The following is a 57,671-nucleotide window of genomic DNA, read 5'->3' as shown; positions in this document are numbered from 1 at the left end:
TTTGAGGGCGTTCATGGTGTCAGTCCTTGTGTCCGGAAGGTTCTGGATGGGCCAGAGGGTCAGGCGGCTTTTCGGGTGGCGGAGGTCATCAGCTTCATCAGGCTTTCCTGGCTGGCCTCTTCTTTGGTCAGGACACCGGTGATGGCGCCTTCGAAGATGGTGTAGATGCGGTCGGACAGTCCCAGGAGCTCAGGCAACTCGGAGGAAATAACAATGACTCCCTTGCCCTGGTTGGCCAGCTGCTGGATGATGCCGTAGATCTCGTACTTGGCTCCGACGTCGATGCCTCTGGTGGGCTCATCCAGGATCAGCAGGTCCGGGTCGGTGAACATCCATTTGGCCAGGACCACCTTCTGCTGGTTGCCGCCGGAGAGCTTGGCCACCCCTTCCTCGACGGACGGCGTCTTGGTGCGCAGCGACTTGCGGTACTGCTCAGCCACCGTGAACTCCTGGTTGGGGTCAACTACGGAGTTGCGGCTGATCTTCTTCAGGGCTGCCGAGACCGTGGTGGTCTTGATGTCATCGAGCAGGTTCAGGCCGAGCGACTTGCGGTCCTCCGTCACGTAGCCCAATCCGGCGTCGATGGCATGGCGGACGTTTTTGAGGACCACTTCCTTGCCGTCCTTGTAGATGTGCCCGTCAATGAACCGCCCGTATGAGCGGCCGAAGACGGAGCGGGCCAGCTCGGTGCGGCCGGCGCCCATGAGGCCGGCGAAACCGACGATCTCGCCGCGGCGGACGTAAAAGCTGGAGTTCTTGCAGACCAGCCGGTCCGGGATGTTCGGGTGGCCCACGGTCCAGTTCTTGACCTCGAAGAACACCTCGCCGATTTTGGGGGTGTGGTCGGGGAAACGGGACTCCAGGGTGCGGCCCACCATGCCCTTGATGATCCGGTCCTCGTCCACGCCGTCCTTCTTGACGTCCAGGGTCTCGATGGACTTGCCGTCGCGGATGATGGTGATGGAATCGGCGATCTGCTCGATCTCGTTGAGCTTGTGGGAAATGATGATGCAGGTGATGCCCTTGGCCTTCAGGCCGAGCATCAGGTCCAGCAGGTGCTGGGAGTCGGACTCGTTCAGCGCGGCGGTGGGCTCGTCCAGGATGAGGATCTTCACGGACTTGTTCAGCGCCTTGGCGATTTCCACCAGCTGCTGCTTGCCGACGCCGATTTCCTTGATGGGGGTGTCCGGATCGTCGCGGAGCCCCACGCGTGCCAGCAGGTCCAGGGAACGCAGCCGGGCCTCGGCCCAGTCGATGACGCCCCGCTTGGTGGGTTCATTGCCCAGGAAGATGTTTTCCATGATGGACAGTTCGGGGATCAGGGCCAGTTCCTGGTGGATGATCACGATGCCGGCGTGCTCGCTGGCCCGGATGTCCTTGAACTGCTGGACCTGCCCCTGGTAGACGATGTCGCCGTCGTAGCTTCCGTAGGGGTACACGCCCGACAGGACCTTCATGAGGGTGGACTTGCCGGCGCCATTTTCGCCGCAGATCGCATGGATCTCGCCCGCCTTCACCCGAAGGCTTACGTTCGACAAGGCCTTAACGCCGGGGAATTCCTTGGTGATGGACCGCATCTCAAGGATGACCGGGTCCGTTTGCGTGGTCTGGGACGTCATGAGCCCTAACCCTCCAATGCAATGACTTCTTTGTCCGGCCGGCAAAGCGCAGGGCCGTCTGAACCAAAAGTAAACTGGATCACAGCTGTTGTCGTCAAGTCTTTAACGCAATTGCCGGGTAACGAATTGGTCTACGGCTTGCGGATTCCCGCGTGCTGGAAGACCAGCGCGGCTGCTCCGAGGGCCTCCGCGCGGTCGCCCAGCGAGGACATGGCAAGGGTTGTGGTCTCGCCGATCACGGGCACCGCATGCCGGATCAAACCCCTCCGGATGGGGTCCAGCAGGATGTTTCCCAGCCCTGCCAGAGGGCCGCCAACCACGATCACCTCTGGATTGATCAGGTTGGCTACATTGCCCAGCGCACGCCCTACCGCAAGGCCGGCGTCGTCCACCACGCGCAGCGTGGCTGAATCCCGGTTCAACGCCTTGCGGACGATATCGGCGGGGGTCATGGGGCGGTCCTCGCCGCGGCTGAGGAGTTCGATCATGGTGGTGGTTGAGGCGATGGTTTCGAGGCATCCGCGGTTGCCGCAGCGGCACACCAGGCCCTGTTCGTGGATGGTGGCATGCCCGATCTCGCCGGTGATGCCAACGTTGCCGTAATAGGGGGCGCCGTTGAGGATCAGGCCGGCGCCGATGCCCGATCCGATCTTCAGGAACAGCAGGTTGCTGACCCCCGAATGCTGCCCCCAGGTCACCTCCGACCAGGCGCCCAGGTTGGCGTCGTTGTCAACAAACACGGGGATTCTCAAGGTTTCCTCAAGGTGCTGAAGGATGTTGATGCCTACCCACTCCGGGAGGATGGCGCCTTGGGCGACCGTTCCCGTCCGCCGGTCGATGGGCCCCGGAATGCCGACGCCGGCCCCGACGACGGAGGAGCGTTCCACCCCGCTTTCCCGCAGCAGCTTCTCCAGCAGGGCCACGGCGGCCTGGATGCCGTCGTCCGCCTGGTGGCCCAGGGGGAGCATTACCGACTCCTCCGCAATGACGTGGTAGCTCAATGAGGCGAGGACCACCCGCAGGTGCCGCCGGCCGAAGTCGATCCCGACTGCCACGGCCCCGTTGCTGTTCAGCCTGACGTTCAGGGCCCGTCGCCCCGAACTGGTGATGGGCTCTGTTGACGCCAGACCGGAATCGAGCATGATCTTGACGATGTTCGAGACGGTGGCGGTGGACAGTCCCGTCTGCCGGGCGAGCTCCGCCTGCGTCGACGGGCCGCCCATCAAAGTCTCGATGATCCGCTGCTGGTTCAGTTGCCGGAGGGCGGACTGGGAGCCCGGATTCTTGGGTTTGCTCCTCGTTGAGCGCGGGGTTGGGGACATGCTAAGAAGATTGCCCTATCGCTGCTCTTGTAGTCAAGAAGTTAACGCATTAGGCGAATGGATGGACATTCACTGAACGTGGAGACGGGCATACCGGACCGCGCCGTGCATTCCGACCCGGCCGGAGGGTTGCCGGGTCCAAAAGACCCGGAGGCCTGCCGGAGTGCTGACTACGCTGGAAGTGAGAACGCTCCGGTGCGCCCGTTCCGCGGACCGGCCAACAGAAGGTGGTAACGATGCTGCTGTCCGTCCTGCAGGCGAACGCCGTGGTCCTGGACGTCGAGGCCAATCTCCGGACAATGGATGATGCCGCGCGCCGGGCTGCGCAGGAAGGTGCCAACGTACTCCTCACCCCCGAACTGTTTCCTTGCGGGTATGCCCCGGCCAGGCTGCGGGCCGAATTGGACCCGGCCCGGCTTCCCGGTATCCGCGAACACCTCGCCGGCATCGCCCGCCGGAACGGCATCGCGCTCGTGTACAGCCTGCCGGCCCTTACCGGCGCGGCCCGCAGCGCCGGCAAGGATGAGGCGGGCGGCGAGCCGGCATGGCATATATCGGCAAGCCTGGTGGATGCCTCCGGCGCAGAGCTTCTGAGCTACGCCAAGGTGCATCTCTTTGGTGACGAGGAACGCGCGGCGTTCATCGCAGCAGCGCAACCTCCCGCCGTCGTGGATTTCCAGGGCCTCCGGACTTCCCTGCTGATCTGTTACGACATCGAGTTTCCCGAGACCGCCCGGGCAGCGGCGGCCCGGGGCGCGGAACTGCTCCTGGTGCCCACCGCCCTGTCCACCGGTTTCCACGCCGTACCCCAGGTGCTTGTCCGTGCGCGGGCGCTGGAGAGCCAGCTCAATATCGCCTATGCCAACCACTGCGGGCATGAGGACGTCTACACGTTCGGCGGCGGAAGCGTGGTGGCAGGACCCGACGGCGGACTCCTCGCCCAGGGCGGGACGGATCCTGACCTGCTGTTCGCCAAGCTTGACGCCGCCGGCGTCCGGCGGGCACGCAAGGACGTGCCTTACCTGCGCGAGCGCCGGCCGGACCTCTACCGGGAATGGGAGGCAGGCCTGCCGGGGGCACCGGGCCGGGTGGTGGACAGCACGTCTTAGGCCCCGCTATGCCGGTGCGCCGCCGGTCAGCACGTCGGCGTAGTGGAGCGCAATCCACAGTTCGGCCCGCACCTGTGCCTGGTTCAGGTCCATCTGCAGGAGTTCGCCGAGGACGCCGATCTGCCGGCGCACGCTGTTCCGGTGAAGGCCCAGGCGTTTGGCCGAGCTGTCCCAGCTGCCGTTTTCGCCCAGCCAGCCCCGAAGGACCGCCAGCAGGGGATCGCGCCGCTCCGGTTCGAGCTCCAGGACCGGCTGCAGGAGCCGTTGCGCCAGAAGCGTTCCGGCCTCACGGCCCAACAGGCCCGCCACGGACCATGGCACCTCCTCTGCCCGGACGCTTTGTCCGCTCCTCTGAACCTGGCCGCGCAGGGACGTGGCGCGCTGGTAGGCGGCGGGAAGGCTGGCCAGCTCGGTCGGTTCGCCGACCACCAGGCGCCAGCCAAGCTTCTCGACGTCTGCCAGCAGGGCGTCGTCCACCTTGAGCCGGGTCACGGCCGCGAAGCCGTAGTCCGTGATCTCCACCAGCTTGGTGTCGAACATGCGCCGCCACTGCAGCAGTTCCCTGACGGGGCTTTCCCCCGCGGGCCATTCCGGCGCCTCGACCTTGATGCCCTGCACCACGCGCATGGGTGCCGATCGGGTGGAGGACAGGCTTTGGGCCAGCAGGTCCTTGAGGGCGTTGACATGTTTGGTGCCGCCGTTGGTGAGGCTCCCGGGGTGCAGCAGCACGGCCGTTGCCAGCTGGCCGGGGGCCAGCGACCCGCTGGTGCGCTGCCGCACCAAGAGCTCAAGGAGTCCGACGGCGGACTGGACCACGTTGTTCTGCGCGGGCGTCAGCGGGACGTCCGAGCCCAGGATCAGCGCTCCCAGGTTTGCGTCCCTGGTGCTGCGCAGCGGGTGGCCCACCACCAGTGCGGACCCGGGCTGGTCAAAGCCGTCCATTTCCACGCGCGGTCCGTGGCCGGACAGCAGCCGTTCCAGCATGGGCGCCAGCATGGCCAGGTCGACGGCGGTGCTGCCGCCGGCGCCGGTACCGCGTGCCCGGACCCGGCCGTCCGCGCCCACCATCACGGCCCAGACCGGAACGCGCTGCACCAGTGCGGCCAGCAGTTCGTGCTCCGGTTTGGGGGAGAGGACGGCACGCATGAGTTGGCGGTTGGTCTCCGCCAACTGCCGGAAGACCCGGGCGTTGTCGGTTTCCAGCAGCTGTGAGAACTGCAGTCCGATCGCCGCGAACGGAAGGGATTCCGGGACCTCGAACAAGGTGAGGTTGTGCCGCCGGCACGCCTCCACAACCACGTCGGGAACGGCATCGAAGTAGGGCCGGACCCCGAAGCCCAGGGCCGCCACCTTGGCCTGGACCAGCCGCTGCACGTAGGCGTCCACGTGGGCGGGCGAACCGCCGGCGCCAAGGAACGGGAGGCCCGCGGTGAGCAGGAACTCGCCCTCCGGCAGATAGGGAGTGGGGTCCTCCAGTTCGCTGGGCTCAACCCAGCGCAGGAGCCGGCCGTCGCTGCCGCCGTCGTGAAGGGTCTTCAGCACGGGCGGCAGCTGGTCGAGGAACTGCTGGAGGGTGACGAAGCTCAGCCGTCCGGACTCCGTGGCATCAGCCGTCATGGCCGGGCCCGGCGTGGACCGGCTGCCGCCTGCCGGGACGCAGGGCTCCCGGCCCGGCGGCAGCACTTGCCGGTTTGCCGGATCCGCTGCGATTGTGCATAAAGTCTCATGGTGGATCACTATAAGTCATTTTGCACCGTGTTGAGAGTTGGCTCACATGCCACCCTTGGTGAGGGGAAACCGACAACTACTCTGAAGGGACGTCAACGGTGACTGTGCCTGTGACCACCGAAAAACCCATTGCGCCAAGCATCGGACGGCCCGGCCTCCGGGCGCAGCTGCTGCGGCGCAAGCCGATTGGACAAATGGTCAGCGAAGCCGAAGGCGCCGGTGGCGGTGCCCGCCTGGTGCGCAGCTTCGGCGTCCTGCACCTGACCATGATCAGTGTGGGTGCCACCCTGGGGACGGGCATCCTGGTGATCCTCGGCGAATCAGTTCCGCTGGCCGGGCCTGCCATCTGGATTTCGTTCGTCATCGCCGGCCTGGCGGCGCTGCTCTCCGCGGTGTCGTACGCCGAAATGGCGGGACTGGTTCCTGCCGCGGGCTCGAGCTACTCCTATTCCTACGCCACCATGGGCGAGGGCATGGCCTGGATCTGCGGCTGGTGCCTCGTCCTCGAATACGCCGTCTCTGTGGCCGCCGTGGCGGTGGGCGCGGGCCAGTACGTCAACGAGACGCTCGCCGCGTTCGGGCAGGTACTTCCCGACGCGATGTCCCAGCCTCCGGGCGACGGCGGCCTGGTGAACGTACCGGCGATGGCCATTGTCGTGCTCGCCACCATCCTGCTGGTCCGCGGTGCCCGCGAGAGCGCCTGGATCAATACGGCCATCGTCGTCGTAAAAATAGGCATCCTGCTGTTCTTCTGCGCCGTGGCCTTTACCGCCTTCAACGCCGGAAACTTCGAGCCGCTCATGCCCATGGGGGCCGCAGGCGTATCCGCCGCCGCGTCCAGGGTGTTCTTCTCCTACATCGGGTTCGATGCCGCGTCCACCGCCGGCGAGGAAGCCCGGAACCCCAAGCGCGACCTGCCCCGCGCCATCCTGCTGTCCATGGTGATCGTGACCAGCATCTACGTCCTGGTGGCCGTCGCTGCCATCGGTGCCCGCCCCTGGGGCTGGTTCGACGGAACCGAAGCCGCGCTGGTCCAGATCCTCGAGGAGACCACGCACCAGCCGTGGATTGCCCTGGTCTTCTCCGTGGGCGCAGTCCTCGCCATTGCCAGCATCGTGCTCACCGTCCTTTACGGGCAGACCCGCATCCTCATGTCGATGTCCCGGGACGGACTGGTGCCGGCGGTCTTCAGCCGCGTCTCACCCCGTACCGGCACCCCGGCCGCAGGCACCCTTGTGGTGGGCATCGCCGTCGCCCTGACCGCAGGCCTGGTCCCGCTCGGCGCCCTGGCCGACGCCACCAGCATCGGGACCCTTTTTGCCTTCGCACTGGTCAACGTCGCGGTCATCTACCTGCGCCGCAACCGCCCCGACCTGACGCGCAGCTTCCGGGTGCCGCTGTACCCCGCCACCCCCGTGCTGGGGACGCTGATGTGCGCCTACCTCATGGCGAACCTCGGCGCCGACACCTGGCTTGTGTTTGGTGCCTGGATGCTGGTGGGGATCGCCATCTACTTCGGCTATGGACGCCGGAACTCGAAGGTAGCGGCTCTCAGCGAGCTCGACTACCGTGAACTGACCGCCAAGGCCCCGAGCCAGGAACCTGTGAAAGCAGAACTCTCATGACCACCGCCACCGAACTGCCTGCCTTTGACCCCTCCAGCACTTCCACCCGGCCGGTCGAAGCCTCCGGCCGGGAGGCCGGCGCACACGCTGCGCCCATCACCATGCTGAACCCCGACTTCCCGTTCAGCTACGACCATTACCTGGCGCATCCGGACGGACTGGGAACCGTCCCGCCGGAGCTGCACGGCACGGAAGTGGCCGTTATCGGCGCCGGGCTTTCCGGCCTGGTGACTGCCTACGAACTGATGAAGCTCGGCCTGCGGCCCGTGGTCTATGAAGCGGACCAGATCGGCGGCAGGCTCCGCACCGCAGCCTTCCCCGCTGCCCCCGGTGTGGTGGCCGATCTTGGCGGCATGCGGTTCCCGGTGTCAGGCAAGGCCTTCTACCACTACGTGGACCTGCTGGGGCTTGAGACCCAGGACTTCCCCAACCCGTTGGCCGAAGCCACCTCCAGCACGGTGATCGAGCTGGCCGGGAAGAAGCACTATGCGGAAAAGCCCAGCGACCTTCCGCCGTTCTTCCGCGAGGTGGCCGACGCCTGGAAGGCGGCGGTCAACGACGGCGCCAAGTTCGTGGAGATGCAGGATGCCATCCGTGCCCGGGACATGGCCCGGATCAAGGACCTGTGGAACGAACTGCTGCCGCTTATGGACGAGCAGACGTTCTACGGCTTCATCGCTGCCAGCGACTCCTTCAAGAAGGCAGGGTTCGCCCACCGGGAGGCCTTCGGCCAGGTGGGGTTCGGCACCGGCGGCTGGGACACCGACTTCCCCAACTCGATCCTGGAAATCCTCCGTGTGGTCTACACCGACGCCGACGACCAGCACCGGCTCATCCGCGGGGGAGCGCAGCGGCTGCCCGAGGCACTGTGGCAGCACGCGCCGTCGGACCTGGTCCACTGGCCCGCCGGCACCTCGCTGGCCTCGCTTCACTCGGGCTCGCCCCGCGGCGCGGTGGGAAAGATCAGCCGGGACCCGGACGGAAACCTGCGGGTCCGTGAACGGTGGGGCCGCGAGGCCAGCTACCCGGCCGTGGTGACAACGTGCCAGTCGTGGCTGCTGTCCACCCGCATCCACACCGAGGAAGCGCTGTTCCCGGCCGAGCTGTGGACCGCCATGGAGAAATCGCACTACATGCAGTCCTCCAAGACCTTCGTCATGGTGGACCGCCCGTTCTGGAAGGACATCGATCCGGAAACGGGCAACGAGGTCCTTTCCATGACCCTGACCGACAGGCTCAACCGCGCCACCTACCTGCTGGACAACGGCCCGGACCAGCCCGCCGTCATCCTGCTGTCCTACACCTGGAACGACGACGCGCTGAAATGGCTGGCCCTGGACGCGGACGAGCGCGTGGAACTGATGCTGCACTCGCTCGAGCAGATCTATCCCGGCGTGGACATCGCCGGGCACATCGTGGGCCAGCCCATCACGGTGTCCTGGGAGGCGGACCCCAACTTCATGGGCGCCTTCAAGGCCAACCTGCCCGGGCACTACCGCTACCAGCAGCGGCTGTTCAGCCACTTCAAGCAGGACAAACTCCCGGAGTCCCAGCGCGGCATCTTCCTGGCCGGCGACGACGTCTCCTTCACCGCAGGCTGGGCCGAAGGCGCCGTCACGACGGGCCTGAACGCCGTATGGGGCGTGGTGAAGCACCTGGGCGGCTCATCCGCGCCTGGCAACCCGGGTCCCGGCGATCTCCTGGACGAGTTCGGCCCGGTCAGCCTCGACTAAGCGTGGAGCCCGCGGTGCTGCGCCGCGAGCTCCACGTACCGCTCCGCGTTGGCGCGGGCGCCGTCGAACTCCTCCTCGGTGAGCTCGCGCCGCACCTTGGCAGGCACGCCCGCCACCAGGGAGCGGGGCGGGACCACAGTGCCCTCGAGCACCACGGCGCCGGCCGCCACCAGCGAGCCGGCGCCGATCACCGCCCCATTAAGGACGGTCGCGCCCATGCCGATCAGGCAGTCGTCCTCCACTGTGCAGCCATGCACGACGGCGGCGTGCCCCACGCTGACACCCCGGCCCACCGTGCAGGGGAAGCCGGGGTCCGCGTGCAGCACCACGTTGTCCTGCAGGTTGCTTCCGGCGCCCACCGTGATGGCCGCGGTGTCGGCCCGGACGGAGACGCCGTAGAAGGCGCTGGATTCCTGGTCCAGGGTTGCCTGCCCGATGATGGACGCTGAGGGTGCGACAAACGCTGTTTCATGGACGGCCGGGGAGTTCCCGGCAAAAGGGTAAAGAGGAGCCATGGGTTCACCCTAAGCCACCCCTGCCCGGCCGCCGGTCCCGCGCGCATTAAGACTGTTGCCCTTAGGTGGGCGGGCGGTGCGGAGGACCCTGAGCCGGTGATGCTGTGCCGAAGCTAGTTGAAGACCACCGTGCGGTTGCCGTCCAGGAGCACCCGGTGTTCGGCGTGCCACTGCACGGCCTGCACCAGGGTGCGGCCTTCCACGTCGCGGCCCATCTGCACGAACTGCTCCGGCGTGCGGGCATGGTCCACCCGGATGACTTCCTGTTCGATGATCGGGCCCTCGTCCAGGGCAGCGGTCACGTAGTGTGCCGTGGCACCGATCAGCTTCACACCCCGGGCGTGCGCCTGGTGGTACGGCTTGGCGCCCTTGAAGGACGGCAGGAACGAGTGGTGGATGTTGATCGCCTTGCCGGTCAGGTCGGTGCAGAGCTCGTCGGAGAGAATCTGCATGTAGCGGGCCAGGACGGTCAGTTCAATGTCGTGCTCGGCGATGATGGCCCGCAGCTTGTCCTCCGCCTGCTCCTTGGTGTCCTTGGTCACCGGGATGTAGTGGAACGGGATGCCATAGAACTCGGCGAGTCCGGCCAGGTCCTGGTGGTTGGACACAATGGCTGGGATCTCGACCGGCAGGGTCCCGGAGCGCTGCTGGAACAACAGGTCGTTGAGGCAGTGGGCCGAGGTGCTGGCCATCACCAGGGTGCGGACCTTGTCGCCCACAGTATTAAGGTTCCACTGCATGGAGAATGCTTCCGCCACGGGCTCCAGCGCGGCCCGCAGCTCCGACTTCGCCGCTGGCGTGGTCACCTCCACGCGCATGAAGAAGTTGCCGGTTGCCGGGCTGCCGTACTGCTGCGAATCCGTGATGTTGCATCCCGCCACCAGCAGGGCTCCGGCCACGGCATGGACAATGCCGGGGCGGTCCGGGCAGGACAGGGTTACTACGTACGCTTGGTTCAGCAGCTGTTCATTCACGCGTAATAGCCTACCCGCGCGGCGGGCTGCGGTTTTGGTAGGCTGGAAGGGTCGCAACTGGCGTTGGGTGGCGAACCACCAGGGAGCGGCAATCACGAAGACCACGGATCGTACGCCTGGGCCGAGGGTCATGTTTTGCCGGAAATTGGGGCTGCGCCCGCGTCAGCACAGCAGCGCCGTGCCGTGTTTTCACGCCCTGTCATCAACGCGGTGCGAAAACGCGCCAGCCGGTAGCCTGACCTAAGCAGTGCCCGTATCCCTAGCCAGGAGTTCTTCGTGACTACTACAGCCACCTCAACCACCGAAGTCAGCAATCAGCCGCTGGCCGAACTCGACCCCGAAATCGCCGCAGTCCTCGAGCAGGAGCTCGGCCGCCAGCGCGGCACCCTGGAAATGATTGCATCCGAGAACTTCGCACCCCGCGCGGTCATGGAGGCCCAGGGCTCCGTCCTGACCAACAAGTACGCCGAGGGCTACCCGGGCCGCCGCTACTACGGCGGCTGCGAGTACGTCGACGTTGCAGAGCAGCTGGCCATCGACCGGGTCAAGGCACTGTTCGGCGCCGAGTACGCCAACGTCCAGCCGCACTCCGGCGCGCAGGCCAACGCCGCCGCACTCTCCGCCATGATCACCCCCGGCGACAAGATCCTGGGCCTGTCCCTGGCTCACGGCGGCCACCTGACGCACGGCATGAAGCTGAACTTCTCCGGCAAGCTCTACGACGTGGCTGCCTACCAGGTGGAAGAGGACACCTTCCGGGTGGACATGGACAAGCTCCGCGAGCAGGCCATCAAGGAAAAGCCCCAGGTGATCATCGCCGGCTGGTCCGCCTACCCGCGCCACCTGGACTTCGCCGCCTTCCGCTCCATCGCCGATGAAGTGGGTGCGCTGCTCTGGACCGACATGGCACACTTCGCCGGCCTGGTTGCCGCCGGACTGCACCCGAGTCCGGTGCCGTACTCCGACGTCGTCACCTCCACCGTGCACAAGACCCTGGCCGGTCCCCGCTCGGGCGTGATCCTGGCCAAGGAACAGTGGGCCAAGAAGCTGAACTCCAACGTCTTCCCGGGCCAGCAGGGCGGGCCGCTGATGCATGTGATCGCCGCCAAGGCCGTGGCCTTCAAGATTGCCGGCACGCAGGAATTCAAGGAGCGCCAGGAGCGCGTCCTGGAAGGCGCCAGGATCATCGCCGACCGCCTGAACCAGGCCGACGTCGCCGAGGCCGGCGTCTCGGTCCTCACCGGCGGCACCGACGTGCACCTGGTCCTGGTGGACCTGCGCAACTCGCAGCTTGACGGCCAGCAGGCCGAGGACCTCCTGCACTCCGTGGGCATCACCGTCAACCGCAACGCGGTGCCGTTCGACCCCCGCCCGCCGATGGTCACCTCCGGCCTGCGCATCGGCACCCCGGCACTTGCCACCCGCGGCTTTGGTGCGGCCGAATTCACCGAGGTGGCCGAGATCATCGCCACCGCACTCAAGGCCGGCAACAGCGCCGACGTCGAGGCCCTGCAGGCACGCGTGGACAAGCTGGCAGCCAACTTCCCGCTCTACCCCCAGCACGAGCAGTGGTAACCGATGACTGAAACCACAACCGCACAGATCCTTGACGGCAAGGCCACCGCCGCCGCCATCAAGGCCGAGTTGACCGAACGCGTGGCCGCACTCAAGGCCAAGGGCGTCACTCCCGGCATCGCCACTGTGCTGGTGGGCGCCGACCCCGCCTCGCAGCTGTATGTCTCGATGAAGCACAAGCAGTCCGTGCAGATCGGGATGAACTCCATCCAGCGCGAGCTCCCGGCGGACGCCACCCAGGAACAGGTGGAGGCCCTCATTGACGAACTCAATGCGGATCCCGCCTGCCACGGCTACATTGTGCAGCTGCCGCTGCCCAAGCACCTTGACACCGATGCCATCCTGGAACGGATCGATCCCGCCAAGGACGCCGACGGCCTGCACCCCACCAACCTCGGCCGGCTGGTGCTGAACGTCAACCACAAGATCACCACCCCGCTGCCTTGCACCCCCCGCGGGGTCATCGAGCTCCTCGAACGCAACGGGTACAGCCTGGCCGGCAAGCATGTTGTGGTGGTGGGACGCGGTGTCACCATCGGCCGCTCGATCGGCCTGCTGCTTACGCGGCGGGACGTCAACGCCACCGTGACCCTGACCCACACCGGCACCACCAACCTGTCGGAGCTGCTCCGCCAGGCGGACGTCATCGTGGGCGCGGCGGGTGTGAAGCACATCGTCAAGGCCGGCGACGTGAAGCCCGGGGCGGCCCTGCTGGATGTGGGGGTTACCCGCGAGACCGACCCGGAGACGGGCAAGAGCAAGGTCTACGGCGACATCGATCCGGCTGCCGCGGAAGTGGCCGGCTGGATCTCGCCGAACCCCGGTGGTGTGGGCCCCATGACCGTCGCGCTGCTCATGACCAACGTGGTGGAGGCTGCTGAGCGCGCAGCCGGCGTGGACGCATAGCCCGCCGCTGGGCAGGGCCCCGGCACCGGGTTCCTGTACTGAGCACCTGAACAGCGGGCCGGGGCACAAGGAAGTACGACGGCGGCACGGCACCTTCCGCATGGAAGGCGCGGTGCCGCCGTCGGCCTCTTTAACCTGGGCCGGAACGGCACGCACCGTACTCCCGGGGGAGTACGGTCACTACGCCGGCCATCCGGCGACTTTCAACGCCGGCGGGCATAGGCTCGGAGCATGCAGCGCCGTTTCCGGGGACCGCCTACCGCCGCCATCGTTGTGGTGGTCGCCGTGATCCAAGTCGCCGGGTCGGCGTTCGCTTCGTCGCGGCAGCCGGGCCACCCACCCCTTGATGCCGTGGCACTGGTCCTGCTGCTGCTGGGCCCGGCTGCGCTGGCGTTCCGCCGGCGCGCACCCCTGGTGATGCTGCCCGTTGCCGCTGCCGCGACTGCGGGCTACCTTGCCTTGGGCTACGCGTGGGGCCCTGTGGTCCTGTCCCTTGCCGTCGCATTGATCCTCACCGCGGCGGCCGGGAAAAGGACGGTTGCCTGGTCCGTGGCGGCACTGGGAACACTGGTGCTGTTTCTCGGCGCAGCCCGCAGCGGCGACGAGGGGACGTTCATCCGCGCATTTGCCGGGTCCTCATGGCTGGCCATCCTGGTCCTGATCGGAGAAGGCGTGCGGCTTCGTGGCGAACGCGTCGCCGAACGGTACCGGCAGCAGGCCGCCGCCGAGCAGGCTGCCCGCGACGAGTACCGGCTGGCTCTGGCGCGGGACATCCACGACGTGGTGGCGCACTCGCTGTCCCTGATCAACGTGCGGGCCTCGGTGGCCCTGCATCTGGGCGAGAAGGACCCGGCCCAGTTCAGGCCTGCCCTGGAGACCATCAAGGCAGCCAGCAAAGAATCACTGGCTGAAGTCCGGCAGCTGCTCGGCGTGCTCCGGGAGGACGCTCCGCTGAGCCCCACCCGCCGGCCCGGCCTCGGCCAGGTTACGGAGCTCGTGGAAAACGCGCGGCGCGCCGGGCTGGACCTCAGGCTGCAGGCCGATCCGGCTGCGGACTCCGCTCCCGGTGCAGTGCAGGAAGCGGCCTACCGGATCACCCAGGAGGCACTGACCAACGCCGTCCGGCATTCCGGGGCGCAGACGGCCGGAGTCTCCATCAATGCGGCAGGAGCAGAACTGGTGGTGACCATCGACGACGACGGCGCCGGGGCGGCCACAGCCCCCGAAGGTAACGGCATCACCGGCATGCGGGAGCGTGTGGCGGCTTTGGCAGGCCGGCTTGAGCTGGGACCCGCGCCGTCCGGCACAGGCTGGCGGGTCCGGGCGGTCCTCCCGCTGGACGGGCATCCACGGGTGGATCCGCAGTGATCAGCATCCTGCTGGCAGACGACCAGAATCTCATCCGGGCAGGCTTCCGGGCCCTACTGGACGCGGAGCCGGATATGAAGGTCGTGGCTGAATGCGGCACCGGGCGTGAGACTGTACGCCTGGCCCGCCAGTACCGTCCGGACGTCGTCCTGATGGACATCCGCATGCCCGATGGTGACGGCCTTGACGCGACCAGGCAGATCCTCTCCGATCCTGCGCTGTCCGGAACCCGCGTGGTAATGCTCACCACTTTCGAGCTCGACGAGTACATTGCGGAGGCTGTGCGGGCAGGCGCCGCCGGTTTCCTGGTCAAGGACACCGAGCCCGCGGAGCTTTTGCGCGCGGTCCGCATCGTGCACGACGGCGACGCGCTCCTTTCGCCGTCGGTGACCCGGCGGATCATGGCCCAGTTGGCACGGCACTCCCGCGCCGCCGAACGGCCTGTGGCGCTGGACCGCATCACGGACCGTGAGCGGGAAGTCCTCCAGCTTGTGGGGGAGGGGTTGAACAACGCCGAGATTGCGGAGCGGTTGTTCATCACACCACTCACGGCAAAAACGCACGTCTCCCGGATCATGGCGAAGCTGATGGTGCGGGACAGGGCCCAGCTGGTGGTGCTTGCCTATGAATCCGGCCTGGTCCGGCCGGGGTGGGCAGGCTGACTGGTGGTCGGTGCACCCGCCGGACCCCCTGGGGAGTACGGGGCCGGTTCCAGGTGACTCCTGCCGCCGGACGCGCCCGCAGGCTCCGCCAACAAGACTCGATACAAGGCCGAAACCGCGGCCGGTCAAAAGAGTCTGGAGAATGAAATGTTCACTTCCGTTACCACCGCAATCTCCGCGGCAGCAATGTCTGCCGCCTCGCAGGTGCCGGCCGATACGGTCGTCTACGGGCCGTGGCATGGCGCCTTTGCACCGTGGTTCCTGTTGATCCCCCTGTTCTGGATCCTGGTCATAGCGCTGTTCATCTTCGTGGCCCGCCGGACCTGGCGCAGGAACCAGCACTGGGCCGCCGGCCAGGGCGCCGAAGGCGTGCTGCGTGAGCGCTATGCCCGCGGCGAGGTCGACGAGACGGAATTCCGGCAACGCCTGGAGGTCCTGCGCAGCGGAGAACGGCGGCAGAAGTGACCGCCGGCCGCCGGGCCGTTCGCCGGGGGTGGAAGGAGGCGGAAGCACAGCCCGCCGTTTGAGACAATGGCTGCATGCGAACTTTGGGCAGCTCCACGTCATCCTCCAAACCCGCCAGGGGCGGCTTTTCGATGTTCCGGATCAGCGGGCCCGGCCTGATGGTCCTGGTGACGGCGTTCGTGGTGGCCGTGATCTTCGCCGCAAACCAGAACGACGTGGTGGGCTGGGTAGTCGCCGTCATCGCCGCCTTTTGGCTGGCATTGGCGCTCTTCGTGGTCTTCAGTATCCAGAAGGCTGCCCGGAAGGCCGGCGCCAAGCTGTCCGAAGCCCACGATGCCTTCAACACGGCAGCCGGCCGCGCGCCGTCGCACGCTTCCGCCGACCATGGCGGCACCCGCGTCCTCTACGAACGCTCACAGGCCGATGAGGTGCGCGACCTGAAGCTGGACCATTCCTTCAAGATCGTCCAGGTCCAGGTCCGTGTGGTGGAGGAGGAGCGCGCCAAGGGTGCCGCCGCCAACCAGGACACCATCAACCGCGCACTCGAAACCATCGAGATCACGGCCACCAACGCCCGGGACATGATCAAGTCGTCCGGTGGAAGCGGAGAGCCGGTGACCGGAACCATCATCGACTAGAGTGGAGCGGGTGAGCTCGGCATTGAAGAAGGACCACCTTCGCATCGCATCCGTCAACGTAAACGGCCTCCGGGCTGCCTACAAAAACGGGATGGCGGCCTGGCTGGAGCCGCGCGAAGTGGACATCCTCTGCCTGCAGGAAGTCCGTGCGCCCGACGCCGTCGTCCGGCAGCTGCTGGGGGACGACTGGCACATCCTGCACGCCGAGGCTGAAGCGAAAGGCCGGGCCGGCGTCGCCATTGCGTCACGGCAGGAGCCCCTCGCCACCAGGAACGGCATCGGTGATGACTACTTCGCCACCGCCGGGCGCTGGGTCGAAGCGGACTTCCGCTTCCCCGATGCCGCCGGGAACCCGGTCCAGCTCACCGTCGCCAGCGCCTACGTGCACTCCGGCGAAGTAGGGACCCCCAAACAGGATGACAAGTTCCGGTTCCTTGACGTCATGACCACCAGGCTCCCGGAGCTGACCAAGCACAGCGACCACGCCCTGGTGGTGGGGGACCTCAATGTTGCCCACACGCCCCGGGACATCAGGAACTCAAAGGGCAACCTCAAGAAGGCGGGGCACCTGCCGGAGGAACGCGCCTACTTTGACCGGTTCTTTGGCGAAGACATCGGCTGGCACGACGTGCACCGGAACCTGGCCGGGGATGTTGACGGCCCCTACACCTGGTGGTCCTGGCGCGGCAAGGCCTTCGACAACGACACCGGCTGGCGCATCGACTACCACCTGGCCACCCCCGAACTCGCGTCCTCCGCCATCTCGGCAGTCGTCGACCGTGCAGCGACCTGGGATACCCGCTTCTCCGATCACGCCCCGCTGGTAGTGGACTACCAGCTCTAAGCCCCGAAAGTTTTTCCATGACCACCCAGACTTCCCCCACCGCCAAGAAGCGCATCCTCTCCGGCGCCAAGCCCACCGCCGATTCCCTGCACCTGGGCAACTACATCGGAGCAGTGCGCAACTGGGTGGACATGCAGGCCGAGTACGACGCCGTCTTCTTCATCCCGGACCTGCACGCCATCACCGTCGACTTCGATCCCGCAGAGCTGGCCAAGCGCACCCGCATCGTGGCGGCCCAGTACATCGCCGCCGGGATCGATCCCGACAAGAGCATCTTCTTCGTGCAGTCCCATGTCCCTGAGCACGCCCAGCTCGCTTGGGCGCTGAACTGCATCACCGGGTTCGGTGAAGCCTCACGGATGACCCAGTTCAAGGACAAGACCCAGAAGTCCGGCGCAGACTCCGCCACGTTGGGTCTCTTCGCGTACCCCACGCTGATGGCCGCGGACATCCTCCTGTACCAGAGCGACCTTGTCCCCGTGGGCGAGGACCAGCGGCAGCACCTGGAGCTGACCCGGAACCTGGCACAGCGGTTCAACACCCGGTTCGGCCACACGTTCACGGTTCCCGAGGCCACGATCGTCAAGGAAAGCGCCAAGATCTACGACCTCCAAAACCCCAGCGCCAAGATGTCCAAGACGGGCGAGTCGCCCAACGGTGCCATCCAGCTGCTGGAGGATCCCAAGATCGCGGCCAAGCGCATCAAGTCCGCGGTGACCGACGCCGGCACTGACATCCGCTTCGATCCCGAGGAAAAGCCCGGGGTGTCCAACCTGCTCACCATCTACTCATCCCTCACGGGCAAGACGGTGGCGGAGCTCGAAGCCGAGTACCAGGGCAAGATGTACGGCCACCTCAAGGTGGATCTGGCCGAGGTGGTGGTGGACTTCATCACGCCGCTGCGGAACCGGACCAACGAACTCATGGGCGACCCCGCCGAGCTTGACCGGCTGCTGGCCCTGGGCGCGGAACGGGCGCGCGAGATCGCTTCCGTAACCCTTGGCCAGGTGTATGAGCGCATGGGTTTCCTGCCGTCCCTCAGCCTCGCAGGGGTCCGCTAGCGCCATGTCGTCGGGAAACGCCACCGCCAGGGGAGGTGCCCGCCCTGCGCGCCAGGTCGAGCGGACCGCAGCGGGCCGCTTCGGTGAACAGACCGGCCGGAATGCGGCGGCGGAGCAGGACGTGGACCGCAGCGACGAGATCAGTGTGGGCGTCATCCTGGGCTTTCCCGCCGAGATTGCAGAGGAACTGCAGCGCTGGCGGGCCTCCTTCGGCGACCCCCTCGCCGAGGTGGTGCCGGCGCACATCACGCTGGTCACCACCACCCCCACCAGTGACTGGGAAGCCACCCGCCAGCACGTCCGCGAGGTGGCCCGCTGCCAGAGCCCGTTCATGGTGACCATCGCCGGGACGGGGACATTCCGGCCGGTGTCGCCCGTGGTGTTCATTAACGTCGAAGCCGGCTTCCAGGATTGCGTCGACCTGCACAACAAGCTTCAGCGGGGTCCGCTGGAGCGCGACCTGCCCTTCGCCTACCATCCCCACGTCACGATCGCCCACGATGTGGCACCGGAAAGCCTGGATGAGGCCGAAACGGTGCTGAAGAACTACAAGGCCACCTTCCCCGTGGTTAGCATGGGACTCTATGAGCATGATGCCGACGGCATCTGGCAGCTACGGGAAGAGCTGGACTTTGGGACCGAAACTGACAACCACGCCGGCACCAGCTGCACGGACGCTGCCGCGGACACCACCAACGAAGGCCGCTGAGCGGCAACCGCTGCCCACCGAGCACGCCCAGCTGAAGCTGGCCGTCATCCAGAAGCGCATGGAATGGGGAAAGGCCAGGAGAGCCGGCGGCGGCGCGGTGCCCGGCGTTATGGCACTGATCCAATGGCTGCTGGCAAAGCTCAACACCTTTCGCCCCATGCGGGCATTCCAGCACTACAACCTGCAGCACGGACCCCTGTTGAGCGCGGGCATCGGCTTCCGGATGTTTTTCTCCATCACCGGCCTGCTGACCACGGGTTTTTCGATTGCCGGGCTGGTCCTCAGCGGGCAGCCGGCCCTCCTTGACACGATTGTGGCCACGGTGGCGCAAAGCGCCCCCGGCCTCCTCAAGGTCGGCAACGGGGACGGCTTGGTGGACCCGAAAGACCTCCTAAACCCCGGCAGCCTCGGCTGGACGGCGGTGATAGCGGCCGTGGTCACCATCGTCACGTCGCTGGGCTGGATCAACGGAATGAGGGACGGCCTGCGCGGCGTCCTGCAACTTCCGCCGCTCGTGGCCAACCCCATCCTGGTGAAACTGCGCGATGCCGGAACGCTTCTGCTCCTTGGGCTTGCCCTGGTGATCAGCGCGGGCGCTTCCCTTGTCTTCGGCACCCTGGCGGGCTGGGTGGTGGGATTGCTGCATCTGAGCGATGCCGTGGCAGGGCCCCTGACCACCTCCGTCAAGATCGTTGTACCGCTGGTCCTGAACTGGGTTACGGCGCTGATCATGTACCGCTTGGCGGCCGGCCTCAAGCTGTCCCGGCAGGCATTGCTGGAAGGCACCGTCCTGGCGGCGGTCGGCACCACGGTCCTGCAAATCTTCAGCACCGAGCTGTTGGCCGGTGCCAGCCGCAACCCGATCCTCGCGTCGTTCGCCATCATCATCGGCCTGCTGATCTGGTTCAACCTGGTCAGCCAGGTCTACCTTGTCTCGGCGGGCTGGGCGGCGGTCCGCGAGGCGGACCTGGAGTCCGGCGGTGCTCCGCGCAAAACCATCCTGGGTGCCCGGCGGGCGACGCCCCAGACCTAATCCCACAAGGGCCTGCTGCAACGGCCGGGGCCAGCGAACGCAGCGAACGTCAGGGGGCGCGGATGAGGCCTTCGCAGGCCACCGTCCAGTCGGCCGGGAAGCCGGGCGCATGCCTTCCCGGCCCGCCATCCCACCCTGCCGCCATCAGCGCTGCAGCAGCGAGCAGCCCCCCGTTGCCGGGCAAATACAAAGGCAACGAATCCGTTTGACGGTTATGCCCATTGGGCAGGACCGTATTCTTTGCTGCACCGAGCAGGAGCGCGTCCACTGCAGCCTCCGGGTCGCCCAGGCGCGCTGCCGTCATGGCCATCACAGGGTAGTCCCAGCCCCAGGTACTGTCCCAGTCCCAATCGGCCAGGACATCATCGAGGGTGGCGCGCATGGTGGATTCGTCGATCAGGTCCGTCAGCGGAAGGACACCGAGCGCGCAAAGCATGGAGGGGTGATCGGTCCTGATGGTAAAGGGCGCCACGTCCATGGCCGCATAGACTCCATCAATCACGCGCGGCCGTACCAGCCCATCCGCAACCGCCGCCCAGGACGGGACCGGTTCCAGTCCCAGCCGTTCCCGCCAGGCAGAAGCGGCCCGGAGGGCCCATTGCCAGTAAGCCAATTCGAACGTGGGGTTGCTGACGGACGCCCGCAGGGATCCGTAACTTTCCTGCGCCGGAATGAGGGGTGGCCCCAGTTCGAAGCCCCTTGCGGTGGGGTGCGCGAAGCTGGCCATGAACGCCGCCGACTCGAATACCACCTCCGCGAACTCAGCCAGCACCTCAGGCGTGGGATTGGCCCGATACACCAGTTCCGCCAAGTGGATGGGATGGGGCTGCTGCCAGATCAGGAACGTCCCGATCGGGCTGGGGCTCTCCCTGCCGTCCGGACCTACCTGCTTTGGCCAGCGGGCGCCGTCGAAACCCTGCGCCTTTGCCGTCTGCCGTGAACTCTCCAGCACCGATCCATACCACCGCAGGGAGGGCAGCAGGAGTTCCACCCGGTCCCACAGCGCAAAGTGGGCAGCATGCCACCAGTGCATCTCGAGATGGAAGCGCCCCCGCCAGGAATTGCAGACGAGACCTGTTTCCTGCGGCGGCAGCGATCCTGAGCAGTTGACGGCGGTGACGTACTGGGAGAGCACGATCCGGCGCTCCAGTTCACGGGCCCGCGGATCTGCGGTGCCGGCCAGTTCGATCGCACCCCCGGATGCCCAAAAGCGGGGCCAGTGGGCACGCGATGCGGCCGCTACGGTACTGCCGGGCAGCGCGCCGTCGCGGGCGGAATGTTCGACGGCGGGGCCCGGGGGAGTGCCATCGCCGGCCGGCGCCGGCATGAATGCAATGGACAGGTCCAGGAAGTCCCGGCCGCAATCCGTGCCGGGACGTACCAGGATCCGGTGTGTCTCCGTCTGCTCCACCCTCAGGCCAGGGCCGGTGAGCACCACCTGGTACCGGGAATCATCGAGTTCGCGCTGAATGGTCCAGCTGGTCACGCCGGGGTGGAACGTTGAACTATGGGGTCCATGAAGGGAAGTGGTGTGCGCTCCGGGTTGGTCCCAGGCGGCAGCATCATGCCACGCCTCCGAACCGTACGGAAAGTCGAGGGCGATGGCCAGGCCCTGCCGCAAGGCGCCGGACTCCACCCGGACGCCCAGTTCATCACGATGCGGATGGCAAGCGGTGGTCACGGTGACGGGATGAGCGGCAAGGGTGAACCTGCTGGTGACAGTCCCGGTCCAGAGATCGAGTATTTGACTGGCGTCGGAGAGCTCCGAGGCGCTGATGCTCCGGCTGGACTGGTCCTTCGCCATCTGGAATCCGATGCGGCCCAGGTCCAGCCGGTGCGGGTTGGCACGCAACCACGTTTCCGCTGCCGTCGTGCCGGTTTCCCGGTCGTTCACTATCCCGCCCACCATGTCCACGTACGGAACTGGTCCGCGGGGCGAGTTATAGATGACCGTTGAGCCGGCGAGGCTGTAATCATCGCCGCCAGGAATGGAGTGCCATCCCCAGGTGGACTGGGTGCCCAGCAGGGTGCCAGGAGGAAGTCCGTCCCGTGCGCCCACCGGGTACTCCGCCGGCAGGGTCTGCAGCCCCGTGAGGTCCATCGTGAATGCGAATTCACCGTTGCCGACGGAGACGGGACTGCGTGGGTCGAGGCTCTCCTGCAGGACGTTATGGCGCCGCACCAGGGCGTGCCGGTCGATGGGTTCCGGGCCTTCCGGGGAAGTTGCCCCGTGCGGTGGGATGCTCCTGCGGCTGTGCACGGTGCATGCTCTCCTGATAGTCGGATAGGGGCGGCGGCTGAGAAACCGCTTTCAGCACTCTATCCTTGGGTCGGCTGGATGCTCTGTCAAGACGTGGGGCCTGCGTCCAGCCGCACGAAATCTTTCGGGCACCTCCCTGGATCAAAGCAACAAGCACCGGACCCTTGACGATGACAAAACGGTGTTGATACGTTTCACGAAAACGCTTTCTCATTCGCAAAGGAAGAGGCCTGCCCGATGACGAGCCAAGCTATCCGCCGCATTCGCACCTCCATTGCCATCCTTTCGGCCACCGCCATCCTGGCCGTTACCGCCGGCTGTTCCAGCCCTTCGGGGAATACCGCGGAAGACGGGCCGGTGGAAATCAGGTTCTCCTGGTGGGGAAACGCCGGTCGGGCCGAGCTGACCAACAAAGCCATCGCGGAGTTCGAGGCGGCCAACCCCAACATCAAGGTGAAACCGGAATACGGCGATATCGGCGGCTATTTCGATAAGCTCGCCACCCAGATGGCCGCCAACGATGCGCCCGACGTCATCACCATGGGCGGCGCCTATCCGGCCGAGTACGCCAACCGTGGGGCTCTCCTGGATTTGTCGAAGGTGTCGGGCTCGCTCGACCTCTCGAAAATTGACCAGGGGGCGCTGGAAAACGGGCAGGTCAAGGGCAAGCAGTACGGGGTCTCCACGGGCGCCAACGCGCTGGCGATCGTGGTCAACCCCGCTGTCTTCTCTGCAGCCGGGGTCCCGCTGCCGGACGACAACAACTGGAGCTGGGAGGACTTTGCGAGGACTGCAGCAGACATCACGGCGAAGAGCCCCCAGGGGACGTACGGAACGGCCACCGTCCTCACCCATGACTCCCTGGATGCCTTTGCCCGCCAGCGTGGCGAATCCCTCTACACCCAGGACGGGCAACTGGGGCTGGGCAAGGAGACGGTGCAGGACTACTTCGACTATTCCCTCAAGCTCAGTGACTCCGGAGCTGCCCCAAGCGCGTCCGAAACTGTGGAAAAGCTAAACGTCAGCACAGAGCAGACGCTCATGGGTATGGGGAAGGCGGGGATGATGCTCACGTGGAGCAATTCACTGACGGCCCTCAGCAAAGCCTCCGGCGCTGACTTGAAGTTGCTCAAGCTCCCCGGCGAAAAGCCCACGCCGGGAATCTGGCTCCAGTCATCGCAGTTCTACACCATCTCCGCACGCAGCAAGCACACGGACGCCGCGGCCAAGCTGGTGAACTTCCTGGTGAACAACCAGGCCGCGGCCAAAATCATCCAAAGCGACAGGGGCATTCCCGGCAACGCCGACATGCGCGCTGCCATCCAGGACCTGCTGACCCCGCAGGGGAAGGTCGAAGCTGAGTACATCAACCAGATCGGCAAGATGGACTTCGCCCCCACCTACATCGGGCCCACCGGCTCCACAGCTGTTTCCGAGATCACAGCCCGGATTAACACCGAGGTCCTCTTCAAACGGCTGACGCCCGCCCAGGCCGCTGAGCAGTGGATCAGCGAGAGCAAGGCTGCCATCGGCAAATAGCCCCGCTACTGCCCTGCATCCAGGTACTGGTCCGCCCAGGCGGCGATGATCCGGGCGGCACGGGCAGCCTGGCCCTTGCCGGTCAGCAGGTGGTCGCTTCCCTCGAGGGACACAAAGTTCCGGGGATGGCGGGCCGTCTGGAAGATGGTGCTGGCATTCTCGATCCCCACGGTGTTGTCGGTGGGGGAGTGCAGCACCATCAGCGGCTTGTGCAGCTGACGGATGCAGTCTGTAAGGTCCGCGTTCTCCAGGTCCTCCACGAAGTGCCGGCGGATTTCCACCCGCTTGCCGCCAAGGTCCACCTCCGCGCTGCCCTCACTGAGGATCCTGTCCAGCGCCGCGTCGAAGACGTGGGCCACGTGCTTGGGGGAGAAGGGTGCTCCCACCGTGGCGACGGCATCAAGCTCCGGGATGTCCCGGGCGGCTGCCAGCACAGCTGCCCCGCCGAACGAGTGCCCCACCAGCAGGGAGATCTCCCTGCCCTGGCTGCGCATGAACTCCGCGGCCTTGACCGTGTCTGCCACTTTGTGGCTGAACGAACCGGCCGACCATTCCCCGGCGGATCCGCCAAGGCCGAGGTTGTCGAAACGCAGCATCCCGATCCCGCTGTCAGCAAGTGCCTTGCACATCCGCGACGCGGAGGGGCTGTCCTTGCCAAGGGTGAATCCGTGCGAAAACACTCCCCAGCCCTTGACGGGACCTTCGGGCAGGTCGACGATTCCTGACAGCATCTCGCCTGTGGAACCGGCGAAGGACACTTTCTCGGAGCGGGACATGCGGTCGCCTTTCGTGCGTACGGGCCAGGTTGCTCTGGCGGTTGGTACGGAAACGACGACGGCGCCGCCACCACACGTGGTGAGCGACGCCGTCGGCCGTTGAAACTGTTGGTGGAACTGCCTAGATCTTACGGGCCAGGATGGCCTGCTTGACCTCCGCGATGGCCTGGGTGACCTGGATGCCTCGGGGGCACGCCTCGGAGCAGTTGAAGGTGGTGCGGCAGCGCCACACGCCTTCCTTGTCGTTGAGGATCTCCAGGCGCATGTCGCCGGCGTCATCACGGGAATCGAAGATGAAGCGGTGGGCGTTGACGATCGCGGCGGGTCCGAAGTACTGCCCGTCCGTCCAGAACACGGGGCAGGAGGACGTGCACGCAGCGCACAGGATGCACTTGGTGGTGTCGTCAAAGCGCTCCCGGTCCTCGGCGGACTGCAGGCGTTCCCGGGTGGGCTCGTGGCCCTTGTTGATGAGGAACGGCATGACCTCGCGGTACGACTGGAAGAAGGGTTCCATGTCCACGATGAGGTCCTTCTCGACCGGCAGGCCCTTGATGGGCTCCACAGTGATGGGCTTGGACGTGTCCAGGTCCTTCAGCAGCGTCTTGCAGGCAAGGCGGTTGCGGCCGTTGATGCGCATGGCGTCCGAGCCGCAGACGCCGTGGGCGCAGGAGCGGCGGAAGGACAGGGTTCCGTCCGTCTCCCACTTGACCTTGTGCAGGGCGTCCAGGACACGGTCCGTGCCGTACATGGTCAGGTGGAAGTCGTCCCAGGTGGCTTCCGCGGAAACTTCCGGGTTGTACCGGCGGACCCGAAGGTGCACATCGAAGGTGGGGATTTCCCCGCCCCCGCCGACGCCGGCAGGCAGTTCAACCTTTGAGGCTGGCTCAGCGATTTCAGCGGACATCTTAGTACTTCCTCACCATCGGCTCGTAGCGGGTAAAGACAACCGGCTTGGTGGCCAGCCGGATGCCGGCGATTGATTCCGCCGATCCGTCAGCCGGCGCATGGTCATCCTTGTACGCCATGGAGTGCTTCATGAATTTCTCGTCGTCACGCTCGGGGAAGTCCTCGCGGAAGTGTCCGCCGCGGGATTCCTCGCGGTGCAGGGCGGCCACGGTCATGACCTTGGCCAGTTCCAGCAGGAAGCCGAGCTCAACGGCTTCGAGCAGGTCCAGGTTGAAACGCTTGCCCTTGTCCTGGACGTTGATGCGCTTGTACCGCTCCTCGAAGGACGCGATGTCCCGCAGCACCTGGTTCAGGGTATCCGCCGTACGGAACACCTGCATGTTGGCGTCCATGGTGTCCTGCAGTTCCTTGCGGATCTGCGCCACCTTCTCGTCGCCGTTGCCGTTGCGGGCAATGTCCAGCAGTTCTGTGGTGTAGGCCAGCGGGTTCTCCGGCAGTTCCACGAACGGGGCACTCTTGGCGTATTCCGCGGCGGCGATGCCGGCGCGCTTGCCGAACACGTTGATGTCCAGCAGGGAGTTGGTGCCCAGGCGGTTGGAGCCGTGGACGGAAACGCAGGCAACTTCACCGGCGGCGAAGAGGCCAGGAACAACGGTGTCGTTGTCCTGCAGGACCTCGGTCTCGATGTTCGTCGGGATGCCGCCCATGGCGTAGTGGGCGGTGGGGAACACCGGTACCGGCTCGGTGTACGGCTCCACGCCCAGGTAGGTGCGGGCGAACTCGGTGATGTCCGGAAGCTTGGCATCGATGTGCGCCGGCTCCAGGTGGGTCAGGTCCAGGAGGACGTAGTCCTTGTTCGGGCCGCAGCCGCGGCCTTCGCGTACCTCGTTGGCCATGGAACGGGCCACGATGTCACGCGGCGCGAGGTCCTTGATGGTGGGGGCGTAGCGCTCCATGAAGCGCTCACCCTCGGAGTTGCGCAGGATGGCGCCTTCACCGCGGGCGGCCTCGGAGAGCAGGATGCCCAGGCCGGCAAGTCCGGTGGGGTGGAACTGGAAGAACTCCATGTCCTCCAGGGGAATGCCGCGGCGGAAGGCGATGCCCATGCCGTCACCGGTCAGGGTGTGGGCGTTGGACGTGGTCTTGAAGACCTTGCCGGCGCCGCCGGAGGCGAACACCACGGACTTGGCCTGGAACACGTGCAGTTCACCGGAGGCGAGGTCGTAGGAAACCACGCCGGCCACGCGCTTTTGCTTGTAGGGCGTGCCGTCTTCGCGGACAGCGTCCTCTTCGACCGTCAGCAGGTCCAGGACGTAGTACTCGTTGTAGAACTCAACGTTGTGCTTGACGCAGTTTTGGTACAGGGTCTGCAGGATCATGTGGCCGGTGCGGTCCGCGGCGTAGCATGCACGGCGGACCGGAGCCTTGCCGTGGTCGCGGGTGTGGCCGCCGAACCGGCGCTGGTCGATCCGGCCTTCCGGGGTTCGGTTGAAGGGCAGGCCCATCTTTTCCAGGTCCAGCACGGCGTCGATGGCTTCCTTGGCCATGACCTCGGCCGCGTCCTGGTCAACCAGGTAGTCGCCGCCCTTGACGGTGTCGAACGTGTGCCATTCCCAGTTGTCTTCCTCGACGTTGGCAAGGGCTGCGCACATGCCACCCTGCGCCGCACCTGTGTGCGAGCGGGTGGGGTAGAGCTTGGTCAGTACTGCTGTGCGCGCGCGCTGACCGGATTCGATCGCGGCGCGCATGCCAGCGCCACCGGCACCGACGATGACGACGTCGTACTTATGGACCTGCATACCAGACGCTCTTTCTCTCAAAATTCGCTATGAAACAACGGGGCGGCTTTGCCTGCTCCGCAAAACAGGGCCCGCGGATAAGCCCGCGGGCCCCGGGGGTGTGCCAGTGCTAGGCAGGGCAGAATCCGCCCGGAAGGGCAACGCCGTTCACCACGGGGCACGGGTTGAAGGTGAAGATGACCAGGGTGCCCAGGAGGATGATGACGACGGCGGCAGCGTAGAGAACGGTCTTCAGCCAGCGGCGGGTGGACGTCTTCTCTGCGTAGTCATTGATGATGGTGCGCACACCGTTGGTGCCATGCAGCATGGCCAGCCAGAGCATGGCCAGGTCCCAGACCTGCCAGAACGGGTCTGCCCACTTGCCGGCCACGAAGCCGAAGTCGATGGCGTGGATGCCTTCGCCCACCATGAGGTTCACGAACAGGTGGCCGAAGATGAGGACCACCAGCACCACGCCGGACAGGCGCATGAACAGCCAGGCAATCATTTCGAAATTGCCCTTGGAGCCGCTGCTGCGGCGGTACTGGGGAGCGATCCGCCCGCTGCGGGGGCTCTCGATGGTTGCAGTCATGGCTTAGTGACCTCCGAGGGCGAGGGACAGGTGGCGGATGGAGAAGGCGACCATGGTCACGACCCACAGGGCCAGGACTGCCCACAGCATCTGCCGCTGGTACTTGGCGCCCTTCTTCCAGAAGTCGACGGCAATGATCCGCAGGCCGTTGAAGGCGTGGAAGACGATGGCGGCAACGAGGCCGGTCTCGCCCAGCGCCATAAGGGGGTTCTTGTAGGCGCCGATCACAGCGGTGTAGGCCTCCGGTGACACACGCACCAAGGAGGTGTCCAGGACGTGGACCAACAAGAAGAAAAAGATCACTACACCGGTAATGCGGTGTCCTACCCAGGACCACATGCCTTCACGGCCGCGGTACAAGGTGCCAGCTGGTTTTGTCGGCACTGATAAACCTCCCTGCAACACAGCGGCGCTGGCATGAGATCCATGCGGGGGGAACGCCTGCTGCGAGAGCACTCGTAGCTCAGGCCTAAATCTAGGCTTCGCTACCAGCTTATTCAATTTCAGTGATTGTTGGTGCCCAGTACTGGAGCGGATTTTCCGGCGAAATGAGACGAACACCACATGATTGCGGCTGTTTAGGTGCAGGCCCGCGGCGAATCGGGCCCTCCGCGCCGCCAAGGGGGAGGGTTGCGGCCCGTCGGCTAAAGTAGGCCGTGATGAGTACAGACAAAGTGACAAGCCCGGCTTCACCCCTTGACCGTTTCATAGCGGTGATTCCGGCAGGCGGAGTGGGGACCCGCCTCTGGCCCCTGTCACGTGCAGCAGCTCCCAAGTTCCTTCACGATCTCACCGGGTCGGGCAGCACCCTGCTGCGCGCCACCTATGACCGGCTGCACCCGCTCGCGGGCAACCGGATGCTGGTGGTCACCGGCCAGGCCCACCGGGACGCCGTGTGCCGCCAGCTCCCCGAGGTCCATGACGCGGACCTCGTCCTTGAGTCGGAGCCCAAGGATTCCGGCGCGGCCATTGGCCTCGCCGCGGCGATCCTGCATGAACGCGACCCGGACACCATCATGGGGTCCTTCGCCGCCGACCAGGTGATCAGCCCCGACCAGCTGTTCCAGGAGGCCGTCCGTGAAGCGATCCACACCGCCGCGGCCGGCAAGATCGTGACGATCGGCATCAAGCCCACCCACCCGTCAACCGGCTTCGGATACATCCGCTCCGGCAAGGCGCTGAACATCGAGGGTGCGCCCAGCGCCCACGACGTCGTGGAATTCGTTGAAAAGCCCGATGAAGTGGTGGCCCAGCAGTACGTGGACAGCGGTGACTATGTCTGGAACGCCGGCATGTTCGTGGCGCCCGTGTCCCTGATGCTGAAGCACCTTGAGGCCAACCAGCCCGAGCTGTTCCAGGGCCTGCAGGAAATTGCCCGGGCCTGGGACACCCCCCAGCGCGACGAGGTCACGGCGCGGATCTGGCCCACCCTCCCGAAGATCGCTATTGACTATGCAGTGGCCGAGCCCGCCGCCGAAGCCGGGGACGTCGCCGTCGTGCCCGGGACCTTCCGCTGGGACGACGTCGGCGACTTCGCCTCCGTGGGCCGCCTGAACAGCGCCAAGGAAGTGGATGACGTTACCGTCCTCGGCGAGGGCGCGCGGGTGTTCACCGAGAACTCAAGCGGCGTGGTGGTTACGGACACCAAGCGGGTGATCGCCCTGATCGGCATCGAGGATGTGGTCATCGTCGACACCCCGGACGCCCTGTTGGTGACCACCATGGCGAATTCGCAGCGCGTGAAGGCGGCCGTGGATGCGCTCAAGGCCAGCGGGGACACCGACGTCCTCTGACCGGCCGTTTTCCCGTGGGTCCTGCCGGCGCGGCACCTGCCGGCAGGACCCGGATGTAATGCTGCGTCAGTGAATGGGCGCTTAACCCAACACCCTCGCTAGAGTGAAACAGTGCGCAATTACACGACTGAAGCCGAGCCCACCGCTTTGGTGGCTCCGTGGCTCGAACCGCTCCTGCCGGAACTGATCGAATTCCGGCGGGACCTGCATGCGCACCCGGAGCTGTCCTTCAAGGAGTTCCGCACCACCGACAAGCTCGCCGAGCGGCTGGAGGCCGCAGGGCTGAGCCCCCGCCGCCTGGACGGCACCGGCCTGACGGTGGATGTGGGGGAGGGGCCTATCGCCACTGCCCTCCGCGGCGACATCGACGCCCTGCCCATTATCGAGGAAACCGGGCTCCCGTTCGCGTCCAAGAACCACGGCGTCACCCACGCCTGCGGCCACGACGTGCACACCACCACCATGCTGGGCATCGCCCTGGTCCTGCACCGCATGCACCAGGAATCTCCCCTCGGCGCCACCGTCCGCATCATCTTCCAGCCCGCCGAGGAAACCATGCCCGGCGGTGCGCATTCCTGCATTGAGCAGGGCGTGCTCGACGGAGTGCCCCGCATCCTGGCGCTGCACTGCGATCCGCGCATCGAAGTGGGCAAGGTGGGAACGCGCATCGGTGCCATCACCTCCGCCTCGGACACCATCCGGATTGAACTGTCAGGCCGCGGCGGCCACACTTCCCGCCCGCACCTCACCGAGGACCTGGTGTTCGCGCTGGCGCAGATCGCCGTGAACGTTCCGGCTGTCCTGTCCCGCCGCGTGGACGTCCGCAGCGGCGTGTCCGTGGTCTGGGGCCAGATCACGGCCGGCTCGGCACCGAACGCCATACCCGGCAGCGGCTACATGGCGGGAACCATGCGCTGCCTGGACCGGGATGCCTGGCATGCCGCCGGCGAACTCCTTGACGAAGTGGTCCACCAGGTGGCCGCGCCGTACGGCGTGGACGTCCACCTGGAGCACACCAGGGGCGTGCCTCCGGTGGTGAACTCCGAGCACGAGACTGCCATCATCGAGGCTGCAGCGCGGGCCGAGATCGGCGAAAGCGCCGTGGTGCTGACGCCGCAGTCGATGGGTGGGGAGGACTTTGCATGGTTCCTCGCCGAACTTCCCGGGGCCATGATGCGCCTGGGCACCAAAACGCCGGGCGGCGAGGATTACGACCTGCACCGCGGCGACTACATCCTGGACGAGCGCTCCCTCGGCCTGGGCATCCGGGTGCTGACGGCAGCGGCCCTCCGGACCATCCGCGACCTGGAGCAGGGCCCGGTTTCCTGACAACCGTGCCTGGTATCCCCGCGACCCGGCGGGGATACCAGGCACTGCTGTTCCAGCACGGCAAGAAGAGTACGACGGCGGCTGCTCCCCAGGGCGCCTGACCTTGCGGTAAGTTGTGCACAACTTAGTTGTGCGTTACTGTTGTGTCATGACCGAAGCACCCCGCCTTGACCGGCAAGTATGTTTTGCGCTCTATTCGGCATCCCGCGCCGCCACCGCCGTCTACCGGCCGGTCCTGGATGAGCTGGGACTCACGTACCCGCAGTACCTGGTGATGCTGGTCCTGTGGGAAAGCGAACCCCGGGGCGTGAAGGAGCTTGGCGGGGAACTTGGCCTCGATTCCGGCACCCTGTCGCCGCTGCTCAAACGGCTGGAAACGCTGGGGCTGGTGGAACGGCGGCGGTCCGGCGAGGACGAGCGCCGCGTTGCGATCCACCTGACGCCCGCCGGACGGAACCTCAGCGGCCCGGCGAGTGCCATTCCGCAGCGGCTGGCCGATGCCGCCGGACTCTCCCTGGAAGAGCTTGAACAACTGCGGACCACGCTCGGCAAGCTCACGGCGGCACTGCACGAATCACTGTGAACCCTGAATACTGCACCATCCCAACAATAGGACGGATATCTTTCGTGAAGACTCTCTACACCGCAGAGGCCCTGGCCTCGGGCGAAGGCCGTGACGGCGCTGCCCGCAGCAACGACGGCAAACTCGCAGTGGCCCTCGCCAGCCCGGTCGAACTCGGTGGCAGCGGCCAGGGCACCAACCCTGAACAGCTCTTTGCCGCAGGGTACGCCGCCTGCTTCCACTCGGCCCTGCGCCTTGTCGGCCGCAAGGCAGGCGCCGACCTGACGGATTCGGCAGTGGCAGCGAAGATCCATCTGGGACAGCTGGACGGCGGCGCCGGCTTCGGCCTGGCCGCCGAACTGGAAATCGCCCTGCCGGCACTGGACCTGGCCACGGCTGAAGACCTCGTCGCCAAAGCGCACGAAGTCTGCCCCTATTCGAACGCCACGCGCGGCAACATTGCCGTCGACCTCAAGATCCTGGAGTACGCAGCATGAGCACCGCCCTTGCCACCACCACCCGTGAAATCCGCTTGGCCTCCCGCCCCGTAGGGCGCCCGTCCGGTGAGAACTTCGAACTCGCGGAGTCCCCGCTGCCCGCACTTGAAGACGGCCAGATCCTGGTGCGCAACCTCGTCATGTCCGTGGACCCCTACATGCGGGGCCGCATGAACGACGTCAAGTCCTACTCCGCCCCCTTCGCCGTGGGCAAAGCGCTCGACGGCGGTGCGGTGGGTGAGGTGATCGCGTCCCGTTCGTCGGCACACCAGGAGGGCGACGTCGTCGTCCACTCCCTGGGTTGGCGGGAGTATGCGGTGGTGGACGGCAATGCTGCCACCCCTGCCCGCACTGACTTGGCACCGGCGTCGGCTTTCCTCGGCGCCCTGGGCATGACCGGGCTGACGGCCTACACCGGCCTGTTGAAGGTAGCGGAATTCAAGCCGGGGGACGCCGTATTCGTCTCCGGCGCCGCAGGTGCGGTCGGCTCCCTGGTAGGCCAGATCGCCAAGGCCATGGGCGCCTCGCGGGTCATCGGCTCTGCAGGCTCGCCCGCCAAGGTGGCCCGGCTCCTGGAACTCGGCTTCGACGCCGCCTTCGACTACCACGACGGCCCCATCCTCGAGCAACTGGAGAAGGCGGCCGGCCCGGCCGGCATCGATGTCTACTTCGACAACGTGGGCGGCGAGCACCTCGAAGCCGCCCTGGCCGTCCTGAACGTCGGGGGCCGCGTGGCGATGTGCGGCGCCATCGCCCAGTACAACTCCACCGAACCCACCCCCGCCCCCCACAACCTCATGCAGGCCATCGGCAAGCAGCTGACCCTGCGCGGCTTCCTGGTGGGCGGGCAGCGGCAGCACGCGGCCGAGTTCGCGGAGAAGATGGCCGGCTGGCTGGCCGACGGGACCGTGCGTTACGACGAGACGATCGTGGACGGGCTGGAGAACGCTCCGCAGGCCTTCATGGACCTCCTGGACGGTGCCAACACCGGCAAGATGCTGGTCCGGCTGTAGCCGGCTGCACCACGAACCAGCAGGAGGGGCACCGCATGGCGCGGTGCCCCTACTGCTTGGTAACAACTTGTAAACAATCTCCCGGATGGGCTCCCGCCGTGCTATGGGGACGTGGCGCAGGCCACTAAAGTAAGTGCCATCAGTGCGCTCCGGCGCAGTGCTGCGTGCCTTCAGTGAAAACAGAATTTCAGCGCCGAAACGGACACTCATTGAATTCCAGCCCGTAGCGCCACTCGCATCATCCCTGGAGGAAAATTGAAGAAATCACTGCGTGCCAGCTTCAAGCGCGGTTCAATGGCCGGCGTGGCCACCCTCGGTGCGTCCGCCTTGCTGCTCAGCGGTTGCGGAGCCCCTCCCTCCTCGTCCGGCCCCTCAGGTTCAGCCACCGCATCGGATTACACAGCGTGCATGGTGTCCGACTCAGGCGGATTCGACGACAAGTCGTTCAACCAGTCCGGCTACGAGGGCCTGCAGAGCGCCGTTAAGGATCTCGGCATCCAGGAGAAGCACGTCCAGTCCAAGGCTGACACCGATTACGACCCCAACCTCCGCTCCATGGTCCAGCAGGGCTGCAAGCTTACGGTCACCGTAGGCTTCCTGCTCGGCGACGCCACCAAGTCCATTGCGACCGCCAACCCTAACAGCCACTTCGCCATCATCGACTACAACGACCCCACCTTCCCCAAGAACGTCAAGCCGATCGTCTATGACACGGCCCAGGCTGCGTTCCTGGCGGGCTACCTCGCCGCCGGCACCTCCAAGACCGGCAAAGTGGCCACCTTCGGCGGCATCAACATCCCGACCGTGACCATCTTCATGGACGGCTTCGCCGACGGCGTGAAGTACTACAACGAAAAGAAGGGCAAGAGCGTCCAGCTCATCGGCTGGGACAAGGACAAACAGGACGGCACCTTCGTTGGCGACTTCAAGCAGGTGGACAAGGGCAAGGTTCTGACCCAGGGCTTCCTTGACCAGGGAGCCGACATTGTCCTCCCTGTGGCGGGACCCGTCGGCGGCGGCGCAGGCAGCGCGATTCTCGACGCAAAGTCCAAGGGCAAGGACGCGAAGCTCATCTGGGTTGACTCGGATGGCTACCTGACGGCCCCGGATTACAAGTCCGTCATCCTCTCCTCCGTCCAGAAGACCATGGCCACTGCTGTGGAATCGGTGATCAAGGACGACAAGGACGGCAAGTTCGACGCCTCCCCGTACATCGGAACCCTGGCAAACGGCGGGGTGGCCCTGGCTCCATTCCATGATCTCGATTCCGCCGTGCCGGCGGACCTCAAGAGCGAACTGGACCAGCTCAAGAAGGACATCATCTCCGGCACCGTCAAGGTCGAGTCGAAGTCCAGCCCCACCAAGTAAGCACCGAACCGCGGGGCGCGCTGCCCTTCCGCCGTTACCCCGGCAGGAGGGCAGCGCGTTCTGCTTTGCTGGCAGCGTACGGTTGCCAGCACCATGCCGGCAGTCCCTTTTTGCCGCATGGCTGCCCTGCCCAGGAACCATCCGTGACACTAGGCTGGGACTACCCGCTGCCTTGCCGCCGACAGCGCGCCGGAGCAGATCCATACACACACAGATTGGTTGGGGTTTTGAAACTCGAACTGAAAGGGATCACGAAGCGATTCGGGTCCCTGGTAGCCAATGACCACATCGATTTGGTCGTCGAACCGGGGCAGGTGCACTGCCTCCTGGGAGAGAACGGCGCAGGCAAATCCACCCTGATGAACGTGCTCTACGGACTGTACGATCCGACCGAGGGCGAAATCCTTGTCGATGGCAGGCCTGTGGTCTTCAAAGACCCCGGCGAGGCGATGGCCGCCGGCATCGGAATGGTTCACCAGCATTTCATGCTCATCCCTGTCTTCTCAGTGGCCGAGAATGTGGCGCTGGGCAATGAGACCACCAAAGCCGCCGGTCTGCTCAATCTGGAAGCCACACGCGAGAAAATCCGCCTTATCTCGGACCAATACGGGTTCGACGTCGACCCCGACGCCATGGTGGAGGACCTGCCGGTCGGGGTCCAGCAGCGGGTAGAGATCATCAAGGCGCTGGTTCGTGATGCCGAGGTGCTTATCCTCGACGAACCCACTGCCGTGTTGACGCCGCAGGAGACCGATGAACTCCTGGACATCATCCGGCAGCTGAAGCGCGACGGTAAGTCGATCGTCTTCATCTCCCACAAGCTGCGTGAAGTCAAAGCCATCTCGGACACCATCACGGTCATCCGCCGAGGCAAGGTGGTCGGGCAGGCCGACCCTACGGCTTCCCCCACCGAACTGGCGTCCGCGATGGTGGGCCGCACCGTGAGCCTGACACTCGACAAGGCGCCGGCCAAGACTGGTGAGGTGACCTTCAAGGTCCGCAACCTGACCGTGACGGACCACAACGGCCAGCACGTGGTCGATAACCTGTCCTTCGACATCGCCAAGGGCGAAGTGCTCGCCATCGCCGGAGTGCAGGGCAATGGCCAGACGGAACTGACCGAGGCGATTCTAGGCGTGCAGCCGCACGTGGCCGGGTCCATCACGCTCGACGGTGTTGAACTGCTGGGAAAGAGCGTCAAGAACGTCCTCGGTGCCGGCGTGGGCTTCGTCCCCGAGGACCGCACCCTTGACGGCCTGGTGGGCACGTTTACCATCTCCGAAAACATGATCCTGGACCTCTATGACAAGGCACCCTTCGCGCGCGGTGTGGGGATGAAACCCGGCGTGATTGCCGAGAACGCCGCCAGGAAGGTCGAGGAATTCGACGTCCGCACCCCGTCGGTCTCGGCAGCGGTGGGGACCCTCTCAGGCGGAAACCAGCAAAAGGTCGTGCTGGCCCGCGAACTTTCACGCCCGCTGCGCCTCTTCATCGCTTCACAGCCCACACGCGGCCTTGACGTCGGCTCGATTGAGTTCGTCCATAAGCGCGTCATCGCCGAACGTGACCACGGAACGCCGGTCATGATCGTGTCCACGGAACTGGATGAAGTACTGCAGCTGGCAGACCGGATCGCGGTGCTCTACCGCGGCCGGCTCGTGGGGATCGTACCCGCCACCACCTCCCGGGACGTGCTGGGCCTGATGATGGCGGGTGTCCCGGCCGCGGAAGCGGAAGCCAGCGCCTCCGCCCATGCCTCCGGCGCCACGACCACAGCGGCGGTTTCGGAGCCTGCCGGCCATGAAGGAGAATCCCATGTCTGAGAAGACAACCCCGGAACCGCAGGCCACGAACCACAGCGGCGCCCAGGAGAGCGCCGGCACCCAGGTGCCCGGCGGCACCACCTCCGAGGCTGTCGCCTCAGACGTCGTGCTGGACACCGCAGGTGGCCAAATGCCGCCGTCAGCCGTTCCCGCAGCCACCCAGCGTCATGGCCGGGACCATGACCGGGACAGCAGCGGATCGGTCCTGCACCAGATCTTCACCGGCAACGCCATGGTCTCCTTCCTCTCCGTGCTGCTTGCCATCGTGCTTGGCGGGATCCTGATGGCAGTGACCAACCCCAAGGTCGCCGTCACGGCCGGCTACTTCTTCGCCCAGCCCGGAGACCTCCTGACCGAGGTCATCCGTCCGTACACTGCCCTCGTGCAGGGATCCATCTTCAACTGGGCCGGCGCCGACCTCGCCGCGCAGCTGTACCCGATCACCGAGACCCTCACCGTCGCAACCCCGCTGATCTGTGCCGGGCTCGGCGTCGCGCTGGCGTTCCGCGCCGGCCTGTTCAACATCGGTGCCCAAGGGCAGATCATCTTCGGTGCGCTCTTCGGCGCCTACGTCGGCTTCGCCTGGCACCTGCCCATCGGCCTGCACCTGCTGGTCGTCATCCTGGCCGGACTGGTCGGCGGCGCGGTCTGGGGCGGCGTCGTCGGCCTGCTGAAGGCACGCACCGGCGCGCACGAGGTAATCGTGACCATCATGCTCAACTACATCGCCAACTTCCTGCTGCTGTTCCTGCTCACCACCCCGGCTTTCCAGCGCAAGGGTTCCACCAACCCGATCTCACCGTTCCTTGACTCCACCGCGTTGTTCCCCGAACTGCTCGGACCGCAATTCCGCCTGCACGCCGGCTTTCTGATGGCGATAGCGGCCACCGCCTTTGTCTGGTGGCTGCTGAACCGCTCCACGATCGGTTTTGAGTTCCGCGCCGTCGGCGCGAACCCCAGCGCGGCCCGCACCGCCGGCATCAACGTCGCCCGCAGTACCATCCTGGTGATGGCGATCGCCGGTGCGCTGGCCGGCCTGGCCGGCGTGGCCCAGGTGTCCGGCACGGAAAAGTACCTTTCCGGCGGTGTCGCCGCCTCCATCGGTTTTGATGCCATCACGGTGGCGCTGCTGGGACGCTCGACGCCGTGGGGAACCTTCTTCGCCGGCCTGCTGTTCGGCGCCTTCCGCGCCGGGGGCGTGGCAATGCAGGCCCAGACACAGACGCCGATCGACATCGTGCTGGTCATCCAGTCCTTGATCGTGCTGTTTATTGCAGCACCGCCGCTGGTCCGTGCGATATTCGGACTCAACCCCCGTAAGAAGAAGACCACCACAAGTGGAACCGCAGGTTCGCGTACCGGCGGCGTCAAGAGCGGAGCGGCAGCATGAGCGCCACCACACAATCTCCCGCCAGCAAACAGCCAGGCACCGGAAAGGGAACCGGCAAGACAACCGGAACCAACCGTGCCGGCCGCCCGGCAGGCACAACGGAACTGGTGAGCTGGAAGGCCGGCATTGGCCTGGGCCTGCTCGCCATCCTGGGCACCGTGCTGTTCGGGCTCCTGGCCAACACAAAATCTGCCGGGTTCCGGATCGCCGAAGCGCGTGATCCGAACGCCTCCTCCACCGCAGCGTGGATCACCCTGGCCGTGGCGCTGGCGGCCGCCGCCTACGTCGGCTACCGCTGGATCAGCCAGCGGCGCGAGGGCGGGGGAGTGGACCGCTGGATTCCCGCTACAACCATCGCTGCCGTCGTCGTCTTGGGCCTGGCCGCCCTGGGTGTGGCACGGGTGGAGAAGGTCACCGTACCGTCGATGGCGCTGGGCTGGATCTGCTCGATCCTGCTGGTCGCCCTGGCGGCATACTCCTGCTTCCTGACCGTGCAGCGGCGGCGCACCCCCGGATGGGTGGGGGGTCTTTTCGCGGTGGTCTTCCTCGTCGGGTTCATGATCTGGATCGTCGCAGGCGGCCGTGACCCCGAGCCGTCCATTTCCCTCGGCGGCCTCCTGGCCGGCGCCGTGACGCTGGCCGTACCCCTGGTATTCGGCTCGTTGTCGGGAGTGCTGTGTGAACGGGCCGGCGTGGTCAACATCGCCATCGAAGGCCAACTCCTGCTCGGTGCCTTCTCCGCCGCCGTAGTCGCCACCGTGACTGGCAACGTCTATGTGGGCCTTATCTCTGCTGCCATCGCCGGTGCTCTTGTGTCCCTGGTCCTCGCAGTGGTGAGCATCAAATACCTTGTCAACCAGATCATCGTCGGCGTGGTGCTCAACGTTCTGATCAGTGGCCTCACCAGCTTCCTGTTCTCCACCCTGCTTACCGCAGACCCGGAACACCTCAACAAGCCCGGCCGGCTGCAGGCTGTGGATATCCCGTTCCTTGCCGACATCCCGATCATTGGCCCTATCCTGTTCCGGCAGTCCCTGGTCGGCTACCTCATGTACGTGGCCGTGATCGTCGTATACGTGGGGTTGTTCCACACCAAGTGGGGCCTGCGGGTGCGTGCCGTCGGCGAGCACCCGCAGGCGGCGGACACCGTGGGCATCAACGTCAACAGGACCCGCTTCATCAACGTCCTCATGGGCGGCGCGATCGCCGGAATTGGCGGTTCCTTCTTTACCCTTGTGTCGGTGGACGCCTTCAGCAAGGACATGTCCGGCGGCCGAGGCTATATCGCCCTTGCCGCCATGATCTTCGGGCGCTGGAACCCGATCGGGGCGTTCCTGGCCGCGCTGCTGTTCGGATTCGCCGACAACCTTCAAAGCATCATCACCATCATCGGCTCGCCGGTGCCCAGCCAGTTCATGGCGATGCTGCCGTATGCCCTGACCGTCATCGCGGTGGCCGGCCTGGTGGGACGGTCCAGGCCGCCCGCCGCCGACGGCATCCCCTACGTCAAGGGATGACGGCCATGGACAAGGTAGCCGGCTCACAGGGACAGGGCGTGGACTGGCAAATGCTGGAGTCCGCGGCCGTCGCCGCCATGAAGAACGCCTACGCCCCGTATTCGAAGTTTCCGGTGGGCGCTGCGGCGCTCACCGGGGACGGCCGCATCGTCACCGGCTGCAACGTGGAGAACGCCAGCTACGGACTGACGCTCTGCGCCGAGTGCACGCTGGTGGGAAACCTGCAGATGACCGGGGGCGGACTGCTTCGGGCCTTCTACTGCGTGGACGGGGCCGGCAACGTCCTCATGCCCTGCGGCCGGTGCCGGCAACTGCTCTACGAATTCCGGGCCCCGGGCATGCAGCTCATGACCACCGCCGGCATCAAAACCATGGACCAGGTGCTTCCCGACGCCTTTGGTCCCGAACACCTGGAGGAGACCCGGTGACCGAGAACAAAGCCGAAGCGTTCGACGCCGTCGACATCATCCGCACCAAGCGGGACAAGGGGACGCTGAGCCCCGAACAGATCGACTGGACCATCGACGCCTATACCCGCGGAGCCATTGCTGATGAGCAAATGGCCGCCCTGAACATGGCCATCCTGCTCAACGGCATGGACCGCGCCGAAATCGCCCGCTGGACCGCGGCCATGATTGCTTCCGGCGAGCGGATGGATTTCTCCAGCCTCCGGCGCCCCGACGGCGGCCTGAAGTACACCACGGACAAACACTCCACGGGAGGCGTGGGGGACAAGATCACCCTGCCGCTGGCCCCGCTGGTGGCGGTGTTCGGCGTCGCCGTCCCGCAACTGTCCGGCCGCGGGCTGGGCCACACCGGCGGGACCCTGGACAAACTTGAATCCATTCCGGGCTGGCGGGCGAACCTCAGAAACGACGAAATCCTGGCCCAGCTGCAGGACGTGGGGGCGGTGATCTGTGCTGCCGGAGCCGGGCTGGCACCGGCTGACAAGAAGCTCTACGCGCTGCGTGATGTCACGGGCACCGTGGAAGCGATTCCGCTGATCGCGTCGTCCATCATGAGCAAGAAGATCGCCGAGGGCACCGGCTCGCTGGTCCTGGACGTCAAGGTAGGCAGCGGCGCGTTCATGAAGGACGAGGCCCGGGCCCGCGAACTCGCCGAAACCATGGTGGCGCTCGGCAAGGACGCCGGGGTCAACACCGTGGCGCTGCTGACCAACATGAACACTCCGTTGGGCCTCACCGCCGGCAATGCCATCGAAGTGGAGGAATCCCTCGAGGTCCTGGCCGGTGGCGGCCCGGATGACGTGGTGGAGCTGACAGTCCGGCTCGCTGGGGAGATGCTCGCCTGTGCAGGCGTGCACGACGCCGACCCCGCTGCCGCGCTCAAGGACGGCCGCGCGATGGACGTCTGGAACCGGATGATCGCCGCGCAGGGCGGCGACCCCCGGGCCGCCCTTCCCGACGCCAAAGAATCCGATGTGGTCTACGCCCCGGCGGACGGCGTGCTGGTGGAACTGGACGCCCTGTCCGTCGGGGTGGCTGCGTGGCGGCTCGGCGCCGGCCGCGCCCGCAAGGAGGATGCCGTCCAGGCAGGGGCCGGGGTGCGCATGCACGCCAAGCCCGGCGCCACCGTCCGCGCTGGGGAGCCGCTGATGACGCTGCTCACCGACACCCCCGAGCGGTTCGCCCGTGCCCGGGAAGCCCTGGAACACGCCGTAGTCATCGCCCCGGAAGGCTCCCGGCCTGCCCAGCAGCTCATTATCGACCGCATAGCGTAGCGACCCATGCAGGCCATCAACGACTTCATCCTCGCCGCAGCCGGACAGCCGTGGGTGCTGGTCCTGGTGCTGGCCTGCTGCGTCATCGACGGTTTCTTCCCGCCCATTCCCAGCGAGTCCGTCGTGGTGGGCCTGGCAGCCGTCGCCGCCACGGCGGACGTACCCAACCCGCTGCTCCTGGCCATGGTGGCGGCAGCGGGTGCCTTTTCGGGGGACAACATCGCGTACCTCCTGGGCAGGCGGGTCGGAACCCGCCGGTGGGCGTGGATGCGCGGACCGCGGATGCAAAGCGCGTTCCGCTGGGCAGGCCGCGAATTGCGGAAGCGCCCGGCATCACTGATCCTCGTGGCCCGCTTCGTGCCCATCGGCAGGGTGGCGGTGAACCTCACCGCGGGAGTCACGCACTATCCCCATCTGCGGTTCGTCGGCCTGACCATCCTGTCGGCTACCCTGTGGGCCGGCTACTCCGTGGCCATCGGACTTTTCTTCGGCCAGTGGTTCGAGGACAACCACCTCCTGGGCGCGGCAATAGCCATCGTCTGCGCCGTCGCGCTGGGCATCGTCGTGGACCTGGTCATCAACAAATTCCGCGGCAAACCCAACGTGGTGGAACGGATCCGGGAACCGGAGGTGTGACCGGCACGTTCAAGGAGTAATTCCCGGCTCGGAGACGTAGCGTACTTCGCCTCCCTCATGGGACACTTAGGAACGATTTCCGCTTTGGCTGCGGCACTTTGGCTGTGTCATTTTTCATACAGGAGCAACACCGCGTGGAGTTTATTAATGAGGCCGTGCTCCATGCAGCGGGCCAATGGTGGATCTACCCCATCCTGCTGGTGTTCTTCTTCGTGGACGGCTTCGCCATGGTGGTCCCGAGCGAGACCCTCATTGTGGCGCTGGCGGCCTTTTCGCGGCACAGCGGCGAACCCAATCTCTGGATCCTCGGCCTCACCGCCCTGATCGGCGCCATCTGCGGCGACAACATGGCCTACATGCTGGGCCGCAAGATCGGCTTGGACCGCTGGGGCTGGATGCGCCGCCCCAAGGTCCGGAAAGTCTTTGCGTGGGCCCGCTATGAACTGGAAAAGCGTGGCGCGGTACTGATCTTCACCGCCCGGTACATTCCCTGGGGCCGGGTAGCGGTCAATTACGTGGCAGGCAGCACCGGATTCTCGCACCGCAGGTTCTTCGTCTTTGACGCCTTCGCCTGCGTGACCTGGGTGGGGTACTCCCTGGGCATTGGCCTGCTGGCCAGCTCGTTCCCGTGGCTGCACCACAACCCCCTGCTGAGCGCCGGTATCGCCGTCGTGTTTGCCATCGTCCTCGGCGTGGTCATCGACCATTTGCTGCGCTGGTGGCACAAACGGCTGGGCCGCCACGACGCATCCGAAGCGGACAGCTGGAACGGGGAATCCTCCGGCCCCGGCCAGGACAGCCGGGCCGGCACCCAGGCCCTGGTGGTGCCCTCGGCAGAAGCCGGCCCAGCCGTCAAGTAGCGGCCGGCCGTGAACGGCTGGCTTTGAACTGCGCCCCACCCTAAGGTGGGAACGTGACTGAGCCCATTGTTGACGCTGCCCCTGCCATCGATTTTGACCTGAAGAGCCTGCCCAAGGTCTCCCTTCATGACCACCTGGACGGAGGACTCCGTCCGGCCACCATCATCGAACTGGCGGAGGCCGTGGGCCACACGCTCCCGTCCACCGACCCCGTGGCCCTGGGCCAGTGGTTCCGCGAATCCGCTGACTCAGGCTCGCTGGTCCGGTACCTGGAGACCTTCGACCACACCGTGGCCGTCATGCAGACCTACGACGGCCTGTTCCGGGTGGCGAAGGAATTCGTCGAGGACCTCGCCGATGACGGCGTGGTGTACGGCGAGGTCCGCTGGGCACCCGAGCAGCACCTGCAGAAGGGCCTCAGCCTCGACGAAGCCGTCGAAGCCGTGCAGGAAGGCCTCGAAGCCGGCGTCGAAGCCGTGTCCGAGTCAGGGCGCGAGATCCAGGTGGGCCAGCTGATCACGGCCATGCGCCACGCGGACCGCGGCCAGGAGATCGCCGAACTGGCCGTCCGCCACCGCAACAAGGGCGCCGTGGGCTTCGACATCGCCGGGGCCGAGGACGGCTTCCTGCCCAGCCGCTTCAGGGACGCCTTTACCTACCTCGCCCAGCACAACTTCCCGGCCACCGTGCATGCAGGCGAGGCCGCAGGGCTCGAGAGCATCCAGTCCGCGCTGGTGGACGGACGGGCCCTCCGGCTGGGCCACGGCGTCCGCATCGCCGAAGACATCATGGTGGAATTCGACGACGACGAGGAAGCAGGAGACACCGTGGGCCTTGTAACCCTCGGCGACCTCTCCAGCTGGGTCCGCGACCGCGGCATCGCCCTGGAAATCTGCCCGTCCTCCAACCTCCAGACCGGCGCCATTGCCGAATTCGGCGGAGGCATCGAGAGCCACCCCCTGGACATGCTCTACCAGCTGGGCTTCAACGTCACCATCAACACGGACAACCGCCTGATGAGCGGCGTAACCCTCACGGATGAGTTCAACCTGCTGGTGGAAACCTTCGACTACGACCTCGACGACCTGCTGGAGCTGACCCTCAACGCTGCCGAGGCGTCCTTCCTGCCGCTGGAGGAAAAGGAAGCGCTGGTGGAGTACATCAACGACGCCTACGCCAACCTTGGCTGAGCAGCCGCCCGTCGAGAGGCTCGTTCAGGTGATAGGGCAGCTGCGCGAACACTGCCCCTGGATGGGTGCGCTGTCCCACCGCTCCCTGGTGGAATACCTCCTCGAGGAGGCCTACGAGGTCGCCGAAACCATCGAGGAAGGCCACCCGGACGCCGAACTCCAGGGGGAGCTGGGTGACGTGCTGCTCCAGGTGGTGCTGCACGCCCGGCTGGCCGAGGAACGCGGCGCGTTCACGTTCGACGACGTCGCACGCGGCCTGGGTGCCAAAATGGTCCGCCGGAACCCGCATGTCTTCAGGTCTGACGGCTCGCTTCAGGACAGCTTTCCCGCAACTGTGGAGGAAATTGAACAGAAGTGGGATGCCGTCAAGCGCGCCGAACGGCCGGAGCGCCGCACCGCCTTTGAAGGTATTCCGGACGCTCTCCCCGCGCTTGCAAAGGCCCGGAAGTCGCTGGACCGTGCCGCCCGTGCAGGACTCGGGCTGCCCGCGGCCACTCCCGTCCCTGGAAACGAGGAGGAGCTCGGAGACCTGCTCCTCGCCGTCGTACGGTCCGCCCGGGACCATGGCATGGACGCCGAACGTGCCCTGCGGGCCGCCGTCCGCCGCTACCAGGACCGCCATGCGCCATCATGACGTCCGGGCCTTGACCCGTTTGAGTAACCCGGAGCACTCTCGACTACGCTAGTCCCTGACGAGTACGTCGAGTTTTCTGCCTGATTCCCCCCGTTAATCGCCCATAAGGAGCAAATTCATGGCGCTTATCGATGCCATCCACGCCCGCGAGATCCTCGATTCCCGCGGCAACCCCACCGTAGAAGTCGAAGTCCTGCTCTCCGACGGCCAGATCGGCCGCGCGGCTGTCCCCTCCGGTGCTTCCACCGGTGAGCACGAGGCCGTCGAACTGCGCGACGGCGACAAGGGCCGCTACCTGGGCAAGGGCGTGCAGAAGGCCGTCGACGCCGTCATCGACCAGATCGCCCCGGCCCTGACCGGCTTTGACGCCACCGACCAGCGCAGCATCGACCAGGCCATGCTGGACCTGGACGGCACCCCCAACAAGGGCAAGCTGGGCGCCAACGCCATCCTCGGCGTCTCCCTGGCCGTCGCCAACGCGGCCGCCGCCTCGGCCGACCTGCCCCTGTACAAGTACCTGGGCGGCCCCAACGCACACGTCCTGCCCGTGCCGCTGATGAACATCCTCAACGGTGGATCCCACGCCGACTCCGACGTCGACATCCAGGAATTCATGATCGTCCCGATCGGCGCCGAAACCTTCTCCGAGGGCCTGCGCTGGGGCGTTGAGGTCTACCACAACCTCAAGTCCGTCCTCAAGGAAAAGGGCCTGTCCACCGGCCTCGGCGACGAAGGCGGCTTCGCGCCCAACCTGCCCTCCAACCGCGCAGCACTGGACCTGATCCAGGAAGCCATCAAGAACGCCGGCTATACCCCGGGCAAGGACATCGCCCTGGCCCTTGACGTTGCCTCCTCCGAGTTCTACAAGGACGGCGCCTACCAGTTCGAAGGCAAGGCCCTCTCCGCCACCGAGATGAGCGCCTACTACGCCGAGCTCGTGGACGCCTACCCGCTGGTCTCCATCGAGGACCCGCTGGACGAGAACGACTGGGACGGCTGGAAGACCCTCACCGACACCATCGGCGACAAGGTCCAGCTGGTGGGTGACGACCTCTTCGTCACCAACCCCGCCATCCTGCAGCGCGGCATCGACACCAGGACCGCCAACTCGCTGCTGGTCAAGGTCAACCAGATCGGCTCCCTGACCGAGACCCTGGACGCCGTCAGCCTGGCCCAGCGCGCCGGCTACACCACCATCACCTCGCACCGCTCCGGCGAAACCGAGGACACCACCATCGCCGACATCGCCGTGGCCACCAACGCCGGCCAGATCAAGACCGGTGCTCCCGCCCGCTCCGAGCGCGTCGCCAAGTACAACCAGCTGCTCCGCATCGAAGAGGAACTGGACGACGCCGCACGTTACGCAGGACGCAGCGCGTTCCCGCGTTTCAAGGGCTAGTAACCGCCTAAACCCCGCCGCGGTGGCTATGGTTGAAAGACCATAGCCACCGCTGTTGTTTGCAGCAGCAGTGTTCGTCAGCTTTGTTCGTCCAGCACAGATCGTGGCGGCCCCGGCAGGCTGCGTTTCAGGAGTGTCATGGCTACCCGCCGCCCCAAAGTTCCCAAGGTCGCCCCCACCCGTCCAGCCAAGGAAACGGCCGACGACGGATCCTCCGGCGGCGCGGAGGTCATCAGGGCGGATTTCCGGCCGGGCAAGGGCACGGCAGCGCAAAACACCGCACCCGCACGAGGCAACCACGGCCGTGGAACCCCGGGCCAGGCCCCCACGGGAAAGGCCAAGGACGAGAAAGACGCCAAGCCGTCCACGGGGCGGAAGGGCAGCAGCCCGACCGGGGCGCAGGACGAACGGACGGACGACGGCGGGCACCACCCCGTCCCCGCCAAGGCGTTTTCCGGCCGCATGCTGGCGCTGGCCGTGGTGATGATTGCCATCACCATCATGCTCGCGCCTACCGTGAAGATCTTCTTCGACAAAAAAGCCGAAATCGACGCGCTGAATGCCGATATCGCCGCACGCCAGGCCGAGGGCGACGCCCTCCGGCAGCAGGTTTCGCGCTGGCAGGACCCCAATTACGTCAAACAGCAGGCCCGCGACCGCATTAACATGGTTATGCCGGGCGAAACCGGCTACTGGGTTTTTGGCAGCGATGAGCCGGCCGGACAAAACAGTAGCCCCGCCGCAGCATCACAAGACCCCGCCGATCTGCCGTGGGTGGATTCCCTGTGGGAGTCCATCAGGCGCGCGGCCACAGACTGAACCGCACAGGAAGGACGGCCCGCGACAGTGGAACACAACACGGCAGCCGCCCGGGATGAGTCCCGCCAACCAACAGCACACGACCTTGAAGTACTGAGCAGGCAGCTGGGGCGCCCCGTCCGCGACGTCGTGGAAATTCCGGCGCGCTGCGTCTGCGGGAACCCGCTCGTCGCCGCCACTGCCCCCCGCCTCAGCAACGGAACTCCGTTCCCCACCACCTTCTACCTGACCCACCCGGTGATCACGTCCGCGGTTTCCAGGCTTGAAGCGGCGGGTGTCATGAACACCATGAACGAACAACTGGCCGCTGACCCAGCACTCGCCACCGCTTACCGCGGGGCCCACGAAGAGTACCTGGCCGCCCGCGATGCCATCGGGCAGCGGTCCGGGATCGGTGCGGTTCCGGAAATCGACGGTGTCTCGGCCGGCGGGATGCCCACGCGGGTCAAATGCCTGCACGTCCTGGTGGGTCACTCCCTGGCCGCAGGCAGCGGCGTGAACCCCCTCGGCGACCAGGCCTTGGCGATGATCAGCGAGTGGTGGACCGCCGACAAGTGCTACTGCGACGGTGCCTGGGACACCACCGGGGAGGCTCCTTCCCGGGACCTGAGCCGGCACGGGCCGCAGGGCCTGCCGGACATCGTTGGCCGGCCCGCCCCGGTACGGAAGTCCGCCGCCGCCACGGAGGTCCCGGAATGACCCGTGTGGCCGCCATCGACTGCGGCACCAACTCCATCCGGCTCCTGATCGCGGACATCGACCGCAGCAACGGCAGCCCGGCACTTACCGACGTCGTCCGGGAAATGCGCGTGGTCCGGCTGGGCCAGGGCGTGGACGCCACGGGCGAGCTGGCTCCGGAAGCACTGGAGCGCACCCTTGCCGCCACCGCCGACTACGCCCGCCTCATCAAGGAGCACGGGGCGGAACGGATCCGCTTCGTGGCCACCTCCGCCAGCCGGGACGCCCGCAACCGGCATGTCTTCGTGGACGGCGTCAGGCATTTGCTCGGCGTGGAACCTGAGGTTATTTCCGGCAATGAGGAAGCAGCATTGTCCTTCGCCGGTGCCAGCAGCGTCCTGCCCATCCTCGACGGGCACCAGGTGCTGGTGGTGGACCTCGGCGGCGGAAGCACCGAATTCGTCCTGGGCACCGCAGCCGGTGTCACCGCCGCCAAGTCCGTGGACGTCGGCTGCGTCCGACTGACCGAACGGCACCTTCAAAGCGACCCTCCCACCGCCGAACAGATTGCCGCCGCGGAAGCCGACGTGGACGCGGCCATGGAAAAAGCCCGGCTCGAGGTGCCCCTGGAACGCGCCACCGCCGTCGTCGGTGTTGCCGGGTCCGTCACCACCATCACCGCGCATGCGCTCCGCTTGCCCGCCTACTCCCCGGAAGCCATCCACGGCACCGGGCTGCCCATCGCGGACATCCGCGCCGCCGCCACCGACCTGCTGGGAATGACCCGGGACAACCGCGCGGCGCTGCCGTACATGCACCCCGGCCGCGTCGACGTGATCGGCGCCGGGGGACTGGTGTGGCGGCGGATCCTGGAGCGGATGGGGGAGCTGAGCGGCGGAAAGATCACCGGGGCAACCGCAAGCGAGCACGATATCCTCGACGGCATCGCACTGAGCATCGGCTAGGTTCATGCACCCGACTCCAGCATCCACCCCGCCCGTGCACCGTGCCCTGGCGGCCGTTATGTCCGTTCTCCTGGCCGCATGCTGCGCATGTGCCGGCATCTTTACCGCGCCCGCCGCCCAGGCTGACGAATGGCGCGACAAAGAATACTGGCTGGCCGACTCCGGCATCACCAAGGCCTGGGAAGTGTCCAAGGGCGCCGGCGTGAAGGTGGCAGTCATCGACAGCGGAATCGATGCCAAGCACCCCGATCTCAAGGGCGCGGTTGCCGGCGGATACGACGCGTCCGGCTCAGGCCAGCCGGACGGCCAGAAGAGCGTGGGTTCCAAACCTGAGCACGGCACCCTGGTGGCCACCATGCTCGCAGGCCGCGGACACCAGCCGGCCAGCGCCAGCCCAAGCCCCAGCCCGGCAGGAACACCCCCGGACGGCATCATGGGCGTGGCGCCGGAAGCCCAGCTCATGTCCGTTTCCACCTGGCTGGGCTCACCCAACCCCTCCGGTAAGAGCGACCAGGACCAGATTCCCGAAGCAGTCCGCTGGGCCGTGGACAACGGCGCCAAGGTCATCAACATCTCGCTTGGCAGCACCACGCCCCAATGGCCGCAAAGCTGGGACGCCGCCTTCCTCTACGCCGAGCAAAAGGACGTGGTCATCGTCGCCGCTGCCGGCAACCGGGTGGGCGGCAATACCCAGGTAGGTGCCCCGGCCACGATCCCCGGCGTCCTCACGGTGGCCGGCCTGGACCGGAAGAACCTGGCCAGTGTGGATGCTTCGTCCCAGGGCATCAGCATCGGCGTGGCCGCTCCTGCCGAAAACCTCCTGGGCGGGCTGCCCGGGGGCGGCTACGCGGAGTGGGCCGGCACGTCCGGTTCCACGCCGATCGTTGCCGGCGTCGCCGCACTGATCCGTTCCAGGTGGCCGGACATGAGCGCCGAACAGGTGATCAACAGAATTGTTTCCACGGCAAAGGACGCCGGCGCCCCGGGCAAGGACCCGTTGTACGGTTACGGCATCCTCAACGCCGAGGCAGCGCTCAAGGCCGACGTCCCCGAGGTATCAACAAACCCGCTCGGCACCATCGCCGAATGGATCCGGGTACACCGCCGGGGCAACGCCGCTCCCGCCACCCCGCTGCCCACCGCCACGTCAGTGCCCAGCGCGGCACCGACGCTGCCCGAAGCCACGGTGCCGGCAGCCAAGGCGCCGTCGCAGCGGGACAGTGCCATTGGCGCCGCCGTCGTGATCGGTTTCGGGGCACTCTTCGTGGCGATCATCGCGGCGGCCGCCATCCAGATCCGGAGGGCCGCCCGGAACCCATCCCTTGCCAGGGAAGAAGCCGACACAGGAGTGGTGGACCGGGTGCAAACGCGCCGGAATCCGCAGATTACGGACCACCGGTCTAGTTAGTGAAGATTTTCACAAACTGCGCTATCCTTAAACTATGGCAACCACCCCACAGCTCCAGGACCGTCCCAGGGTACTCGTCGTCGGCGGCGGGTACGTCGGCCTGTACGTAGCACTGAAACTGCAGAAGAAGATCGCAAACGCCGGTGGCATCGTCACCGTCGTCGATCCGCTGCCCTACATGACCTACCAGCCCTTCCTCCCCGAGGTCGCCGGCGGCAACATCGAAGCCCGCCACGCAGTGGTGTCCCACCGCCAGCACCTCAAGCAGACGGAGCTGATCCAGGGCCGCGTCACCTCGATCGACCACGAAAACCGCACGGCTGTGGTGGCTCCCGCCGACGGCGGCGAAAACTTTGAAATTCCCTACTTTGACGTCGTGCTCGCAGCCGGCGCCATCACCCGCACCTTCCCGATCAAGGGCCTGGCGGACAAGGGCATCGGCCTGAAGACCATTGAGGAAGCTGTTGCACTGCGCAACAAGCTGCTGGAGCGCATCGAGGTTGCCTCCACCATGACCGACCCCGCAGCGCGCGCCAAGGCCCTCACCTTCGTGGTGGTCGGCGGTGGCTTCGCCGGGATCGAATGCATCACCGAAATGGAAGACCTCGCCCGCGCCGCGGTCCGGAACAACCCCCGCATCAAGCAGGAGGAAGTCCGCTTCGTCCTGGTCGAGGCCATGGGCCGGATCATGCCCGAGGTCACCGCCAAGCAGGCCGACTGGGTGGTTGAGCACCTGCGCAGCCGCGGCATCGAAGTCCTGCTGAACACCTCGCTGGACAGCGCCGAAGGCACCCTGAAGCTCATCAACCTCCCGGACAAGACCCCCGCCCAGGAATTCGAGGCGGACACCCTCGTCTGGACCGCCGGCGTGCAGGCGAACCCGATGGTCCGCTCCACCGATTTCCCGCTGGAGCCCCGTGGCCGCGTCCGCGTCCTGCCGGACCTGCGGATCGCCGGCGATGAAGGCATCATTGAGAACGCCTGGGCAGCCGGCGACATCGCCGCCGTCCCGGACCTCACCGGCAAGGGCCTGCCCGACGGCACCTGCGTCCCCAACGCCCAGCACGCCCTGCGCCAGGCCAAGCGCCTCGCCAAGAACCTGTGGGCCTCGCGCTGGGACAAGCCGCTGACGGACTACAAGCACAAGAACCTGGGTGCCGTGGCCGGTTTCGGCGAGTGGAAGGGCGTTGCCAACATCAACCTCCTGGGCCGCATCGGCCTCAAGGGCGGACTCGCCTGGCTGGCCCACCGCGGCTACCACGGCATGGCCATGCCCACGTTCGAGCGCAAGTTCCGCGTCATCCTGAACTGGATCATCGGTTTCTTCGCCGGCCGCGACACCACCCAGCTGATGGACCTGGACAACCCGCGCGGCGCCTTCGTCGCAGCAGCCACCCCGGCTCCGAATCCGGCAGCCGCGGCTGCTCCGGCCGGCGGCTCCGGCTCGACCGCTGTTTCCGCTCCCAAGGAAACGGTGTCGGCCAACGCCAAGTAGCGTTTGCCCGCTCCACGGAGCTTTACAGCGTCCGACGGCGGCCGTCCCCTCTCCGGGGCCGGCCGCCGTCGGCGTTTCCAGCCAATGCGTCCCGGGCAGGTACCATTGACCCGGCGCCCCAGTAGCCCAATTGGCAGAGGCAGCGGACTTAAAATCCGCGTGTTGTGGGTTCGAGTCCCACCTGGGGTACACCTGTCCCGGCCGCCGCGCCACCTTCCCGGACATCCGAGAGCCGCCTGTGAGCAGGCGGCTTTCGGCGTTTAATTCCCCACAGAAAACTACTGTTATAAGGCTGTGACCTCAGTCACTTAGTTTCGCTGGCATCTATGCACTAGCTTGAAGCTGAATCAGGAATTCCTGGTCCATTCCGGGCGCCGAAGCGCCCCATTGATCCGCACGCATCGCATGGCCCTGTTTCGGAAGGCAGACAAAATGTACCGAAAGAAAGTCCTCACCTCGCTGGCGGCAGCAGCCACACTCAGCATGCTGCTGTCGGCCTGCGCCAACCAGTCGGGCACCGGCACCACCGAAAGCTCGGGCTCGTCCAGCAAGGTGAACATCCCCGCCATTTCGAAAGTTGATGTTCCTGCCGGTGCGGTGAAACCGGCCGGCGACGGCAAGGCTACCTGCCCCTCAACCACCACGCTTGCCTACGCCGGCGCCCAGACCGGTCCCAACGCCCAGCTCGGCGTCAACATCTTCAACGGCATCCAGCTGGCCATCGACCAGCACAACAAGGCCAACCCGGGCTGCCAGGTCCAGTTCAAGAAGTTCGATACCGAAGGTGACCCCAACAAGGCCACCGGCCCGGTCACGCAGCTCGTGAGCGAGCCGGACATCGTGGGCGTCATTGGCCTTCCGTTCTCGGGTGAGTCCAAGGCCACGGGCAACATCTTCGAGCAGAAGGGCCTGGTCCACATCACGCCGTCGGCCACCAACCCCAGCCTGACCCAAAACGGTTGGACCACCTTCTTCCGGGGCCTCGGCAATGACGCCGTCCAGGGTCCGGCGGCCGCCAAGTTCCTCACCGGAAAGCTCGGCGCCAAAAAGGTGTACCTCGTGCAGGACGACTCCGATTACGGCATTGGCCTGGGCACCTCCACCTCCGCCGGCCTCGGCAGCGCACTGGCGGGCACGGAGAAGGTGACCACCGGCCAGAAGGACTTCTCGGCCGTTATCTCAAAGATCATGAACGCCAAGGCAGATGCGGTGTTCTACGCCGGCTACTACGCCGAGGGCGCACCGTTCGACCAGCAGCTGGTCGGGAAGGGCTTCACGGGCACGTTCGTGGCACCCGATGGCGTGAAGGATGACCAGTTCATCAAGCAGGCCGGCGACGCGTCCAACAACGCGTACTTCACCTGCCCCTGCATCCCCGGTGAGCTGATCACCGATTTCGCATCGGCTTACAAGGATATCTCCAAGGGTGCAGAACCCGGAACGTACTCGATCGAAGGCTACGACGCCGCAACTGTTCTCCTGTCCGGCATCGACGCAGGCAAGCAGAGCCGCCCCGACCTGCTGGCCTGGGTTAAGGCATACGACAAGGACGGCCTGAGCAAGCACTACAAGTGGGATGCCAAGGGCGAGCTCCAGGCTCCGACCGTATACGGCTACAAGGTGGAAAACGGGAAGATCGTTCCCGTCGGTCCCATCGGCGAGTAGCAGCCCGGCACGAGGCAACGGCTGTGGGGGCCAGCATCAGCAGGCCCCCACAGCCTTTTCTTCGCTTGGCAGCAGCCCAGGACCACGTAACGTCACTAGACACAAGTCCCACGGCCGGGCCCAAAAGGCCGCGTTCAACTGGATCGAGATGTTTCCATGCTTCCCTCACTTGTCCCTTTACTTCCCACCGAAAACGACTGGATCACCTTCGACATTCCGTCCCTGGTCGAGAACTTCTGGAGCGCAACCTTTGACGGCCTTACCTTCGGGGCGATCTACGCGCTTGTAGCGCTCGGCTACACCCTGGTTTACGGCGTGCTGAACCTGATCAACTTCGCCCACTCGGAAGTCTTCATTGTCGGCTGTTATGCAGTCTTTTTCACCCTCAGCAGCCTGGGCTTCGGGCCGTCCGTTCCCAGGCTCGATATCTGGGCCATCATCCTGAACCTGCTGCTCGCGCTGATCCTGGCGATGGTTGCATCTGCCGTGACCGCGTTCCTGCTGGAACGGATCGCGTACAAGCCGCTGCGGCAACGGAATGCGCCCCGCCTGGTCTTCCTGATCACCGCCATCGGTGCTTCCTTCACCATCCAGTACCTCATCTACCTGTGGCGCGGTCCCAGCCCGGAGCTTGCCCTGACCATGTTCCGGCCAACGCCCATCTTCGACGTCTTCGGCACCATCATCGACAGCCAGCAGCTGGTCATCATCATCGCGGCCGTGATCATGATGGTGGGCATCGACAGGTTCATCAGCAAGTCCCGCACGGGCCGCGGCATCCGGGCCGTCGCCCAGGACCCGGACACCGCAACATTGATGGGCGTCAACAAAGAGCGCATCATTATTACCACCTTCGTCATCGGAGGCCTGCTCGCAGGAGCCGCCGCCTTGTTCTACGTCATGAAAATCCCGTCCGGTGTCCAGTACAGCGGCGGCTTTGTCCTGGGAATCAAGGCGTTCGCAGCGGCGGTGCTCGGCGGTATCGGAAACGTCCGCGGGGCGCTGCTGGGCGGCCTGCTGCTGGGCCTGATCGGCAACTACGGCCAGATCCTGCTCGGCAACTCGCAGTGGACCGACGTCGTGGCGTTCGTGGTGCTGGTGCTCGTGCTGCTGCTGCGGCCCGAAGGCATCCTGGGAACCTCCCTTGGAAGGAGCAAAGCATGAGCATGACCGACGGCCCGACGCCGCTGCAGACAGCAGCCGCGGAACAGGCGGCGGAGGAACGCGAAGCCTCAGCGAAAGCCGCAGGCAAGAGCGCGCTCCGGCAGCGAGGGGGGCGCAAAGGCGGATATTTCTCCGACCGCTGGCATGCCTTGTCCCGGCAGCAGCAGTGGGCATTCCTGGTCATCGTGGTGGTCCTGGCCTACCTGCTGCCGTTGATCAACCCGCCCATCATCACCACGGAGCCCGGCAACAACTTCGCCCTGGCCTGCTTTGACATGGCCCGGTTCGCGCTCATCGCCGTAGGCCTCAACGTCGTGGTGGGATACGCAGGCCTGCTGGACCTGGGATACGTGGCCTTTTTCGCGGTGGGCTCCTACTGCGCGGCGATGCTGACCAGCCCGGACTCGCCCTTCCTGCACATCCCGTACCTGTGGACCATTCCCGTGGCCATGGCCGTGACCATGTTCTTCGGCGTGGTGCTGGGCGTGCCAACCCTGCGCCTCAGGGGCGACTACCTTGCCATCGTGACGCTCGGCTTCGGCGAAATCGTGCGCATCCTTGCCACGATCATCCCCGCCATGAAGGGCCAGGTGGGCTTCCAGAACGTCGGCCACCCGCCGGGCACCGAACCTGACGGAACACCGATCTTCTCCAACTCGAACGGCGTGCCCTGGTACTGGCTGACGTTGACCATCATCATCATCGTCACCCTCCTCGTGGGCAACCTGGAACGCAGCCGTGTTGGCCGTGCCTGGATCGCCATCCGCGAAGATGAGGACGCCGCGGAAATCATGGGCGTTCCCACTTTCAAGTACAAGGTCTGGGCCTTCGCCATTGGCGCTGCCATCGGCGGCTTGTCCGGTGCCTTGTTCGCCGGCCAGGTGGGCTTCGTCAACAACCAGAAATTCGACGTCACCACGTCCATCCTGTTCCTGGCCGCCGTCGTCCTTGGCGGCGCCGGCAACAAGGTCGGCGCCATCCTTGGCGGGGCCCTGGTCAGCTACATCCCCCTGAGGTTCACGGCCATCGCCGAGTACAAGTACCTGATCTTCGGGATCGCGCTGGTGCTCATCATGATCTTCCGGTCCCAGGGGCTGCTCCCGGCACGCCAGCGCCTGCTTGCGTACGGCCGCACGGCAATGAACAGGGTCATCAGCCGCGATACCTCGGGAGCCAAAGACACTGACAAGCCCGCAGTAGGTCCCGATGCAGGCGCTGCAGCACAGAGAGGGGCGGAGGCATGAGCTCCGAGGACAGGCACAGCGGCTCCAGCAGCGTGGAGGAACAGCCGGCACAGGACGGTTCCGCGGCTGTTGCGCCCGAAATCGACATCGAGGCCCTGGCCGAGGCCGGGGTGGACCAGGAACTTGCCGAGAAAGTGGCGCCGGACCGCGACATCGCGGTCGCAGTTGGCGACAACATCGTGGAGGTGCAGAACCTCACCATCAAGTTCGGCGGCCTGGTGGCACTCGACAACATCAGCTTCAACATCAAGCGTGGTGAGATCCTGGGGCTTATCGGCCCCAACGGCGCCGGAAAGACCACCTGCTTCAATGCGATGACCGGCGTCTACAAGCCCACCAGCGGGAAGGTGGTCCTGGAAGGCCAGGTCCTGAACGGAATCAAGCAGCACAAGATTACCCGGCTGGGCCTGTCCCGGACCTTCCAGAACATCCGCCTTTTCGGGGAAATGACAGCCCTGGAGAACGTGGTGGTTGGCCTGGATGCCCGGCACCGCACCAGCGTCGGCGGGGCATTGCTGCGCCTGCCCACGCACATCAGGGAAGAGAAGTCTGCCATCGAGCGCGGCATGGCCCTGCTCGATTTCGTGGGCATCAGCACCCACGCGCATGTCCTTTCACGGCAGTTGCCGTACGGGTACCAGCGCAGGCTTGAAATCGCACGGGCACTGGCCACCGATCCGAAGGTGCTGTGCCTGGATGAGCCCGCTGCCGGCTTCAACCCGGCGGAGAAGGAAGAACTGATGGCCCTCATCCGCACCATCAGGGATGAGGGCTACACGGTGCTGCTCATTGAGCACGACATGAAACTCGTGATGGGAGTGACAGACCGGATCGTCGTGCTGGAATTCGGGAAGAAGATCGCGGATGGTTTGCCCCGGGAGATCCGTGAAGACCCCCGCGTTATTGCCGCCTACCTAGGAGAGCCCGAAGATGACGTTGCTTGAGCTTGAGAACGTTTCCGTCCACTACGGCCGGATCCAGGCGCTGCGGGACATCTCCTTCACCGTGGAGGAAGGCGAGGTGGTGGCCCTGATCGGCGCCAACGGCGCCGGCAAGACCACCACCATGCGCACCATCTCCGGCCTGCTGAACTGCTCGGAAGGCAAAATCACTTTCGCCGGGCAGGACATCACCAAGATGAAGGCCCACATCCGGGTGGTTCACGGAATTTCCCAGGCCCCCGAGGGCCGCGGGATCTTCCCGGGCATGACCGTGATGGAAAACCTCGACATGGGAACTTTCGGCCGCAAGGACAGAAGCGGTGTTGCCAAGGACCTGGACCGCGTCTTTGACCTCTTTCCGCGCCTGAAGGAGCGGGAAAAGCAGTTTGGCGGAACCATGTCAGGCGGCGAGCAGCAGATGCTGGCCATCGGGCGCGCCCTGATGTCCAACCCGAAGCTGCTGCTGCTGGACGAGCCGTCCATGGGACTGGCCCCGCAGTTCATCCGCCAGATCTTCAGGATCATCAAGGAGATCAACAACCAGGGCACCACCGTCCTGATGGTGGAGCAGAACGCCAACCAGGCCCTGGCCGGGGCGCACCGGGCCTTCGTGCTGGAAACCGGCGAAATTACGCACAGCGGCAGCGGAAAAGAGCTGCTGGAAGATCCCTCCATCAAGGAGGCCTACCTGGGCGTGGGGTAGCCGGCCCGGCGGGGCCCGGTGCAGATCCGGACGAAACGGTCACGGTTCGGTTGCAACCGGGCCCCCTGGGAACTTCTCCAGCGGGCCCCTCGTGGGAATTGGTAGCGTAACCACACAACCATCACCCACACCCACATGGAGGAATCCCGCAATGGCACTTGGCGGCAACCCGATCTTCAACGGAAAGAATTTCCGTGGAGCCACCCAGGCACCGCCTGTCCCGCAGGCTCCCTATGGCGCGTCGTACGGCCAGGGCCCTTACGGCCAACAGCCTTATGGCCAGGCACCATACGGCCAGCAGGGCTGGGGCACCCAGCCGCAGTCCATGACGGACGAACAACTGCGCCAGATGTACAGCCAGCCGTCGGCAGGCCCGGCGGACACGGGCCGGATGACCTTCGACGACGTCATCATGAAGACCGCAGCCTGCCTTGGTGCAGTGCTGGTGGGCGCGGCCATCACCCTCACGGTCGGGCTGTCGCTGGCCTCCATGCTCATGATTGTCGGAGCCCTGGGCGGCTTTGTCCTGGCCCTGGTCAATACCTTCAAGAAGCAGCCCTCACCGGCCCTGATCCTTGCCTATGCAGCCCTCGAAGGGCTGTTCCTCGGCGGCCTGACCAGGATCCTGGACACCCAGTACCCCGGGGTCGGCCTGCAGGCAGTGATCGGCACGCTGTCGGTATTCGCCGTCACCCTGCTGCTCTTCAAGAGCGGCAAGGTCCGCGCCACGCCCAAGGCGATGCGCTTCTTCATGATTGCCCTTGCCGGCTACGCCCTGTTCTCGGTGGTCAACCTGGTCATGATGCTCACGGGCGTCACCAACGAACCATTCGGCCTGCGGAGCGGCATCGTCGGCGTCCTCATCGGCCTGCTGGCCATCGGCCTGGCGGCGTTCTCGCTGGTCATGGACTTCACCAGCATTGAGGAGGGCGTCCGCAACGGCGCCCCGCAGCGGTTCTCCTGGACGGCGGCGTTCGGCCTGACCGTCACGCTTGTCTGGCTGTACGTGGAGATCATCCGCCTGCTGGCCATCCTCCGCGGCGACGACTAGGCACCCATGCGCCTGCCGCCGTCGTAAGAAACGACAGTGGGCCCCACCA

The 57,671-nt window shown here is 65.9% G+C and carries 53 protein-coding genes, 1 tRNA gene and 1 riboswitch (1 of these 55 running past the window's edge); of the genes, 42 read left to right on the top strand and 12 right to left on the bottom strand.

Features of this window, described 5'->3' with window-relative positions; translation table 11 throughout:
• The 3 genes from mmsB to RM50_RS04860 form a co-directional block, all read right to left on the bottom strand.
• On the bottom strand, positions 1–15 hold the start of the coding sequence (gene mmsB, locus RM50_RS04870) for a multiple monosaccharide ABC transporter permease (RefSeq protein ID WP_043450557.1). Its footprint begins 1,269 nt before the window's first position; 15 of the gene's 1,284 nt are visible here — the first part of the coding sequence; the start codon lies at positions 13–15; its stop codon lies beyond the left edge, outside the window.
• Positions 16–59: 44 nt separating this feature from the next.
• Complete coding sequence (gene mmsA / locus RM50_RS04865; RefSeq protein ID WP_043450555.1) at positions 60–1,619, bottom strand: multiple monosaccharide ABC transporter ATP-binding protein; 1,560 nt, start codon at positions 1,617–1,619, stop codon at positions 60–62.
• Positions 1,620–1,750: 131 nt separating this feature from the next.
• Entirely contained in the window at positions 1,751–2,941 is a 1,191-nt protein-coding gene (locus RM50_RS04860) for an ROK family transcriptional regulator (RefSeq protein ID WP_043450553.1), read from the bottom strand.
• Between the two features lie 236 nt (positions 2,942–3,177).
• Between RM50_RS04860 and RM50_RS04855 the strand changes: the two genes are divergently transcribed.
• Positions 3,178–4,050: a carbon-nitrogen hydrolase family protein gene (locus tag RM50_RS04855; protein WP_052259971.1), complete on the top strand. Its 873-nt coding sequence runs from the start codon at positions 3,178–3,180 to the stop codon at positions 4,048–4,050.
• Positions 4,051–4,056: 6 nt separating this feature from the next.
• On the opposite strand, the gene RM50_RS04850 is transcribed toward RM50_RS04855, so the two are convergent.
• Entirely contained in the window at positions 4,057–5,667 is a 1,611-nt protein-coding gene (locus RM50_RS04850; RefSeq protein WP_043450575.1) for a PucR family transcriptional regulator, read from the bottom strand.
• Positions 5,668–5,972: 305 nt separating this feature from the next.
• Between RM50_RS04850 and RM50_RS04845 the strand changes: the two genes are divergently transcribed.
• Together RM50_RS04845 and RM50_RS04840 are read left to right on the top strand one after the other, a co-directional pair.
• The gene (locus RM50_RS04845) at positions 5,973–7,403 is read left to right on the top strand and encodes an amino acid permease (protein ID WP_430929385.1); all 1,431 of its coding nucleotides are present in this window, start codon (positions 5,973–5,975) and stop codon (positions 7,401–7,403) included.
• Complete coding sequence (locus RM50_RS04840; RefSeq protein ID WP_205622224.1) at positions 7,400–9,136, top strand: flavin monoamine oxidase family protein; 1,737 nt, start codon at positions 7,400–7,402, stop codon at positions 9,134–9,136. Before RM50_RS04845 ends, RM50_RS04840 begins: the two co-directional genes overlap by 4 nt.
• On the opposite strand, the gene RM50_RS04835 is transcribed toward RM50_RS04840, so the two are convergent.
• Both RM50_RS04835 and purU read right to left on the bottom strand, forming a co-directional pair.
• Entirely contained in the window at positions 9,133–9,651 is a 519-nt protein-coding gene (locus RM50_RS04835; RefSeq protein ID WP_043450552.1) for a gamma carbonic anhydrase family protein, read from the bottom strand. The genes RM50_RS04840 and RM50_RS04835 overlap by 4 nt on opposite strands.
• Before the next feature lie 113 nt (positions 9,652–9,764).
• Positions 9,765–10,625: a formyltetrahydrofolate deformylase gene (gene purU / locus RM50_RS04830; protein ID WP_043450550.1), complete on the bottom strand. Its 861-nt coding sequence runs from the start codon at positions 10,623–10,625 to the stop codon at positions 9,765–9,767.
• A 43-nt stretch (positions 10,626–10,668) separates the two neighbouring features.
• Positions 10,669–10,754: riboswitch (ZMP/ZTP riboswitch) on the top strand.
• Positions 10,755–10,901: 147 nt separating this feature from the next.
• Between purU and glyA the strand changes: the two genes are divergently transcribed.
• From glyA to RM50_RS04780, 10 genes are all read left to right on the top strand, one after another.
• On the top strand, positions 10,902–12,200 hold the full coding sequence (gene glyA / locus RM50_RS04825; protein WP_043450549.1) for a serine hydroxymethyltransferase: 1,299 nt from the start codon (positions 10,902–10,904) through the stop codon (positions 12,198–12,200).
• A 3-nt stretch (positions 12,201–12,203) separates the two neighbouring features.
• Positions 12,204–13,106: a bifunctional methylenetetrahydrofolate dehydrogenase/methenyltetrahydrofolate cyclohydrolase gene (locus RM50_RS04820; protein WP_043450548.1), complete on the top strand. Its 903-nt coding sequence runs from the start codon at positions 12,204–12,206 to the stop codon at positions 13,104–13,106.
• 231 nt (positions 13,107–13,337) lie between these two features.
• Positions 13,338–14,474: a sensor histidine kinase gene (locus tag RM50_RS04815; protein WP_052259970.1), complete on the top strand. Its 1,137-nt coding sequence runs from the start codon at positions 13,338–13,340 to the stop codon at positions 14,472–14,474.
• On the top strand, positions 14,471–15,136 hold the full coding sequence (locus RM50_RS04810; protein WP_043450547.1) for a response regulator: 666 nt from the start codon (positions 14,471–14,473) through the stop codon (positions 15,134–15,136). The genes RM50_RS04815 and RM50_RS04810 overlap by 4 nt, the downstream gene beginning before the upstream one ends.
• Positions 15,137–15,283: 147 nt before the next feature.
• Positions 15,284–15,601 (top strand): SHOCT domain-containing protein, encoded by a 318-nt coding sequence (locus tag RM50_RS04805; protein ID WP_052259969.1) that lies wholly within the window; start codon positions 15,284–15,286, stop codon positions 15,599–15,601.
• Between the two features lie 74 nt (positions 15,602–15,675).
• Positions 15,676–16,239: a hypothetical protein gene (locus RM50_RS04800; RefSeq protein WP_043450546.1), complete on the top strand. Its 564-nt coding sequence runs from the start codon at positions 15,676–15,678 to the stop codon at positions 16,237–16,239.
• Between the two features lie 10 nt (positions 16,240–16,249).
• Complete coding sequence (locus tag RM50_RS04795; RefSeq protein WP_043450570.1) at positions 16,250–17,083, top strand: exodeoxyribonuclease III; 834 nt, start codon at positions 16,250–16,252, stop codon at positions 17,081–17,083.
• A 17-nt stretch (positions 17,084–17,100) separates the two neighbouring features.
• Complete coding sequence (gene trpS / locus RM50_RS04790) at positions 17,101–18,144, top strand: tryptophan--tRNA ligase (RefSeq protein WP_043450545.1); 1,044 nt, start codon at positions 17,101–17,103, stop codon at positions 18,142–18,144.
• Between the two features lie 4 nt (positions 18,145–18,148).
• On the top strand, positions 18,149–18,853 hold the full coding sequence (locus tag RM50_RS04785) for a 2'-5' RNA ligase family protein (RefSeq protein WP_082006978.1): 705 nt from the start codon (positions 18,149–18,151) through the stop codon (positions 18,851–18,853).
• 58 nt (positions 18,854–18,911) lie between these two features.
• Positions 18,912–19,886 (top strand): YihY/virulence factor BrkB family protein, encoded by a 975-nt coding sequence (locus RM50_RS04780; protein ID WP_082006977.1) that lies wholly within the window; start codon positions 18,912–18,914, stop codon positions 19,884–19,886.
• 49 nt (positions 19,887–19,935) lie between these two features.
• Here RM50_RS04780 and RM50_RS04775 read toward each other — a convergent pair whose 3' ends face one another.
• The gene (locus RM50_RS04775) at positions 19,936–22,146 is read right to left on the bottom strand and encodes a hypothetical protein (RefSeq protein WP_043450543.1); all 2,211 of its coding nucleotides are present in this window, start codon (positions 22,144–22,146) and stop codon (positions 19,936–19,938) included.
• Positions 22,147–22,383: 237 nt separating this feature from the next.
• Between RM50_RS04775 and RM50_RS04770 the strand changes: the two genes are divergently transcribed.
• Positions 22,384–23,685 (top strand): ABC transporter substrate-binding protein, encoded by a 1,302-nt coding sequence (locus tag RM50_RS04770; protein ID WP_043450542.1) that lies wholly within the window; start codon positions 22,384–22,386, stop codon positions 23,683–23,685.
• 5 nt (positions 23,686–23,690) lie between these two features.
• On the opposite strand, the gene RM50_RS04765 is transcribed toward RM50_RS04770, so the two are convergent.
• The 5 genes from RM50_RS04765 to sdhC all read right to left on the bottom strand — a co-directional run bounded on the left by RM50_RS04765 (position 23,691) and on the right by sdhC (position 28,121).
• Entirely contained in the window at positions 23,691–24,461 is a 771-nt protein-coding gene (locus tag RM50_RS04765; protein ID WP_043450541.1) for an alpha/beta hydrolase family protein, read from the bottom strand.
• A gap of 121 nt (positions 24,462–24,582) precedes the next feature.
• On the bottom strand, positions 24,583–25,365 hold the full coding sequence (locus tag RM50_RS04760) for a succinate dehydrogenase iron-sulfur subunit (protein WP_043450540.1): 783 nt from the start codon (positions 25,363–25,365) through the stop codon (positions 24,583–24,585).
• 1 nt (position 25,366) lies between these two features.
• Entirely contained in the window at positions 25,367–27,166 is a 1,800-nt protein-coding gene (sdhA, locus tag RM50_RS04755) for a succinate dehydrogenase flavoprotein subunit (protein WP_043450539.1), read from the bottom strand.
• 109 nt (positions 27,167–27,275) lie between these two features.
• Positions 27,276–27,737 carry a succinate dehydrogenase hydrophobic membrane anchor subunit gene (locus RM50_RS04750; RefSeq protein ID WP_043450538.1) on the bottom strand — a complete coding sequence of 154 codons (462 nt, stop codon included), beginning with the start codon at positions 27,735–27,737 and terminating at the stop codon, positions 27,276–27,278.
• Between the two features lie 3 nt (positions 27,738–27,740).
• Positions 27,741–28,121, bottom strand: a complete 381-nt coding sequence (gene sdhC, locus RM50_RS04745) for a succinate dehydrogenase, cytochrome b556 subunit (protein ID WP_081620212.1) — start codon at positions 28,119–28,121, stop codon at positions 27,741–27,743.
• Between the two features lie 275 nt (positions 28,122–28,396).
• Here sdhC and RM50_RS04740 point away from each other — a divergent pair, with 275 nt between their 5' ends.
• From RM50_RS04740 to RM50_RS04605, 28 genes are all read left to right on the top strand, one after another.
• Positions 28,397–29,530, top strand: coding sequence for a mannose-1-phosphate guanylyltransferase (locus tag RM50_RS04740; protein WP_043450537.1), 1,134 nt, complete (start codon positions 28,397–28,399; stop codon positions 29,528–29,530).
• Positions 29,531–29,641: 111 nt separating this feature from the next.
• Positions 29,642–30,859, top strand: coding sequence for an amidohydrolase (locus RM50_RS04735; RefSeq protein ID WP_043450535.1), 1,218 nt, complete (start codon positions 29,642–29,644; stop codon positions 30,857–30,859).
• Positions 30,860–31,007: 148 nt separating this feature from the next.
• Positions 31,008–31,442 (top strand): MarR family winged helix-turn-helix transcriptional regulator, encoded by a 435-nt coding sequence (locus RM50_RS04730; RefSeq protein ID WP_043450533.1) that lies wholly within the window; start codon positions 31,008–31,010, stop codon positions 31,440–31,442.
• A gap of 44 nt (positions 31,443–31,486) precedes the next feature.
• A complete protein-coding gene (locus RM50_RS04725; RefSeq protein ID WP_043450531.1) occupies positions 31,487–31,918 on the top strand; it encodes an organic hydroperoxide resistance protein in 432 nt (143 codons plus the stop codon).
• On the top strand, positions 31,915–32,931 hold the full coding sequence (locus RM50_RS04720; protein ID WP_043450530.1) for an NADP-dependent oxidoreductase: 1,017 nt from the start codon (positions 31,915–31,917) through the stop codon (positions 32,929–32,931). Before RM50_RS04725 ends, RM50_RS04720 begins: the two co-directional genes overlap by 4 nt.
• A gap of 255 nt (positions 32,932–33,186) precedes the next feature.
• Positions 33,187–34,299 carry a BMP family lipoprotein gene (locus RM50_RS04715; protein WP_043450528.1) on the top strand — a complete coding sequence of 371 codons (1,113 nt, stop codon included), beginning with the start codon at positions 33,187–33,189 and terminating at the stop codon, positions 34,297–34,299.
• Positions 34,300–34,526: 227 nt separating this feature from the next.
• Positions 34,527–36,122, top strand: a complete 1,596-nt coding sequence (locus tag RM50_RS04710; RefSeq protein WP_043450527.1) for an ABC transporter ATP-binding protein — start codon at positions 34,527–34,529, stop codon at positions 36,120–36,122.
• The gene (locus RM50_RS04705; RefSeq protein WP_043450525.1) at positions 36,115–37,512 is read left to right on the top strand and encodes an ABC transporter permease; all 1,398 of its coding nucleotides are present in this window, start codon (positions 36,115–36,117) and stop codon (positions 37,510–37,512) included. Before RM50_RS04710 ends, RM50_RS04705 begins: the two co-directional genes overlap by 8 nt.
• Positions 37,509–39,029, top strand: a complete 1,521-nt coding sequence (locus RM50_RS04700) for an ABC transporter permease (protein ID WP_043450523.1) — start codon at positions 37,509–37,511, stop codon at positions 39,027–39,029. Before RM50_RS04705 ends, RM50_RS04700 begins: the two co-directional genes overlap by 4 nt.
• A 5-nt stretch (positions 39,030–39,034) precedes the next feature.
• Positions 39,035–39,457, top strand: a complete 423-nt coding sequence (locus RM50_RS04695) for a cytidine deaminase (protein WP_043450521.1) — start codon at positions 39,035–39,037, stop codon at positions 39,455–39,457.
• Positions 39,454–40,770 carry a thymidine phosphorylase gene (locus tag RM50_RS04690; RefSeq protein WP_043450519.1) on the top strand — a complete coding sequence of 439 codons (1,317 nt, stop codon included), beginning with the start codon at positions 39,454–39,456 and terminating at the stop codon, positions 40,768–40,770. Before RM50_RS04695 ends, RM50_RS04690 begins: the two co-directional genes overlap by 4 nt.
• A 6-nt stretch (positions 40,771–40,776) precedes the next feature.
• Positions 40,777–41,406: a DedA family protein gene (locus tag RM50_RS04685; protein WP_043450518.1), complete on the top strand. Its 630-nt coding sequence runs from the start codon at positions 40,777–40,779 to the stop codon at positions 41,404–41,406.
• A 134-nt stretch (positions 41,407–41,540) separates the two neighbouring features.
• A complete protein-coding gene (locus RM50_RS04680) occupies positions 41,541–42,266 on the top strand; it encodes a DedA family protein (protein WP_043450516.1) in 726 nt (241 codons plus the stop codon).
• Positions 42,267–42,319: 53 nt separating this feature from the next.
• Positions 42,320–43,456 carry an adenosine deaminase gene (locus RM50_RS04675; RefSeq protein WP_043450514.1) on the top strand — a complete coding sequence of 379 codons (1,137 nt, stop codon included), beginning with the start codon at positions 42,320–42,322 and terminating at the stop codon, positions 43,454–43,456.
• Between the two features lie 61 nt (positions 43,457–43,517).
• The gene (locus RM50_RS04670; RefSeq protein ID WP_043450512.1) at positions 43,518–44,090 is read left to right on the top strand and encodes a MazG nucleotide pyrophosphohydrolase domain-containing protein; all 573 of its coding nucleotides are present in this window, start codon (positions 43,518–43,520) and stop codon (positions 44,088–44,090) included.
• Between the two features lie 118 nt (positions 44,091–44,208).
• On the top strand, positions 44,209–45,489 hold the full coding sequence (gene eno, locus RM50_RS04665; RefSeq protein ID WP_043450511.1) for a phosphopyruvate hydratase: 1,281 nt from the start codon (positions 44,209–44,211) through the stop codon (positions 45,487–45,489).
• Positions 45,490–45,627: 138 nt separating this feature from the next.
• Positions 45,628–46,308 (top strand): FtsB family cell division protein, encoded by a 681-nt coding sequence (locus RM50_RS04660; protein ID WP_043450509.1) that lies wholly within the window; start codon positions 45,628–45,630, stop codon positions 46,306–46,308.
• Between the two features lie 27 nt (positions 46,309–46,335).
• Positions 46,336–47,007 carry a DUF501 domain-containing protein gene (locus RM50_RS04655; RefSeq protein WP_043450508.1) on the top strand — a complete coding sequence of 224 codons (672 nt, stop codon included), beginning with the start codon at positions 46,336–46,338 and terminating at the stop codon, positions 47,005–47,007.
• Complete coding sequence (locus RM50_RS04650; protein ID WP_043450506.1) at positions 47,004–47,951, top strand: Ppx/GppA phosphatase family protein; 948 nt, start codon at positions 47,004–47,006, stop codon at positions 47,949–47,951. Before RM50_RS04655 ends, RM50_RS04650 begins: the two co-directional genes overlap by 4 nt.
• A gap of 4 nt (positions 47,952–47,955) precedes the next feature.
• Entirely contained in the window at positions 47,956–49,359 is a 1,404-nt protein-coding gene (locus tag RM50_RS04645) for a S8 family serine peptidase (protein ID WP_043450505.1), read from the top strand.
• Between the two features lie 34 nt (positions 49,360–49,393).
• Entirely contained in the window at positions 49,394–50,854 is a 1,461-nt protein-coding gene (locus RM50_RS04640) for an NAD(P)/FAD-dependent oxidoreductase (protein WP_043450503.1), read from the top strand.
• A 115-nt stretch (positions 50,855–50,969) separates the two neighbouring features.
• Positions 50,970–51,043, top strand: a tRNA-Leu gene (locus RM50_RS04635).
• Positions 51,044–51,286: 243 nt separating this feature from the next.
• Positions 51,287–52,519: a branched-chain amino acid ABC transporter substrate-binding protein gene (locus RM50_RS04630; RefSeq protein WP_043450501.1), complete on the top strand. Its 1,233-nt coding sequence runs from the start codon at positions 51,287–51,289 to the stop codon at positions 52,517–52,519.
• 156 nt (positions 52,520–52,675) lie between these two features.
• Positions 52,676–53,683 (top strand): branched-chain amino acid ABC transporter permease, encoded by a 1,008-nt coding sequence (locus RM50_RS04625; RefSeq protein WP_043450499.1) that lies wholly within the window; start codon positions 52,676–52,678, stop codon positions 53,681–53,683.
• Positions 53,680–54,927, top strand: coding sequence for a branched-chain amino acid ABC transporter permease (locus tag RM50_RS04620; protein ID WP_043450497.1), 1,248 nt, complete (start codon positions 53,680–53,682; stop codon positions 54,925–54,927). The genes RM50_RS04625 and RM50_RS04620 overlap by 4 nt, the downstream gene beginning before the upstream one ends.
• Positions 54,924–55,871 (top strand): ABC transporter ATP-binding protein, encoded by a 948-nt coding sequence (locus tag RM50_RS04615; protein ID WP_043450496.1) that lies wholly within the window; start codon positions 54,924–54,926, stop codon positions 55,869–55,871. The genes RM50_RS04620 and RM50_RS04615 overlap by 4 nt, the downstream gene beginning before the upstream one ends.
• Complete coding sequence (locus tag RM50_RS04610) at positions 55,858–56,571, top strand: ABC transporter ATP-binding protein (RefSeq protein WP_043450494.1); 714 nt, start codon at positions 55,858–55,860, stop codon at positions 56,569–56,571. The genes RM50_RS04615 and RM50_RS04610 overlap by 14 nt, the downstream gene beginning before the upstream one ends.
• A gap of 151 nt (positions 56,572–56,722) precedes the next feature.
• Positions 56,723–57,622 (top strand): Bax inhibitor-1/YccA family protein, encoded by a 900-nt coding sequence (locus RM50_RS04605; RefSeq protein WP_043450493.1) that lies wholly within the window; start codon positions 56,723–56,725, stop codon positions 57,620–57,622.
• Positions 57,623–57,671: the final 49 nt, after the last annotated feature.

The organism is Pseudarthrobacter phenanthrenivorans, assembly GCF_000813845.1.
GTDB lineage: Bacteria > Actinomycetota > Actinomycetes > Actinomycetales > Micrococcaceae > Arthrobacter > Arthrobacter phenanthrenivorans_B.
Note: the sequence above shows the minus strand (reverse complement) of the source record. Positions and strands in the feature narration are given on the sequence as shown.

Bases quoted from the DNA above. Each gene is read 5' to 3' on its own strand.
- mmsA (WP_043450555.1), bottom strand. From the start codon at position 1,619: ATGACGTCCCAGACCACGCAAACGGACCCGGTCATCCTTGAGATGCGG.
- RM50_RS04860 (WP_043450553.1), bottom strand. From the start codon at position 2,941: ATGTCCCCAACCCCGCGCTCAACGAGGAGCAAACCCAAGAATCCGGGC.
- RM50_RS04855 (WP_052259971.1), top strand. From the start codon at position 3,178: ATGCTGCTGTCCGTCCTGCAGGCGAACGCCGTGGTCCTGGACGTCGAG.
- RM50_RS04850 (WP_043450575.1), bottom strand. From the start codon at position 5,667: ATGACGGCTGATGCCACGGAGTCCGGACGGCTGAGCTTCGTCACCCTC.
- RM50_RS04845 (WP_430929385.1), top strand. From the start codon at position 5,973: ATGGTCAGCGAAGCCGAAGGCGCCGGTGGCGGTGCCCGCCTGGTGCGC.
- RM50_RS04840 (WP_205622224.1), top strand. From the start codon at position 7,400: ATGACCACCGCCACCGAACTGCCTGCCTTTGACCCCTCCAGCACTTCC.
- RM50_RS04835 (WP_043450552.1), bottom strand. From the start codon at position 9,651: ATGGCTCCTCTTTACCCTTTTGCCGGGAACTCCCCGGCCGTCCATGAA.
- RM50_RS04820 (WP_043450548.1), top strand. From the start codon at position 12,204: ATGACTGAAACCACAACCGCACAGATCCTTGACGGCAAGGCCACCGCC.
- RM50_RS04815 (WP_052259970.1), top strand. From the start codon at position 13,338: ATGCAGCGCCGTTTCCGGGGACCGCCTACCGCCGCCATCGTTGTGGTG.
- RM50_RS04805 (WP_052259969.1), top strand. From the start codon at position 15,284: ATGTTCACTTCCGTTACCACCGCAATCTCCGCGGCAGCAATGTCTGCC.
- RM50_RS04800 (WP_043450546.1), top strand. From the start codon at position 15,676: ATGCGAACTTTGGGCAGCTCCACGTCATCCTCCAAACCCGCCAGGGGC.
- trpS (WP_043450545.1), top strand. From the start codon at position 17,101: ATGACCACCCAGACTTCCCCCACCGCCAAGAAGCGCATCCTCTCCGGC.
- RM50_RS04785 (WP_082006978.1), top strand. From the start codon at position 18,149: ATGTCGTCGGGAAACGCCACCGCCAGGGGAGGTGCCCGCCCTGCGCGC.
- RM50_RS04780 (WP_082006977.1), top strand. From the start codon at position 18,912: ATGGAATGGGGAAAGGCCAGGAGAGCCGGCGGCGGCGCGGTGCCCGGC.
- RM50_RS04770 (WP_043450542.1), top strand. From the start codon at position 22,384: ATGACGAGCCAAGCTATCCGCCGCATTCGCACCTCCATTGCCATCCTT.
- RM50_RS04765 (WP_043450541.1), bottom strand. From the start codon at position 24,461: ATGTCCCGCTCCGAGAAAGTGTCCTTCGCCGGTTCCACAGGCGAGATG.
- RM50_RS04760 (WP_043450540.1), bottom strand. From the start codon at position 25,365: ATGTCCGCTGAAATCGCTGAGCCAGCCTCAAAGGTTGAACTGCCTGCC.
- sdhA (WP_043450539.1), bottom strand. From the start codon at position 27,166: ATGCAGGTCCATAAGTACGACGTCGTCATCGTCGGTGCCGGTGGCGCT.
- RM50_RS04750 (WP_043450538.1), bottom strand. From the start codon at position 27,737: ATGACTGCAACCATCGAGAGCCCCCGCAGCGGGCGGATCGCTCCCCAG.
- RM50_RS04740 (WP_043450537.1), top strand. From the start codon at position 28,397: ATGAGTACAGACAAAGTGACAAGCCCGGCTTCACCCCTTGACCGTTTC.
- RM50_RS04730 (WP_043450533.1), top strand. From the start codon at position 31,008: ATGACCGAAGCACCCCGCCTTGACCGGCAAGTATGTTTTGCGCTCTAT.
- RM50_RS04720 (WP_043450530.1), top strand. From the start codon at position 31,915: ATGAGCACCGCCCTTGCCACCACCACCCGTGAAATCCGCTTGGCCTCC.
- RM50_RS04705 (WP_043450525.1), top strand. From the start codon at position 36,115: ATGTCTGAGAAGACAACCCCGGAACCGCAGGCCACGAACCACAGCGGC.
- RM50_RS04700 (WP_043450523.1), top strand. From the start codon at position 37,509: ATGAGCGCCACCACACAATCTCCCGCCAGCAAACAGCCAGGCACCGGA.
- RM50_RS04695 (WP_043450521.1), top strand. From the start codon at position 39,035: ATGGACAAGGTAGCCGGCTCACAGGGACAGGGCGTGGACTGGCAAATG.
- RM50_RS04685 (WP_043450518.1), top strand. From the start codon at position 40,777: ATGCAGGCCATCAACGACTTCATCCTCGCCGCAGCCGGACAGCCGTGG.
- RM50_RS04670 (WP_043450512.1), top strand. From the start codon at position 43,518: ATGGGTGCGCTGTCCCACCGCTCCCTGGTGGAATACCTCCTCGAGGAG.
- eno (WP_043450511.1), top strand. From the start codon at position 44,209: ATGGCGCTTATCGATGCCATCCACGCCCGCGAGATCCTCGATTCCCGC.
- RM50_RS04660 (WP_043450509.1), top strand. From the start codon at position 45,628: ATGGCTACCCGCCGCCCCAAAGTTCCCAAGGTCGCCCCCACCCGTCCA.
- RM50_RS04650 (WP_043450506.1), top strand. From the start codon at position 47,004: ATGACCCGTGTGGCCGCCATCGACTGCGGCACCAACTCCATCCGGCTC.
- RM50_RS04645 (WP_043450505.1), top strand. From the start codon at position 47,956: ATGCACCCGACTCCAGCATCCACCCCGCCCGTGCACCGTGCCCTGGCG.
- RM50_RS04640 (WP_043450503.1), top strand. From the start codon at position 49,394: ATGGCAACCACCCCACAGCTCCAGGACCGTCCCAGGGTACTCGTCGTC.
- RM50_RS04630 (WP_043450501.1), top strand. From the start codon at position 51,287: ATGTACCGAAAGAAAGTCCTCACCTCGCTGGCGGCAGCAGCCACACTC.
- RM50_RS04625 (WP_043450499.1), top strand. From the start codon at position 52,676: ATGCTTCCCTCACTTGTCCCTTTACTTCCCACCGAAAACGACTGGATC.
- RM50_RS04620 (WP_043450497.1), top strand. From the start codon at position 53,680: ATGAGCATGACCGACGGCCCGACGCCGCTGCAGACAGCAGCCGCGGAA.
- RM50_RS04615 (WP_043450496.1), top strand. From the start codon at position 54,924: ATGAGCTCCGAGGACAGGCACAGCGGCTCCAGCAGCGTGGAGGAACAG.
- RM50_RS04610 (WP_043450494.1), top strand. From the start codon at position 55,858: ATGACGTTGCTTGAGCTTGAGAACGTTTCCGTCCACTACGGCCGGATC.
- RM50_RS04605 (WP_043450493.1), top strand. From the start codon at position 56,723: ATGGCACTTGGCGGCAACCCGATCTTCAACGGAAAGAATTTCCGTGGA.